This window comes from Limosilactobacillus gastricus PS3, from assembly GCF_000247775.1.
GTDB classification, from domain to species: domain Bacteria; phylum Bacillota; class Bacilli; order Lactobacillales; family Lactobacillaceae; genus Limosilactobacillus; species Limosilactobacillus gastricus_A.
Genome location: NZ_AICN01000062.1, coordinates 1 through 57,671, shown reverse-complemented (window position 1 = coordinate 57,671; position 57,671 = coordinate 1). Strand labels below are relative to the sequence as shown.

The following is a 57,671-nucleotide window of genomic DNA, read 5'->3' as shown; positions in this document are numbered from 1 at the left end:
ATGTAGTGGATTTAAAGGTAGATGCCCCATATGATCCTGCCAATCAGCAGGGACAATTAGGACTAGCCTTGCAATTGACTAATGATGCTGATCAGGTTCAAGTTACTTTAGCCGATCCTGATGGCGAGCCGATTTTGGAAACGAGTTTAACGGCTAATGACCAATGGCAATTACCATTACATGACTTAGGCACGGTTCAAGCCTGGGATAATCAGCAACCAGTTTTGTATCAATTGACCTTAACGGTGATCAAAGATGGGGAAGTACAAGAAGTCATCCCACAAGTGGTGGGCTTCCGCCAAGTCATGATTAATGAACAAGCGGTCTTAATGCTGAATGGTCACCGGTTAGTCATCAACGGGGTTAACCGTCATGAATGGAATTGTCATCGCGGGCGCGCCATCATGTATGAAGACATGTTGGCTGACTTACAGACCTTCCATGAAAATAACATTAATGCGGTTCGAACTTGTCACTATCCCGATCAATTAGCTTGGTATGATTTATGTGACCGCCATGGAATCTACATGATGGCCGAAAATAATTTAGAATCGCATGGCACTTGGCAAAAAATGGGCGCCATCGAACCATCAGACAACGTGCCGGGCTCACTGCCACAATGGCATGACGTAGTGATTGATCGGGCTCGCTCTAATTATGAGCTTTTGAAAAATCACCCAGCGATCCTCTTCTGGTCATTAGGAAATGAATCATATGCGGGTGACAACATTGCGGACATGAATGCCTTCTACAAGGAACATGATCCAAGTCGACTCGTCCATTATGAAGGGGTATGTCACACCCCTGAATATCGTGACCGGATTTCAGATTTTGAATCATGGATGTACTTACCACCGACAAAAGTGGCCGAATACCTGGCTAATAACCCAGACAAACCCTTTATCGAATGTGAATATATGCATTCGATGGGGAATTCCGTTGGTGGTCTAGGATCTTACAATGATTTAATTGATCAATATCCGCAATATTGCGGTGGCTTTATTTGGGACTTTATTGATCAAGCAATTGAAGTAACGGACCCCGTTACCGGCCAAAAGTCGATGCGTTATGGTGGGGACTTTGATGATCGTCATGCCGATTATGAATTTGCGGGCGATGGGATTATGTTTGCTAATCGGCAACCAAAGCCAGCAATTCAGGAGGTTAAATACTACTATGGACTACACTAATCAAATGCAAATTATTTATGATGATGGAATGCTTGGTTTAGCAGGTCCACGCTTTCATTATATTTTCGGTTATGAGCGGGCTGGTTTGGAATCATTAGTCGTTGACGGGAAGGAATGGCTTTATCGGGTTCCCCAACCGACCTTTTGGCGGGCGACTACCGATAATGACCGGGGAAATCAATTTAATATTAAATCAGCCCAGTGGTTAGCGGCTGACTATGTTGTACCTTGTGTCGACATTGATTTAACGGTCGATGACCATCATTATGACCAATTACCAATTGCGCTGGTGACGAATCAATTTAGTAATCAAACCTTGGCGGAACAAGTGGAAATTAAGTACACTTATCAAACCGTAACCGTTCCACAAACTACTGTGACCGTTACGTATCTAGTTGTGGCAGATGGAACGATTACAGTGCGGGCTCACTATCAAGGAAAAGCTAATTTACCGGAATTACCAGTTTTTGGCTTACGGCTGATTATGCCAACTCCGACCACTGGTTATACTTATCAAGGACTTTCTGGTGAAACCTATCCTGATCGAATGGCTGGTGCTACCAAGGGGCAATTTGAAGTTGCGGGCATGCCAGTAACTCCATACTTAGTGCCGCAAGAATGTGGTATGCATATGGCAACTGATTGGGTAACGGTTACGCGGGCAACGACCCTGAATAATGCTGATCCTGACTTATCACCGTTTTCACTAAAATTTTCAGCTTTGGATAAGCCGTTTGCATTCTCTTGTTTGCCCTATACCAGCAGTGAATTAGAAAATGCGACGCATCAAGAGGAACTACCACCAATTCATCGAACCGTAATGACGATTGCTGGAGCGGTTCGAGGAGTCGGAGGAATTGACTCTTGGGGGGCGGATGTTGAACCCCAATATCACTTGGATGCTAGTCAAGATCATGAAGTGAGTTTTCAAATCACTTTATAAAATTAAAAAAAGATTAGAAAAAACGTCAGATTATCTATTGATCTGGCGTTTTTAGTTGTAAAATAAAACTTGTTGAAAATTTATTTGGAATCCGGAGAGGAAAAAGTATGGTTACCGTTTTCTTATCGGCCCTATCAGGGGTTAGCGTCATTATTATAATGGTTGTGGCAGGTTTCGTCATGAATGAACGAGGTTGGTTTAGTCCGACTTCATCCAAAACGATCTCGCGAATCGTGACGCAAATTTCGTTACCTGCTTACATGATATCCACGATTACCAAAGATTTTACGGCCGGTAAATTATCAATTTTACTACCGGATTTACGGTATCCGGTGATTTCAATGTTGATTATGTTTGCCTTATCCTTTGCGGTGGCTCGCGCACTCGCCATTAAACGTTCGCATATCGGGCTGTTTTCGTCGATGTTTTTTAACTCCAATACCGTCTTTATTGGTTTACCTATTAATCTAGCGCTATTCGGGGATGCATCGATTCCATATGTACTGGTTTATTACATGGCCAATACGACCTTCTTTTGGACTTTGGGGGTTTGGCTGATTCAACGAGATGGGATGAAAGACGTCAAAATAGATGTTAAACAAGCCCTAAAGAAGGTTTTTTCAGCCCCACTTTTAGGTTTTATTATCGGGGTTGCTTTAGTTCTTTTAAAAATTCACTTACCAAAATTTATCCTGCAAACTTGTGGGTATTTAGGGAATTTAACCATCCCGATGTCGATGATTTTTATTGGAATTGCTATTTCTAATGCGGGCTTGAAGCGGGTTCGCTTTAACCGGGATGCCTGGGGGATTTTATTTGGGCGGTTCTTATTTGCCCCCATCATCATGACCCTCTTGGTCTTGCCTAGTTCCATGCCGGTTTTAATGAAGCAAGTCTTTATCTTACAATCGGCCATGCCAGTAATGACAAATGCTCCGGTAGTTTCAAAAATGTATAACGCTGATGATACCTATGCATCCATCATGGTTGCAGAAACAACAGTCATTTCAGTTATCGTTATTCCCGTCTTGATGGTGATCATCAAATCGATTGTTTAAGCCACTTTTTTAGGGTACCATTAGAAAATAAAGGATGTGGGAGGGGTAAGTATGGTTCGATTGGTACTAGTTCGCCATGGGCAAAGCCAAGCGAATTTGGATAATATCTTTACCGGCTGGACGGATGTTCCTTTAACCCCCTTAGGTTATCAGCAGGGGATTCAAGTTGGGCAAAAATTTGCACAACGTCAGTTTAGTTTTACAGATGTCCATACTTCATATATGCAACGGGCGATCATTACCGCTAATCTAATTCTGGAACAATTGGATCTGTTGGATCTACCAATTCATAAGACCTGGCGATTGAACGAACGGCATTATGGGGCCTTGAGTGGTCAAAATAAATTAGCGGTTAAAGCGAAAGTTGGTACAGCTCAATTTAAGGCTTGGCGCCGGGGCTATCGGGCTTTGCCACCCCGACTTGATCAGCCACACCATGATCGGCGCTACGATCGGCTAGGTGTTCAGGAACCCCTTAGTGAAAGTCTGCAAATGACTTTGGAGCGGTTACTTCCCTATTGGGAGGATCAGATTGCGCCACGTTTGTTAGATCAACGAGATCAATTAATCGTGGCCCATGGTAGTTCCTTGCGAGCCTTAATTAAATACTTAGAGGGCATCCCAGATGATCAGATTGATCAGGTTGAAGTACCTAATGGGCGACCCATTATATATGAACTCAACGATCACTTGGTTATCCAAGCAAAAGAAATTATGGACGGTGAAGAGTATGCCAATTAAAGAATTGACTAATAATCCAACCTGGGCAGGACAGTTGCGCTTAATTGAGCGGGTTGCTTATGCCTGCGCGGATGGCGAGCCCCAATATTTATCAATATTAGCCCCCTGGGTGCAACGTTACCCAACGACTAGAACGACGCCACGCCCCTTAATCGTTTTTGTTCAAGGGAGTTCGTGGCGCCTGCCAACCTTAGGAGAGCAAATCCCTCAATTGGTTGATTTTGCCAAGCAAGGCTATATTGTAGCGACAGTTCAACATCGTAACTCCTTAGATGGGCATCCTTTTCCGGCCTTTTTAGAAGATGTTAAAACGGCGATTCGGTATTTACGCGCCCATGCTGATGAATACATGATTGATCCTAACCGAGTCGCCATTTGGGGAACCTCATCCGGCGCTAATACTGCTCTGCTAGTGGGCTTAACTGGGAATGATCAACGCTATCAAACTCAAGATTATCCAGATCAATCTGATGCCGTATCAGCGGTGGTATCTTGTTTTGCGCCTACTGATGTCCAAGATACCTTCCAATATACTGCCATGGTACCAGGAAACGATGTCTTACAGTATGCCTTGTTTGGCCCCGATCAATCGAAATGGGATGAATTAAAGATCGCGATGAGTCCGGTTCATCAAATTAAGGCTGGCGTCATTTATCCACCGTTTTTGCTCTTCCACGGCGATCAAGACAAGACGGTCCCATATAAAGAGATGGAAACCATGTATCAAGCTCTGGTTGATCAGGGAGCGTTGGTTGAAGCTTATCGAGTCAAAGGGGCTGATCATGAGCGCGATTTTTGGAGCGCGGCGGTCTACGAAACAGTTTTAGAATTTTTAAATCGATACGAACAAGAAGGGAAGCATTAATATGACTTTGGTAATTTCAAAAGAAGATTTAGCATCATTTCATCATGCTTATCAAGCCCGGCCAGAAAGTAAGGTATTAGAACGGACGGTTACTAAAAATGGGGTCCAAGCAGCTAGTTTTGATTGGCATTCCATTGCTGATAATGACCAACATTTTTCCATTGATCTATCGACTGGGGAAGTGGCCGACCAAAAACAATCTGGACGGTGTTGGATGTTTGCGGCTCTTAATACGATGCGCCATGACATGCAAGCAAAATTTAACTTGCCAGATGACTTTGAATTATCCCAGTCGTACCAATTTTTCTGGGACAAATTTGAAAAAGCAAATTACTTTTATGAAAATGTTTTAAAAACGGCGGACCTGCCAACGGATGATCGGCGCGTTGCTTGGTTGATGACCACGCCTCAACAAGATGGCGGACAATGGGATATGTTGGTAGCCCTGATTGAAAAGTATGGGGTCGTGCCACAATCAGCGATGCCCGAATCCTATAATTCGAGTCGTTCAAACGAAATTAACGGAGTTTTAAACCAAAAGTTACGTCACGATGCGGTGATCTTACGTGATTTGGTCGCTCAAGGGGCAAGTGAGGCAGATTTAACGGCTACCCGGAAAACAATGATGCAAGATGTCTACCGGATGTTAGCCTATGCCTTTGGCGAACCAGTAGCCAACTTTGATTTTGAATATCGCGATAAAGATAAGCAATATCACCGGGAAGCTAACTTGAGCCCCCAAAGTTTCTTTAGTAAGTATGTTGGCTGGAACCTGGATGACTACATTTCTGTTATCCATGCCCCAACTAAAGATAAGGAATATTACCGAACATACACGATTGAAATGTTAGGAAATGTCGTTGGTAGTCGACCAGTTAAACATTTAAATTTACCAATGAATGAATTTAAGCAATTAGCCGTTGACCAGTTGAAGGCGGGAGAGAGTGTTTGGTTTGGGTCCGATGTCTCTAAGGAATCCGAACGGAAACTCGGGATTATGGCCTTGGGCACCTATGGTTACGAAGACCTCTTTGATACTCAATTAACGATGTCAAAGGAAGATGCCTTAGATTATGGTCAAAGTATGATGAACCATGCGATGGTCCTAACGGGAGTCGATCTCGTTGATGACCAACCAACGAAATGGAAGGTTGAAAATTCATGGGGGACTAAAGTGGGGGAAAAGGGCTACTTTGTCATGAGTGACGCCTGGATGGATAAGTATTGTTACCAAGTCGTGGTTAACAAGCGGTTCTTATCTGACCAACAGGCTGCGGCCCAAGCCCAAGCTCCAGAAGTCTTAAAGCCATGGGATCCAATGGGAACATTAGCTTAAATGATAGTATTATATTTAGTTGGCTTTTTAATTGTTTTACGGTTCGCGCGCAAGTCGAATGAATACGAAAAAGTCACACGTTTTGAATATTTTACCTTGCCGGTGCTCTCCCTAGTGATGATTGCCTTTGCTTGGCATGAAATTAGCCAACACTGGTTAGCTTTTATTGTCGTGCTGATTGTGAGTGCTTTAATTGGTAGCTACCAAACTACTAGTGCTCAAATTAAATATAGTGGGCAATTAAATCGACGTGGTCTACCCGAGATCTCCTTAAAGAAAGGTCGTAACTATCTGATTGGGTGGTGTCTAATTGTCATCATTGGTTTTATCGGTGATTCCATTTTGAATGCGGAACTCAGCTGGTCGAACTTTATGCAGGCTTTTTTTGTTGAAGCCTTGCGAGAATTAGTAATGGTATTTCGCTTTACCCATCCGACCGAATGGTTTATCTGGACCCTTTCAGCGGGATCCAGTATTACTTATACGATTACTCTATTGTATAAAGGGATTAATCGCCGACGGCAGTTACTAGCTCGAATTCATAATGAATAAAATGAATCCAGAATCGCGTACTTGAGTGATTCTGGATTTATTTGTAAGAAATACATAGCGTGCTATTGACTTTTGAATAATACATAGCATGCTATGTATTATGGGAGGCGATGAAATGAACAGTATCGGATCTAATATTAAATACATTAACGACCAGATGATTCAACGAATGAATTACAATTTAAAGCATGATAATTTAACGGCAACACAATTAAATTGTTTAATTCAGTTAGACCAGAATCAGCGTTCCAGTTTGGAATCGAAGGAATTAGAAAAATTATTACGGGTTTCCCAACCAACCGTGGCCGGAATAGTTCAACGTTTAGGCGCCAAAGGATTAATTTCAACCCTTAATTCTCCGGAGGATCGACGAGTAAAATTGATCCAATTAACGACCGCAGGGATGGAATTAATTGATAAAGCTAAAGAAGATATGCAACGAGCGGATCGGGAATTAGTTGTGGCTTTAACGGATGAAGAACAAGCTATTTTTGCTACTTTGTTAGAAAAGATAGCCCAATCGCTAGCTGATCATCATGAAGTATAAAGGATAAAGAGGGTGAGAGTATGATTAGAATTTTAAAATACCTGTCGAAGCGAGAATGGGGATATGTAGGGATTTCCATTGTCTTTATCGTTTTACAAGTTTGGCTAGATTTGAAATTGCCAAGTTATATGTCGGCCATCACGACTTTGGTCGAAACGTCTGGTAGTAAAATGAGTGATATTTTACTACAGGGGGGATATATGTTACTTTGTGCCCTTGGTAGTATGGCCGCGGCCACGATCACGGGATACTTTGTTGCTAAAGTAGCGGCGGGGTTATCGAGAACTTTACGATCATTAACCTATAATCAGATTTTAGATTTTTCCAATGCTGAAATTGGTCATTTTTCCACCGCTAGTTTAATTAATCGGTCTACCAACGATATTGTCCAAATTCAAAACCTAGTAGCGATGGGCTTACAAGCAATTGTTAAAGCACCCATCATGGCTATTTGGGCCTTAACCTTGATTATTGATAAAAGTTGGCAATGGACGGCATCAACTGGGATTGCGGTATTGGTATTAGTGGTAATGCTAGCCCTGGTCTTACTTGTGGCGGTTCCGCGGTATCGGCGGGTTCAATCGTTGACCGATAATTTAAATCGGGTAACGCGGGAACAACTTACGGGGATCCGGGTAGTACGGGCATATAATGCCGAACGATATGAAGAAGAGAAGTTTGATCAAGCTAATGACGAACTGACAAATAATAATTTAGTAGCTAACCGAGTGATGGCGCTGATGTCGCCAACGATGACCCTGATTAACTCGGGATTAACTTTGGCGATCTATTGGATTGGCGCTTATCTTATCGAAGCGGCGAGTTTATCAAGTAAGCTACCCCTCTTTTCGGATATGGTGGTCTTCTCCAATTATGCTATGCAGGTAATCATGGCCTTTATGTTATTGAACATGATCTTTATTCTGCTTCCTCGGGCTCAAGTATCAGCTAAGCGGATCATTCAGGTCTTGACGACGCCGATTTCCATTCAAGATGGTCAAGGAGGTACGCCAAAACGGCAGGGACAAGTAGAGTTCAAACATGTTTCCTTTACTTATCCCGGAGCCCAAGAAAGTTCCTTATCCGATGTTAGCTTCTCCGTAAAACCAGGATCAACCTTGGCAATTATTGGGGCCACTGGATCTGGGAAAACGACCTTGGTGAATTTAATTAATCGTTTATATGATGTTACGGACGGGCAGGTGTTAGTGGACGGGCAAGATGTTCGCGACTATCAATTAGCTGAATTACGGCAACGGGTGTCCTTGGCTCCGCAAAAAGCGACCCTCTTCAAGGGGACAATTGCTTCCAATGTTAGCTATGGTGATCGCGGTACCGGTGAAATTTCGTCGACTCAAATTGATATGTCGCTTGCGGCGGCCCAAGCGACAGAGTTTGTGCAACAAAAAGCAGAAGGTATTAATGAACCAATTTCGCAAGGCGGGACAAATGTTTCTGGTGGGCAGCGGCAACGGCTGTCGATTGCGCGCTCTTTGGCAGGTAATGCCGAAATTATGATTTTTGATGATACCTTCTCGGCCCTTGATTATCGGACGGATGCTCAATTACGTCACGACCTAAACCAAGAATTTACTCAAGAAACCAAGATTATCGTGGCTCAACGGATCGGGACTATCCGGGACGCCGACCAAATTTTGGTCCTTGACCATGGTCAAATCGTTGGCCAAGGGACGCATGAGGAATTATTAGCCAATAGTCCTGAGTATCTTGAAATTGCTGAGTCGCAATTATCACCAGATGAGTTAAAGAAATAGGGGGGTGGGAGCATGAATAATATGTCTGTTAGGGAAAAGTCTACTGAAAAATTTTCATTAGCGGGAATTGCGCGGTATTTTAAGCCTTATACGGTGATGTTGATTGTTGCCGCTCTCTTGTCAATTGTCGGCTCTATTCTCAATCTGATTGGGCCACGCTTAATTAGCCAAATTACGAATTATATTTCAGCCGGTCTTCATGGCACCATTAAGCTAAGCACCATTGGCCACTTGGGCATGATTTTAGCCATTATGTATGCCTTAGGCTTCGTTTTTAATTACGTGCAAGGTTACATGATGGCGACAATTGCCCAACGGGTCTCGCAGGATATGCGGATTGATATTTCGCGGAAGATTAATCGGCTCCCCTTAAGATATTTTGATCAGAATTCAACTGGTGATATTTTAAGTCGGGTGACTAATGATGTGGACACCGTTGGCCAATCGATGAACCAAAGTTTATCAACGGTGATTTCGTCCTTAACCATGTTTTTTGGTTCGGCCATCATGATGTTTGCGACGAATTGGCTTATGGCGATTGCTGGAATTGTGACAGCTTTACTAGGCTTTACGATTATGATGTTTGTGATCGCACGTTCGCAAAAGTATTTTAAGCAACAACAAGATCTACTAGGTGAAGTTAACGATCAAGTGGACGAGACTTTTTCAGGTCACCTTGTGGTTAAAGCTTATAATGGCGAGCAGTACGAAAAAGGACGCTTTGCCAATAAAAATCAGCGTTTATACCAGGCTGCCTGGAAGAGTCAGTTCTTGTCCGGGATGATGATGCCGATGATGATTTTTGTTGGTAACCTGGCTTATGTGGTTGTTTGTATCGTGGGGGCGGTTTTAGCCGTTCAAGGCAGCATTTCCTTTGGGACAATTGTGGCCTTCATGTTGTATATTCGCTTGTTTACTCAACCGCTACAGAACCTTTCGCAGGCCGTAAGCAGTGTGCAATCCATGGCAGCTGCTAGTCAACGGGTACTTGAGTTCATGCAACAACCAGAATTAGCTGATGAAAGTGGTAAGGTGGCATCGATTGAGCCAGTCGAGGGCCAAGTTGACTTTGATCACGTTAGCTTTGGTTATGATCCTGATCAGGTCATTATCAAGGACTTTAATGAAGCTGTTCAACCTGGGCAAAAAGTGGCGATTGTTGGTCCGACGGGGGCTGGAAAAACCACGATTGTGAATTTGTTGATGCGGTTTTACGAAACCAATCAGGGGCAAATTCGAATTGATGGTCACAATACGGCAGACTTGAAACGCGCCTTGGTCCATGATCAATTCGCGATGGTTCTGCAAGATACTTGGCTCTTTGAAGGGACTTTGCGCGATAACCTGGTTTATAATCGGGAACACATTAGTGATCAGCAACTTGATACGGTTATGGAAGCAGTGGGCTTAACGGATCTAGTTGAACAATTGCCACAAGGCTACGACACGGTCTTGCTGGATGATGAAATGTTATCAGCTGGACAAAAGCAATTAATTACCATTGCGCGGGCGATGCTTAAAGATGCGCCATTATTGATTTTAGATGAGGCCACCAGTAGTGTTGATACCCGAACGGAATTAAAAGTCCAAAAGGCGATGGATAAGTTGATGACTGATAAAACAAGTTTTGTAATCGCCCATCGTTTATCAACGATTCGCGATGCTGACTTGATTCTGGTAATGAATCATGGGAACGTGATTGAAAGTGGGACGCATGAAGAATTATTAGCTCAAGAGGGCTTCTATGCTGATCTTTATAATAGTCAATTCGAAGCCGGATAAGATTACAAAAACTGGGAAGAAATTTATGGCATTGTAGCCTAAATTTCTTCCCAGTTTTGTGTTTAGTCTTTAACGTGAATGGTCTCAGGACCTTGCTCACGTCCGATAATAATATCATTAATCCGGTGGATGAATAAGCCATGTTCAACGACGCCGACCATGTTAATCAATTCTTGATCCAGGGCGTTAACGTCATCAATTGGTCCGGGATGGACATCGATGATTACATTATTTTCATCCGTCCGGTAAAGCTGGTCACTATCCTTTGCTAGACGCCAGGTTGGCTTTAAGCCTTTTTGTTCTAAGCGCCGGAAAACATGGCTAGCACCATAGGGCACGATTTCAACTGGTACCCCGAAACTGCCAATCCGTTCGGTTAGTTTTGATTCATCCACAATCCAAATATTTTGATCGGAAGCGGTGTTAACGATCTTTTCCCAAAGCATGGAGCCTCCGCCACCTTTAATGCCGTTGAAATTTTCGTCAACTTGATCAGCCCCATCAATGGTGAGATCTAAGTGATCAACATCGTCAAGCCCAACCAAAGGGATACCGAGTTCATTGGCTTGCCTCGTTGTGATGCTGGAGGTGGTGACGCAAGTGACTTGCAAGCCTTCCTCACGCATCCGTTTGCCAAGGCCATCAACTAAGTGCTTGACCGTCGAGCCTGTTCCTAAACCGATCTTCATGCCGGGCTTAATGAATGGTAAGGCGGCTAAACCAACCATCTTTTTTAATTCATCTTGTGTCATTTTAACTCCCATTTGGTTAATTAGTAGGTGAAACTAGTAAATGTTGATATTCAGGGTGCCGGTCAAACTGGTCTTGAGCATAGGGACACATTAATTTAACTTGATAATGATGCTGATCCGCGTATGCTACAAAGCGCTCGACTAGTTGAGCCGCAATCCCTTGTCCGCGATAAGCGGGGTTGACAAAAGTACGTTCCACAACAACGCGGTGTTGACTTTCGTTAACAGTGGGAAAGGTGATTTCACCGATCAAGGTGCCATCCTCATCGCGTAAGGTGATTTGGTTAGCTGCTTCTTGCCATTGCATTTCAATTTACCTACTTTAATTTGAGATTTGTCTTCATCCATTGTGACTGATTGACAGGGGAAAAGTCAATCCTTGAATCCGTTAAAATTACTGAGTTCATGTTACAATAGTAAGCGACTATTTTAATTATCGGAGGAGTAAGATGAAGCGTGGATTTCAAGTGGTTAGCTTTAAGGCTGATCAAAAAATTAATCTTCCCCAACGCCAGACTCAACAAGCGGCTGGTTATGATCTCGAAGCAGCAGAAGATTTTGTACTACCATCAATTTGGAAGGGGAATTTCTTAAAGACTTTATGGAAGATCCATCAACAAAAGGAGCTAACAAATGACGACATCACCCAGGCGGATCAGTCTTTAAAACCATATTTAGTGCCAACGGGGATCAAGGCTTACATGCAGGCCGATGAAGTCTTGATGTTGTTTAACCGTTCCAGTGGCCCCCTGAAGCGGCGACTAGTTTTACCAAATAGTGTGGGCATTATTGATGCCGATTATTACAATAACCCTCAAAATGAAGGGGAAATCTTTGTGCAACTCTTAAATTATGGTTTAACTGATTATCATATTAAAAAGGGTGAACGGATTGCGCAAGGAATTTTCATGCCATACTTAACAGCTGATGAAGAGCTACAACCATCCCAAAAACGGCAAGGTGGATTTGGATCAACAAAAAAATAAGAGGAGGGGTCAAGTATGGCGAAAGCAAAAGTGCATTATGTTTGCCAGAACTGTGGTTATAACTCGCCCCGCTTTTTAGGGCGTTGTCCAAATTGTGGTGAGTGGAACACCCTAGTTGAAGAGGTGGAACAAACCAGTGTGGCTGCAGCGACTAAGGCTACAACTACATTGACGGGGATTGTGGCTCGTCCCCAAAAAATTAATGAAATTGACACGAAAAAGACGCCACGGGTTAAAACTAAATTACGCGAATTAAATCGGGTCCTAGGGGGCGGGATTGTACCAGGTTCGTTAGTTTTGATTGGGGGAGATCCCGGGATTGGGAAATCGACCCTGTTGCTACAAGTTTCTGGACAGCTCAGCCTGGAAAATCACCCCGTTTTATATATTTCGGGGGAAGAAAGCGCGAATCAAATTAAGATGCGGGCTCAACGAATCGCAGTTTCGGGGGACAATTTTTATATTTATCCAGAAACTAATATGGATAGCATTCGCGCTACGATTGATAATTTGAAACCCGAATATGTGGTCATTGATTCGGTCCAAACCATGCAAGCATCAGGGGTTGAATCTGCCATTGGGAGTGTCGCGCAAATTCGAGCCGTTACCGCTCAATTAATGCAGATTGCTAAGGGTGAAAACATTACCGTGTTCGTGGTTGGCCATGTGACCAAGGGTGGGACGATTGCGGGTCCTAAAATTTTGGAACACATGGTTGATACAGTCCTTTATTTTGAGGGGGACTCTCATCATACTTACCGGATTTTACGGTCGGTTAAAAATCGGTTCGGGTCCACTAATGAATTAGGTATCTTTGAAATGCATGATACGGGATTAACCGAGGTGGCCAATCCCTCGGAGATGTTTTTGGAAGAACGCTTAAAAGATGCTACCGGATCGGCAGTAGTTGTTTCCTTGGAAGGGACGCGGCCGATTCTAGTAGAGGTGCAGGCCTTGATTACGCCCACCGTATTTGGGAATGCCCAGCGAACCGCATCAGGTTTAGATCGAAATCGGGTTTCGTTAATCATGGCCGTCTTGGAAAAGCGGGCTAATTTACTCTTACAAAATCAGGATGCCTATTTACAAGCGGCTGGGGGCGTGAAGTTAAACGAACCGGCGATTGATCTAGCTCTAGCCATCAGTATTGCTTCGAGTTATCGTGACAAAGGGACCCGACCAACGGATGCTTTTATTGGTGAATTAGGTTTGACGGGGGAAGTTCGGCGAGTAAGTCGGATTGAACAACGAGTGGCCGAAGCCGCTAAATTGGGTTTTAAACGGGTCTTTATCCCGAAAAATAATTTGCAACATTGGACACCACCGACCAATATTGAAGTGGTTGGGGTTGCCACCATTAATGAAGCTTTAAAATTAGCTTTATCTTAAGGAGCCCCTTTTCTTTTCAATGGTGGGGCGCTAAACTATTACATGATATAAATTGATAGAAAGAGGCATGCGTTTTGGCTAAAAATAAAGTACGGGTGCGGTATGCACCTAGTCCAACCGGACATTTACATATTGGAAATGCACGGACAGCATTATTTAACTATTTGTTTGCTCGGCATTACAAGGGACAATTCATTATTCGAATTGAAGATACTGATACTAAGCGGAATATCGAAGATGGTGAACGGAGTCAATTAGATAATCTGAAGTGGATGGGGCTAGATTGGGATGAAGGCCCGGATAAGGGGGGCGACTTTGGCCCTTATCGTCAATCGGAACGGCGTGACTTATATGACCAATACATCCAACAACTATTAGATCAAGATTTGGCCTACAAATCTTACATGACGGAAGATGAATTAGAGGCGGTTCGGGAACGGCAAAAGGCTAATCATGAAATGCCCCATTATGAGTATGAATACGCTGGGATGTCGGCGGATGAAATTGCAAGTGCCCAAGCTGCAGCGGAAGCCAAGGGTCTCAAACCGGTTATTCGTTTCCGCGTTCCTAATGACGCTGTCTATGAATGGGACGACCTAGTGAAGGGCCATTTATCCTTTGAATCATCCTCGGTTGGTGGAGATTTCGTTATTCAAAAGCGGGATGGGATGCCAACTTACAACTTTGCCGTTGTGGTTGATGATCATTTGATGCAGATTACACACGTCTTTCGTGGTGATGATCATGTGTCCAATACCCCCAAGCAAATGATGATTTATGAAGCATTGGGTTGGGATGTACCTAAGTTTGGTCATATGTCATTGATCATCAATACGGAAACGGGGAAGAAATTATCTAAGCGGGATGAATCAATTCTGCAATTTATCGAACAATACCGTGATTTAGGTTACTTACCGGAAGCGCTGGTTAACTTTATCGTTCTCTTGGGTTGGTCCCCAGAAGGTGAAGATGAAATCTTTAGCTTAAAAGAATTCGTTAAGATGTATGATGAAAAGCGGTTAAGCAAGTCTCCGGCGGCCTTTGATCGGAAGAAGTTACGGTGGATTAACAATCAATACATGAAGTTATCTTCGGCGGATGAAGTCTTTAATGCGGCCATGCCACAATTGATTGAAGCCGGCTTGATGGAAAAGCATGCTGATCCATACCAAATGGAATGGATGCGCCGGCTGGTTGAACTGTTTAAGCGTGAAATTTCTTATGCGCATGAAATTATTGATTATGTGAAGCCGTTTGTACATGGCCCAGCGGATATTGATGATGACGCCAAAGAAGAGATGAAGGCGGAAACAGCAGTGGTGGTCTTAAAGGCCTTCCGCGATAAGATTGCGGCCATGGACTTTATGGATGCTACGTCGGTATTAGCGGCCATTAAAGCGGTTCAAAAAGAAACGAAGATCAAGGGACGGCAACTTTGGATGCCAATTCGGATTGCCGTGACGCATGAATCACACGGCCCCGAACTACCAGAAAGTATTGAATTGTTTGGTCAAAAGACGACCTTAGAACATCTGGATACAATGATTGACCGCATTGAAAATAATCAACTTTAAGAGGTTGAAGCTGTGAAATAGGCTATGAGAGTGGAAAGGAATGTTAATTAGCATTTCTTTCCACTCTCTTTTTATACTCCGGCAAGGGGGTCATGATTTTAATTTGAAAATGCCATTCGGCTTGAATCATTTTTAAGAGCTTTTGGAAGTCTTTAGGTCGCGCATGTTGGAGTTGGATCACGATGATGGTGCTAATCGCCGGTTTTTTTAAATTGTTAGTGGTAAAAGCAATGTTGTAACAATCAAAAAGAGGATAGTAGCTAACTTCAATTTGATAGACGGTGTTTGACACTGGCTTAAAGAGTTGAGTAACCCGTTGATTAAATAGTTGCTGATAGTAATTTAATTGGTGTCCCATTACACTTTCCACCTTTCGGGTTGGTCTTGGCTATATTATAGCGAGAAATAGGATTTTGCACAAACGTATGTTCGATTAAACTACAAAAAAAGACAGTGACCAAAAGTCACTGCCGAGGAGTATTACGATATCTTGGGGGAGATTTCGTAAAATTTATTTTTCGGTTACTATTGGGAGGAGTAATTGAAAAATAATAGGTTTCGGTTATTGTAGTATATTTATACTACACGTATATATTATCAATCATTTATGAAGATTTCATGATTAAAAGGTAAAAATAATCAAATTTTCAATTTGAAGGGAAATAAAGCCGTCATCTTGGGAATGTGGTAAGATAATAACTATCAAAATTAACGATTTTTGGAGGTCGACAGATGTTAAAAATTTATAATACCCTTTCACGTCAAAAAGAAGTCTTTCAACCAATGACCCCGGGAGTAATTAAGATGTACGTCTGTGGACCAACCGTCTACAACTATATCCATATTGGCAATGCCAGGAGCATTGTAGCTTTTGATACCGTTCGCCGTTATTTTGAATTTCGCGGGTATGAAGTTCAATATGTGTCTAACTTTACGGACGTTGACGATAAGATGATTAAGGCCGCTAAAGAAGAAGGGATTACGGTCCCCCAATTAGCTGATCGATATATTCAAGCCTTTAATGAAGATACGACAGCGCTTAATGTAGAACCGGCCACGGACCATCCGCGGGCCACGGAGTATATTCCGCAAATCATCACTTTTGTGCAAAAATTAATTGATAACGGTTATGCCTATGTCGTGGATGGTGACGTATACTACCGTGCTCGTCACTTTAAAAATTATGGAGCGCTGTCTGGTCAGTCCATTGATGACTTGGAAACCGGTGCCAGTGAACATGTTGATCCGGAAGAAGTTGCGAAAAAAGAAGACCCACTTGATTTTGCCCTCTGGAAAGCCGCTAAACCAGGAGAAATTAATTGGGAATCACCGTGGGGTAAAGGCCGTCCGGGATGGCATATCGAATGTTCAGTTATGTCGACCGATCATTTTGGGCCGACCTTTGATATTCATGCTGGGGGGCAAGATTTGCAATTCCCGCATCATGAAAATGAAATTGCCCAAAGTGAAGCAGCGACGGGTGAAAAATTTGTTAATTATTGGATGCATAATGGCTTTGTGACCATCGGTCAGGATAATGAAAAGATGAGTAAGTCTTTGGGCAACTTTGTGACCGTCCATGATCTCTTGAAGGCAGAAGATCCTCAGGTAATTCGCTTCTTTATGGCCACCACTCACTATCGACGTCCTATTCAGTATAGTCAAGCCAATCTCGATGAGGCGCGCGCCAATCTGGAACACTTACGGAACACCTTTCACAATTTGCAATATCGACTCAAAGACGCCACTTCGGGGACGGATGGCGATGTCCAACGTCAGTTAGCCCAATTTAGGGATCGGTTTACTGAAGTTATGGATGATGATATTAATGTCGCTAATGGAATTGCTGTCGTGTATGAATTGATGAAGTTTGCCAATCAGTATGTTGAACAAGCCGCGGTTCAACGGGAACCTTTAGTGGCAATTCAAGTAATGTTGAAAAAGCTTTTGCAGGTTTTTGGGATTGAAATTAGTTTAGAAGCCCAATCGCAAGATCAAGAGATTGAAGCGCTTATCAAGCAACGGGACGCCGCGCGGGCTGCTAAAGATTTTGCGCTGAGTGATCAAATTCGGGATACCTTAAAAGCGCGGGGAGTTATTATTGAAGATACGCCACAAGGGACTCGGTATAGAAAGGAATAAGTGATGGCAACAGTTGATCAACGGCAATTAAATGGGATTGCATTAGCTTATCTCGGTGATGCTGTGTATGAAGTGTTTATTCGACAACGACTGTTAGATTTGGGAATGAGTAAACCGGATCGGCTTCAAAAAAAAGCCACCCATTACGTTTCAGCCAAGGCTCAAGCGGCTTTAGTCGATTTAATGGCGGATGAAGATATCTTAACGGAAGTTGAGTGGGCCTACTATAAACGCGGTCGGAATGCGAAAAGTTATACCCATGCGAAAAATACTTCGATTTTAACTTACCGTCAATCAACGGGGTTTGAGGCCTTGTTTGGTTATTTAAAAGTGACGGAACAAACGGAGCGAATTGAAGAATTAGCTTCTTGGTGTATTCATCAAGTGGAAAGAGGACGGACAGAACAAAATGACAAGTGAACAAACGGGAGAATTTATTATTGGTCGTCATCCAGCAGTCGCGGCCTTAAAATCCGATCAAGCCGTTAATAAGGTTTTCATCCAAAAGGGCCTGAAATCCGATGCCTTAGGTCAAATCATTCAGTTAGCCAAAGAACGTCAATTGATTATTTCTAACGTACCTAAGGCGAAGCTTGATCAAATGACGGATCATCAAAATCATCAAGGAGTGGTTTTGGCGGTGGCGGCTTATCAATATGCGCAAATCGATGATCTCTTTGCAAATGCTGAAGCACATCAAGAAGCACCTTTCTTTTTGATTTTGGATGAATTGGCGGATCCCCATAATTTAGGGTCAATTTTACGAACGGCGGATGCTGCCGGGGTTCACGGGATTATTATTCCGAAACGGCGGTCGGTTGGTTTGACGGCAGTGGTAGCCAAGACTTCCACTGGGGCAATCGAACACGTCCCGGTGGCCCGAGTCACGAATCTGGTACAAACAGCCAAGGAACTCCAACAACGGGGAGTCTGGTTGTTTGGGACTGATATGCAGGGGACGGATTACCGGCAGTGGCAAGCCAACGGACCAGTTGCTTTAGTTATTGGAAATGAAGGCAAAGGAATCTCACCGTTATTAAAGAAAACCTGTGATGAAATGCTAACCATCCCGATGATTGGGCACGTCCAAAGTTTAAATGCTAGTGTGGCTGCTAGTTTACTGATTTATCAGGGATTTAATAGTCGGCACCCCTCAGCAAAATGATAATCAAAAAGGCCCCGATACGGAGCCTTTTCTTAATACGGTTAGTGATTGAGTTCATAGGCGACCCGGCGAGGTTCGATCAGGTCAGTTGGTACTTTAACGTAGCCACGTTGTTGAAAGCCTAATTTAGTGATTAGGTGCTGCATGACGACATTATTAAGGCCAGTATCAATCCGATAATCTAAAATACCTTCATTCAGTGATTCTCGGATGAGGAGTTGCATAAATGGCGTCACCAGGTGTTTTCCTTGATGGGATTTTGCCACTGCAATCCGGTGAATCGCTACATAAGGTTGATCATTGATTTTCCAGGACCCATCAATTTTTTCATACGAAGGGTCGGGTCCGCTAACCATAGCAGCATAACCAACTACTTGTTCTTGATGAACTAAGACCCAAGCGTGGTGCGCTGCTAAATCGTCGTTGATGGTGGATTGATTAGGATATTCACCCTGCCACTGGGTACTACCCGCCGCCTTTAAAGTTTGGCGGGCATCCTCGATGATGCCCATGATGGTAGCTAAATCAGCTGGTTGAGCTAATCTAATATATGTTTCCGTCATTCGACGACCTCCTTGAATTTTTTAGCTTTTCTATTATAAGAGATTCATTGCAGAAGGTCATTAGTTATGGCTTAAAATTTGATAAAATGTTGATAATATTTTAAGGGACAACCAATATGAAGTATGATAATTTAATTTTTGATTTGGATAATACCTTATTTGATTTCGATGCTGGGGAACACCAAGCACTTACGGAATTATTCCGGCGTCATCAGTGGTCGTTACCCGATGATCGGCGGCAACGATATTTGCAATATAATAAGGGACTATGGCGGATGACCGAACGTGGCGAAATCACTAAAGATCAGCTCTTTCAAAACCGCTTTAAGGATTTTATTTGGGCGGAATTTGCGATCAAAATCGGCCCCGAAGTTGACCAAGAATACCTAAACTTATTAGCTCATCAGGCCCAATTACTTCCAGGAGCGATGGAAACGCTACGGCTCGCTAAGGAATTAGGCTTTGAAATGAATGTGATTACTAATGGTGCTAAGTTAACCCAAGCCCAACGGTTAGAATTATCAGGGATTAAACCCTATTTCAATACGATTATCATTTCGAGTGAGGTCGGAATTGAAAAGCCAGACCCGCAGATTTTTGCGACCCTGTTTGAACAACAACACCTGCAAAAACAGGGATCCTTAATGATTGGTGATGGAGTGGCTTCGGATTTGACCGGGGCCCAACAGTTTGGGATTGACAGTCTTTGGTATAACATTTATCAAGAAACATTGCCAAAGGAGCTGTCGGTGAAGTATCAGGTCATGAATCATGATCAGCTGCAAGCGACCCTGCGGAAAATTGCGAAAAGCGATGCTTAAATGCGGTATAATGAAACATGAATTGAAATTAGAAAGGATCATGCATTATGGCAAAAATTGAAACCGAAGTTGAAAGTTTTGAATTAGATCATACGAAAGTAAAAGCTCCTTATGTGCGATTAATTACTGTGGAAGAAGGACCAAAGGGCGATAAGATTTCTAACTTTGATCTACGGCTGACCCAACCAAACGAAACAGCCATTCCAACGGGTGGTTTGCACACGATTGAACACCTCCTGGCCGGCTTATTACGTGACCGGATGGATGGGGTGATTGATTGTTCACCATTTGGTTGCCGGACTGGTTTCCACTTAATTATGTGGGGTGAACACTCGACAACTGAAGTGGCTAAAGCCTTGAAATCATCATTAGCAGCGATTGCTAATGATATTGAATGGTCAGATGTACCGGGAACGACCATTGAAAGTTGTGGGAACTATCGGGACCACTCTTTGTTCTCCGCCAAGGAATGGAGTAAAGCGATCTTAGCTCAAGGTATCAGTGATGATCCATTCACGCGGCACGTGGTCGACTAAGCTGAGTTATGAATGATGAACCTCGAAGGATCATGATAGCCTCCGAGGTTCTATTATTAAATGAGGAATGCAGATGATAACATGGGTTGTGATCGTCGTTTTATTGGTTGGCTTTTTTACCATGATGATCGGGATTAATCGAGGATGGTGGCGAGGGCTTGACCAATGGGCTTTTTTGCACGTTACTAATCAACAAGATCACCGGTTCTGGCATCAAGTGGCTTTTTTGGGCCAACCTTGGTTGACGGTAGGATGGATCATTGCCATTAGTCTGTGGTGGTTATTACAGGGTCAGTGGCTGCTGACTATCTGGACTTTAGGTGTCCTGGGAATTGCCAATGTAATTGGGATCATTACTAAAAAAGTAGTTAGTCGCACCCGACCGGTGGGTCATTTGCCACATGATGATGATTTTAGCTTTCCCAGTGGACATGTCCTAGGACTAACGCTTTTAGTGAACCTGTTAATTTTTTATTGGCCATCTTGGGGGGTCGTTTTACTAGCTGTCTTGTGGTGGCTGTTGGTGGCCAGCTCACGGTTAGTGTTGCGAGCACATCATTTATCAGATTTAATCGGAACCCTTTGTTTTGCCCAAGCATGGTTCTTAATCTGTGATAAATTATTAACATTAGTATGGTTAAAGTTTTAAGAGGTACAAGATGGAAGCACAATTAGTCCAATTTCATATCGAACTAAATTATGGGAATATTCAAATGCCCCATGGCCCCCAAGGGATTAATCTAGAATTTTTGGCAGTTGATAAGTATGTTGCCATTAATCAGCAGGGCATTCCGCAATTTAAGGAGGCCTATGGTGAAAAATTAACTGCCATTATCAAAAAGTTTGAAGAATTCTGTGGCTTTCAACTTAAACAAGCCCCAGATGTTCATCCAACACCATCCTTTCACCGCTTGGAGATTTATAATGATTTGTTAAAGTACATCGTGAACTTGATTCAGGATCAATTTAACGTGGCGAACGAAATGGAATTGATCGACGTTCACTTAATTGGAGATTTTTCCGTCTACCAGGGAGGCCAAGCAACATCATTGCAAAAAGAGGCTAACCGTCTCCGGGTTGCTTCGATTCAGGCAACTCAACAACGTTTAATGGCTCTAAAAGGCCAAGCTAATCAAGCGAAGACCAACTAAAAGGAGTTGCCGATCGGCAACTCCTTTTTTAAATGAATTTCGCAATATTGACGCCCAAAATGTGGGAGTTTAAAATAGCAATGGTATATATCTTTGTATATTAATTAGGGCTTAATCATCAATAAAAAAGGGAAATTGGGGATAAGAAGATTATGAAATATTGTCGGAAATGTGGAACGAAACTGGCGGAGGGCGATGCTTTTTGTACCCATTGTGGTGCAGCAGTGAATCCAAGTAAATTCCAATCGACTGGTAAAATAAATGTCGGTCGACAATCAGTAAAAAGGTTCTGGTGGATTACTGGACTGCTTGTCATTGTAGTAATACTAGCATTAATCCTTTTTGTTCGTGGAAATAAAGGATCCAGTAAGGTTAGCCAAAATACCAGCTCCGCTGAGATAAGTTCAAGTATTACCAGTAAAACATCAACTAGTTCCGATAAAACTAGTCAAACATCTAGTTCAAGTACAAGTACAACAACGGCCGTTGATGACAAGACGGTTGGTGTTTTAGTGGCTTTGCTATATAGCCCAGATTGGTTTAAGGAATGGGTGAACCAAGGAGAGATGACGTATGGTGTAGCGAGTTCAGATTCTGGTGACCTCGAAGGTTATAGCTATATTACCGCAGGGGGGACGGCATCTAGCTATCTGTACTACAAATTAGATGGCGATACGGTTACTTATAAATATTATCCGAGTGCTGTTGAAAGTATTACTAAAATTGTTTCCCTAGCTCAACTGGAAAAAGATTATTATGTAACGCAGTCGCAAAAGGATGAGGTTAACGGTTACGTTAATAAGTTGAAGACCGAGTAAAAAGTGCTAAATTAGGGTTAACTAGATAATAGTAAAAAAGAGTTGCCGATCGGCAACTCTTTTAGTTAAGTTTCTTCATCACATCCGCCGTAGCTTGGGCGTAATCTTCAACCAGGTTTTCACCATTTTCTTGCGTGGCATTGTTATCAGTGTAGATAGCAATGACGTAGTTTTGCCCATTTGAAAGGGTGACCTGACCAATACTATTAATGATCCATTTAGTTTTGGCATTGTAGTATAGCCAGCCGTTTTTATTGTAATAGGATTTACTACCAGCAGAGATTCCCCAACGCTGGTCGGCTTCCACATTGTACATCAGGTCCTTAATGTAATCTTGGGAATCATCATTTAAATAAGATGATGAGTAAAAGATTTGGCGAAGGACTCGTAATTGATCGGCCTCTGTAGTAGTGGTAACTCCAAATGTTTTTCCTAGCTTTCGAATTGGTCATTCCTAATTCGGTAAACATTTCTTGGAGCCCAGTGCGATTGAGATAATTTTTACCATAAAACATTGAGGCCGCATCATTATTGGAATTAACGATCATGGCCTCAGCACTACTTTTCTCACTATCAGTTAATTTACCATTTTGATTGTGAAGTACGGCGGCTAAGATATCAACTTTCACCGAACTATCGGTATAAAATTTATGGTTTTTACTATTGGTGTAACTATAGGTATTTTTAGTGGTAGGTGAATAGATGGCGATCGAAACATGTTGATTCGGATTGGCTTTGGCTACTGATCGCCAAGCACGATGTAATTGAACTGATAATGTTAGATTGGTAATCGGTGAAGTGGTCTTTTGACTAGACTGCGATTTAGCACTAGAACTAGTACTCGATGCTGTTTGGCTAGTCGAAGAGATGCGTGGTAAGGATGGATTAGTTAATACAAATGCGAGGATTGCTGCGATGACAATAAAAAGACCGCTGATAATATAGGGGAGTCGATGTGGAGTTGCACTCCCCTGAGCGGAATTCCGAGATCGTTCAAAGGGGCTTTTTGGCAAGATTTTTTCTTCCTTCATTTTAGACTATTAAAATAGTTTATCACGAATATCTTTGGACAATGGTAAAATAAGTTTGAAACTTAAATGAATTCCGGTGAGAGGATTGGGCATGAAAAAGAACTGGACACATTTTAAAGGAGTCCTCTGGGATAATTTTATGGCGCTCATGCAGCTGTTTGCTGGTGAGGATGATTTTATTCGCCATGGTAGTAAAAAATGGCAACAACGCCAGCAAAAAAAGTGAAGAGCATGCGCTCTTCACTTTTTACATATCTGATAAGGGCCACCAAGTTCCAGTCGCTTGAACAGGATGGTCAAAAGCGAGCATCTGATTAGCTTGGTTGTTAAAGTAACGTAAGGTCATCACTTTGGCCCCGTCATTAATAAAAACTTCTAGGAGAGAATGATCAACGAAAATATCAAGGCTTAAGGTTTGATGGGCTGGTAAATCAACCGTCCGACTAGTTCCGTAGTCGAGGTTCGTTGGTAGATCGGTATGACCTCGATCAATAGTTAATTTCCCAGCTTGCGTATCAAAGTTAATGGCGACGCTCTTAGACAAATCATCCTTAGCAGCTACATGTAGGGTACCGGTTTGATCGGCTGGTAAGGTAAGGTTTAATTCAAATTGTTGACCAGCTTCAGGATTGATGGTTTCGACTTGTCCGTCAATATTTATGGCTTGGTCAGTCTGCCGTAGATCACGGATAGCTGGGACCGGACTTTGATAGAGTTGACCATCATGATAGTGGAGTTCCTTTACTTGGCTCATACAATTAGCCCAGTTTTGATTATCCGTGGGATATTCTAAATCGGGTAAACCAACCCATGAGATCGCATAAGCTTTCCCATCTGCCGTATTCATGGCCTGCGTAGCGTAAACATCAAAACCATCGTCCAGGTTTTGCATGTGCGCATCTGGGTTAATCATAGCTGGGTGATCGTAATCAAAGCTTTCGGCCGTTAAGTACATATCAGGGTAGATATTGTTGTACGGTGCCACTTGGTGATCTAATCCTTGCGGACAAAAGATCATCACTTGGCGACCATCCACGGTGATCAGGTTTGGACATTCAACCATATAACCTAGATCATCTTGTCCCAGGTCAACGTGACCAAGTTCATGCCAGCCGTATTCGAGCTGATCACTGGTCCAAAGGTCGATGTGTCCACGCTTTTTTTCAGCATCTTGAGAACCGATAATGGCATAGAATCGGTCATCGTGTTCTAGTAATTGGGGATCTCGAAAATGTTCGGTGATGGTCGATGGATTGACGAATAATGGTTGGTCGAATTTCGTGACTTGATAATTATGGTCCATCCAAGCGCCTAGTTGGTAGGGGGTCCGAATCCAATCGTCATCGCGGTGATTACCGGTGTACATAAGACAGAGCCGTCCATTCACCACCCGAGCAGATCCCGAATAAGCCCCATGACTGTCATATTCAGTATCAGGAGCCAAAGCAAGTCCATGGCTGCGCCAATGAACTAGATCGGGTGATGTCATGTGCATCCAAGATTTCAAACCATGGGCGGCTCCAAAAGGAAATGACTGGTAAAAAACATGCCATTCCTTGTTAAAGTAGGAGAAACCGTTGGGGTCATTTAATAATCCGGATGTCGGACGAATGTGATATTTCAATTGTTCAGGCGAATTGTCAGCTTGGCGCTGTAATTTTAGAAGTTCTAGAGCGCTATGTTGGTCATAAGGTCGATAGCGCTGTTCACGAGTCCATTCCATGAAAATCCTCCAGTAAATTAAACATTAAATATGATTTAATTTTACTTTTTAACGAATGGATGTGCAAATGGTCTGTTGGTAAATAGTGATACAATAAAACATATATAATTTATTTTTTAGGGGACAATAATGCAAACTGTGATTAAAAATGCCCACATATACACGGGAGCAGAGGAATATCCGAATGGCTATCTACGCTTTAACCAACGAGTAATTGATGTAGGGTCGATGACCGATTTTATACCATCAGAGTATGACCAGACAGTTTTGGATGCCTCTGGACAGGTCATGGTCCCAGGATTTATTGACATTCATTGTCATGGCGGGTACGGGATTGATACTATGGATGCTGATCCCGATCAAATTGATCGGATGGTGCATCAGATGACAGTGAATGAGGGCGTAACCACGGTATTTCCAACGACCGTCACTCAATCGGTGGATCATTTTGATCGGGCCGTGAAGGCCGTGACCCAAGCCGCCTTGAAAAATCCGGTCATTCAAGGGATCCACCTGGAAGGACCGTTCATCAACGAGAAATACAAGGGTGCGCAACCGGCTCTCTTTATTAAAAATCCTGATCCAACCTTGTTAAGACAGTGGCAAAGACTGGCGAATGGGATGGTTAAAATTATTACTTACGCCCCGGAAATGCCGCAGGCGCGTAAACTAGAAAAGGCGTGTCTTGAAGATGGAGTCATTGCATCGGCTGGGCATACGGACGCAACTTACGAGCAGATGCAAAATTCTCAAGCTAGTCATGTTACCCATTTATATAATGCCCAACGGGGGCTACATCATCGTCAACCTGGCGTAACCGGATATGCCTTTTTAAATAATCAGATTACGGGAGAAATCATTGCTGATGGTTTTCACGTTGTGCCTGAGATGGTTAAATTAGCCTACTTAGTGATGGGAGCTAAACGACTGGAGTTGGTGACGGATGCCATGCGAGCCAAAGGATTGCCTGATGGTGAATCTGAATTAGGGGGCCAAAAGGTAATTGTTAAAGAGGGTCAGGCCCGCTTAGAAAGTGGTAATTTGGCCGGATCAGTTCTACTTTTTAAGCAAGCCTTCAAAAATATCATTACTTTCACGGGTTGTTCGATTAACGAGGCGGTTCAGATGGCCTCAGTAAATCAAGCACGAGAATTCAATCTACCCCAAAAGGGTATTTTAGAATCTGGTCGTGACGCTGACTTTAATTTGTTAAGTGCGGAATTAGAATTAGCAGCTACCTATAGCTATGGTCAACTTGTTTAACATAAAATATGTTATCCGGTTGACTTTTTTTCGTTTATCGGCAATAATAGTACACAGATAAAACGCTTACATGCGTAAAATAGTAAGGAGAATGTATTATGGACCATAAGCAAGTTGCTGCTGATGTGGTAAAAGCGGTCGGTAAAGATAATATGGTTGCCGCTGCTCACTGTGCTACACGGTTGCGGTTAGTATTAAAAGATGAGTCCAAGGTGGATCAAAAAGCCTTGGATGCCAATGATGGAGTTAAAGGGACTTTCAGTACCAACGGTCAGTTCCAAATCATCATCGGACCTGGTGATGTTAACAACGTCTACGATTATTTAATTAAGGAAACTGGATTAAAAGAAGTTTCAACCGATGATTTAAAGCAAATCGCAGCTAAGAACCAAAAGTTTAACCCAGTGATGGCCTTTATCAAACTCTTATCGGACATTTTCGTCCCGATTATTCCAGCCTTGGTTGCCGGTGGTTTGTTAATGGCTTTAAACAACGTCTTTACTTCGAAGTTTGGTTCTGAATCGATCATTCAGATGTACCCAGCTTTGAAGGGGATTTCCTCCATGATTTCGGTCATGTCGGCGGCGCCATATACCTTCCTGCCAATTTTGGTTGGGGTATCGGCGGCTAAGCGGTTTGGGGCTAACCAGTACTTAGGGGCCTTTGTCGGAATGATGATGACCATCACCGCTACCAATCCAGATGCCATTAAGGGAATTGCTTACTGGAATTTATTTGGTTTGCACGTTTCATATGCGGCATACACCAGCCAAGTTATTCCAGCATTAGCCGCAGTTTGGCTATTGTCAGTCTTTGAAAAGTGGTTCCACAAGCACTTACCATCGGCCGTGGACTTTACCTTTACGCCACTGCTATCAGTGCTGTTAACTGGTTTCTTGACCTTTATCATTGTCGGACCAGTCATGCGGGAACTTTCTAACTGGCTGACGGATGGGATTGTCTGGGTATACAACACCTTAGGATTTGTCGGAACTGGTATCTTTGGGGCGGTATACTCGCCAATTGTTTTGACCGGGTTACACCAAAGTTTCCCAGCTATTGAAACACAATTGGTATCAGCCTTTGCTAACGGTAAAGGTTCGGGTGACTTTATCTTCGTGGTGGCTTCCATGGCTAACGTTGCGCAAGGGGCTGCTACCACAGCGGTTTACTTCTTAACCAAAGATTCCAAGATGAAGGGACTTTCGAGTTCTTCAGCGGTTTCCGCTTTACTTGGGATTACTGAACCAGCTATCTTCGGGGTTAACTTGAAGTTGCGGTTCCCATTCTTCTGTGCCTTAGTTGGATCATGTGTAGCTTCAACTTTAGCTGGATTATTCCACGTTATTGCGGCTTCCATGGGTTCAGCCGGTTTCATTGGTTTCATTTCGATCTATCCAAAGTCCATTCCATTCTACTTAATCTGTGAATTAATTAGTTTTGCGATTGCCTTTATCATTACTTACCTTTACGGAAAATCACATATGCAATTAGTTGATGGTGATGTGGTTGCCGGTGCGGATGATAATGCCGCTACGGTAGCTGCAGCTGAAGAAACCACGACAACAGCTCCAAGTGCTGGAGCCGATGTTGTGACAATTGCCAGCCCAGTTTCTGGACAAGTGGAAGATCTTTCTCAAGTTAACGACGAAGTCTTCTCCCAAAAGATGATGGGGGATGGGGCTGCCGTAGTACCAAGTGATGGGACGATTTATGCTCCAGCTGATGGGACTTTATCAGTCGCATATGCTACCAAGCATGCTTATGGAATTACCGCTGACAACGGGGCCGAAATTTTAATCCATGCTGGGATTGACACGGTTAACTTAGAAGGTCAACACATGGAAAGTTTCGTCGAGCAAGGTCAAACCGTTAAGAAGGGTGATAAGCTCGGGACGATTGATCTTGAGGCTGTGAAGGCGGCTGGTTATGACACTACGGTGATGGTTATTTTAACCAACACCGCTAACTACCAAACGGTTTCACGGGATGCGGATGGCGAAGTTACGCATGGCGATGACTTATTTACCGCAGCAAAATAGTTAATAATTGAAGCATTTGATTGACTTTTAAAGAAAGTTGAGCAAATGCTTTTTAATTTATTTTTAATTTTTCTCTTGATTTTATAATTTAATTCTGTATATAATACTCACCAATCAAAGAAAGGAGTTCGACTCATGACGAAAGTTACCAAATTAGCTCAAACATCTGCGACTGTTGTCGTCGTCTTATTATTATCATGAGTGGACTCTACATTTTATGTCGAGTCCTGTTTGTGTTGATAACGAACAAGACGACGACGAATAAATTCTCAAGCGTCTTGTTCAATTGAACGAGGCGTTTTTATTTTGCAAAAAGAAAGTGAGTAGTGACGATGACAAAAATTATCAAAAAATTTCATGCTGCTAAAGATGTGGAGCCACATGCTGAAATTTACTATGTCGACCCAACGGATTTTACGCAACAATTTTTAGGGTCACCAAATGAAGGTTTAATTTCGGGATCAGAATATATTAAGTTTTTTGGCTATCTGCGCCAACAGACTAACCAGCCGATGATCGCTGATGGACAATCAGGATTTGGAAATCCCCTGAATACTTACTTTACCGTCAAGGAATTTGAGTATTATGGGGCGGACATTATTACCATCAATGATCAAATTTTTCCTTCATCTACTAACCAGCCCAAGGCTGCTGATAAATATGATTTTGCTGGTCGGATTAAGGCGGCAATCGATGCCCACCAGGCCGCCAGTAGTGAAATTTGGGCGAAGTTCGACTGCTTTGAAGAATATGGTGAGGCAGGATTGATGGAACGTTTTCAAATGGCGGAGCAATTAGGGATTGCTGGAGCAATATTTAACCGGATACCGACGGATGCTATCAATAAAATTACGAGCTCCATTAAGATTGCCACAATGAATGGTGACCAGGCCGGTCAATATCACTTTGAATAGCGAGGTAAGATCATGCGAACATTCGAAAAAGAACGACAAACTTTCAAGCAATTAATTGATGATCCCAAAATTTTAAATATGGTGGTCGTCCCGGATGTCTTAGCGGCCAAGGTCGCCGTGTCGGTTGGGTTTGATGCCATCTTTATGGCTGGTTATGCGGCCAGCGCTGATTTATTAGGGCAACCAGATCGCGGCATCTTGGATTATGGTCAGGTCTTAGATCAATTGCGCCGCATTATTGCCGCAGTTGATGTGCCCGTTTTCGCTGATGCTGATACTGGCTATGGTGACATTGAAAATGTAAAACGGACCGTGCGGGAATTTGAACAGGCTGGCGCTGCCGGTTTATTCATCGAAGATCAGGTTTGGCCCAAGCGCTGTGGTCACATGGCTGGTAAGAGCGTCGTTCCAACCGAAGAATTAGTTGCTAAAATCAAGGCCGCGGTTGAGGCACGCCAAAATGATGACTTTTTAATCATGTCCCGGACCGATGCCCGCCAGGTCTATGGACTTGAAGAAGCAATTGCGCGGAGCAAAGCTTACCATGAAGCTGGAGCGGACATGGTCTTTGTGGAAGCACCGCAAAGTAAAGATGAGTTACGTCAAGTTGTTGATGCCTTTCCGGACGTACCGCTGATGGCGAACATGATTGAAGATGGTGATACCCCCCTTTGTACCATTCAAGAACTGGAAGCGATGGGCTACGCCTTAGTAGTTCACCCGAATGCCTTAACTTATGCTGATACTTATGCGGATCGGGAATTGATGACTGAACTATATCAAACTGGTAAGACGGAGCATGCCCGGGAGCACATGGTGCAATTTAATGACTTCAATAATTTCGTGAACTTACCAGGCTTAAATCAATTGGAACAAAATTATTCAAAAGAAAGCATGGCCAAGATATTTGAGAAATGAGGTAGAGAACGATGGATCTAAGTGCTGAACAAATAACCATAACTCGCTTGAATAATGCTAAAGAAAGTCCCACTTTTTATAAGGTATTTACCTTGGTGGGTTTAGGATTAATGATTGATGCGGCCGATGTCTATATGGCTAGTTCGACTAATACAGCCATGATTACCTCCAAATTTGCGACCGAAGCCCAAGGTTCAACCTTTTTGTCGGCAGGTTTTCTGGGCCTCTTTATTGGCTCAATTATTGCTGGTTACTTTGGGGACTATTTTGGTCGCCGCAAAGCCTACCAGGCAAATCTCTTTATTTTTGGAGCTGCTACATTATTAGGCGGCTTTGCTCCCAATATTGCGATTCTGTCGATTTTACGATTTATTGCGACGATCGGTTTGGGGGCGGAAATTGTGACCGCCTTTGCGACCATTAATGAATTTGCACCCACTAAACACCGGGGACGGTGGAGTGGTGCGATCTCCGTGATTGGTAATATTGGTTCCCCCCTTGGCTTTCTCCTTTGTATGTTGATCATTCCTGATTTTGGCTGGCGACCACTCTTCTTCATTATTGGAATTGCTGCTCTGATTCTTTGGGCTGTTCGGCGTCATAATTTTCCGGAATCACCACGGTGGTTGATTTCCAAAGGTCGAACCGAAGAGGCGGAAAAGATTATTCAAGCAATGTCGATTAATGGTTACTACGACCCCATCGAAGAGCATGAGAACAAAGGTCAACAGTCTACGACGATTAAAGTTGGTTTAAAGCGGGCTTTTATTGTTGGGATTATTGTGGCCATGGCGACAACCGTTTGCCAATACACCTTTACCAGTTGGGTGCCAACAATCCTGGTTAAAGAAGGGGTTGATATCTTCCATTCCTTGATGTACTCCACAGTTATGATGATCGGGGCCCCATTAGGAGCATTGGTCGGAGCGAGTGTCGTTGATCGGGCTGGTCGGAAATGGACGATCGGCATTGGTTTCTTGGTCATTGCCATTCTCGGAATTATTTATACCTACCAAAAATCGGATGTAGCCGTAATGATGATTGGCTTTTGCTTGACGATGGCGATGTACGCGATGAATGCAAGTATCCTGTCAGTTTACGTTCCAGAACTCTTCCCGACTAAATATCGGTTCCGCGGTGAAGGGTATGCAGCTGGGGCTGGGAAATTGATGAATGTTTTGATGCCCTACTTTATTGTTTGGTTGATGACGAATTTTGCAACTTCTTACATTTTTTATAGTATTGCCATCTTAGCGATTATCGCTTCAATCGTTACCTTTGCCTTTGGACCAGAGACTAAACAGCGCTACATTCGTTAGATTTAATCGAATAACTGGAATTAAGGCCCGCTCCTTTGATATGATTAAATCATCATAAATAAAGAGGTAAGATTAATGAGTGAATTTCCACAGTTATCATTAGAAGCGGCCAATGGTCCAAAAGCAACCATCAAGACTAATCAAGGGGACATCACAGTTCAATTATTCCCTGATCAAGCACCCAAGACGGTGAAGAATTTTGTCGAACTAGCCCAACAAGGCTACTATGATGGTGTAATTTTCCATCGGGTGATTCCAGAATTTATGATTCAAGGTGGTGACCCAACCGGGACTGGTACAGGGGGCGAAAGCATTTATGGAGCAGCTTTTGAAGATGAATTTTCCAATGAATTATTCAACTTTAATGGGGCACTTTCGATGGCTAATGCCGGGCCGAATACCAATGGTAGTCAATTTTTTATCGTTACGAGTACTGAGATGCCTGCATCGATGATCGATCAAATGCGCAATGCTGGCTACCCAGAAGAAGTAGTTATCCAATACCAACAAGGGGGGACCCCTTGGCTTGATCATCGGCACACGGTGTTTGGACAGGTAATTGATGGGATGGATGTGGCCGTAAAGATTAGCCAAGTTCAACGTGATTATGCTGATAAACCCGTTGAAGATGTCGTAATGGAAACGATTGAGATCAACTAAATAAAATTAACGGATGGTGAATCATTTTGATTAATCATCCGTTTTTTATATCAGCAAGAAAAAATATTTTAACTTATCAGAATAAGATTGTGAAAAGATGAATTAACTATTCGTTAAAGTCACTAGTGACAGTTAAGTCTAGCTTCACTATAAGTGAATCAATAACTTTTGTTAGCTTTTGACAATATTATTTAATACAAGCTATTATAAGCACATAGATGTGTAATGTTTCACAAAGTAAAAACCATTGGAGGTTTATCATGGTTGAATATCGTACTGAAGAAGATACTTTAGGTCCAGTTAAGATCCCAGCAGATGCACTATGGGGGCCCCAAACGGAACGGAGTCGGCATAATTTCCCAACCGGCCAATACATGCCTCTGCCAGTAATTCGCGCCTTGCTTAACATTAAGAAGGCAGCGGCTCAGGCTAATTTGGAACTAGCTCAAATTGACGAAGTACGGGGTAACTTAATCATTGAAGCAATCGATAGTTTATTGGCTTTAGATGATGAAGAATTACGTAAGGACTTCCCGTTAAAGGTTTATCAAACGGGTTCGGGGACGCAAACCAATATGAACACGAATGAAGTCGTTGCTCATAAGGCCCATGAATTAAATCCGGATGTTGAAATCTTACCGAATGACCACGTTAACATGGGACAAAGCTCGAATGATACCTTCCCAACTGCTATGAATATGGCAGCGGTGGATGCAGTCGCAAAGCTTGAAAAAGCTACCCAACATTTAATTGATGAGTTGAAGGTAAAGCAAGATCAATACTGGCGGACAGTTAAGGTAGGGCGGACGCACTTACAAGATGCCACGCCATTAACCTTTGGTCAAGAAGTTTCAGGCTACGTCTCAGCTTTAGAACATGACTTAACTTATTTAGAGAATTTACGTCCAACTTTATTAGAATTAGCAATTGGGGGAACGGCCGTGGGGACCGGCTTAAACGCTGCTCCTGGCATGCCCGAAAAGATTGCCGAGAAGGTTTCAGCAGTTTATGGTCACGAATTCACTGCTAAATCCAATAAATTCTATGGCTTGGCTCATCATTCTGGCTTGAACGTGGTGCATGGGGCTATTAAGACCTTAGCAGCTGATGTTTTCAAGATTGCTCAAGACATTCGCTTCTTAGCTTCTGGTCCACGGGCCGGTTATGGCGAATTAAATATTCCGGCCAATGAACCAGGTTCATCAATTATGCCGGGGAAGGTGAATCCAACCCAAGCCGAAGCCGTTACCATGGCTGCTATGCGGGTTTTTGGTAATGATGTCGTGGTTTCGATGTCGTCATCGCAAGGTAATTTTGAAATGAATGTCTACAAGCCGGTATTAATTGATGCTTTCTTAGAATCAGCTGATCTATTGGCCGGGACAATGACTGGCTTTGCTGACAAGATGATTCATGGCTTAACAGTTAATGAAGAACGGATGGCTGAACTGTTGGATAACTCCTTAATGACGGTTACCGCTCTTTCACCACATATTGGTTATCACGATAGTGCTGTGATTGCACAAACAGCTGACCGAGAAGGTACCACCTTACGAGAGGCAGCTCTAAAATCAGGAAAGGTAACCGAAGCACAATATGATGAATGGATGGACTACACGAAAATGACCAACATTGATCGGGAAAACTAAGAGGTAAAAGACATGGCAAGTGAATTTCAAACAACTCCCCATGACCAAATTAAAGCGACCTATGATGCCGTGATTGTCGGTTCAGGAGGAACTGGGTTGACTGCTGCCATCCAGGCGCATGAATTAGGCTTAGACGTTGCCGTTTTTGAAAAAAATGTCGAATTAGGTGGTAACACTAATCGGGCTTCATCAGGGATGAACGCGGCGGAAACCAACGTTCAATTACATCATGGGGTGATTGATAATGTGGCGGACTTCTATCGCGAAACTTATAAAGACGGCGGAAAGCTCAATGATAAGGATATGCTAGGCTACTTTGTCTATCATTCAGCTCCGGCAATCAGTTGGTTGGCCGATCATGGGATTAAACTGGATGATATTACGGTAACTGGTGGAATGTCTAAAAAGCGGACGCACCGGCCAGCTAGCATGGCGCCAATTGGTGGCTTCTTAGTGAAGAGCTTATTAAACGTTGCGGCGCAACAAAATATTCCAGTATTTAATGAGACCAAAGTGGATCAATTATTGCAAGATGCAACGGGGCGCGTTAATGGAATTAAGCTTTCCTTAGATGGTCATAGTCAAGAGGTTAAGGCCAAAGCCGTTATTCTTGCCACAGGTGGGTTTGGGGCCTCAAAAGCCTATATGAAACGTTACCGGCCGGATTTGATTGATTACAAGACGACTAACCAACCCGGTGCCACTGGTGATGGCCTTGAATTAGCCGAAGAGGTTGGGGCGGAATTAATGCAAATGGATCTAATTCAAGTGCATCCAACTGTCCAACAAGATCATCCACACGTATATTTAATTGGTGAAGCGGTGCGGGGTGAAGGAGCGATTCTAGTAAATGCGCAAGGACAACGTTTTGTTAATGAGTTAAATACACGCAAGATCGTTTCAAATGCGATCACGGCCTTGCCAGAACATAGTGCCTATTTAATCTTTGATCAAGGAATTCGTGATCGGGTTAAAGCCATTGAGTTTTATGATAAAACTGGTCTGGTAGAGCACGGTGACACGATCGAAGACTTAGCACAGACCTTAAAGATGGACCCAACAGTCTTAAAGCAAACCGTTCGTGATTGGAATCAAGCTGTTCAGGATCAAAATGATGAGCAATTTGGTCGGACTACGGGGATGGAACGAGACATTTCTCAACCAGGCTTCTTTGCCATTCATATTGCGCCAGCCATTCATTACACCATGGGGGGCCTTCACATTGACTCCAAAACCCATGTGTTGGATGGAAACGGGGACGTAATTGAAGGATTATATGCTGCTGGTGAAGTTGCTGGAGGCTTGCATGGGAATAATCGGGTTGGTGGTAATTCTATCGCCGAAACGATTATCTTTGGGCGTCAAGCTGGACAGCAAGTAGCCCTATGGAACAGTCAACAATAATTTAAAAATATTAAAAATACAGTTAGAATTTTTAAATAATTAAAACAAAATAGAGATTTGTGGTATGATCTTTGTGAATAAAGTTTCAAATGTTGAAACAAATTTACAGAATGAAGGTAGCAAAAATTGAAGAATCGGAAGGTAGTTTTAGTCGGTGATGGTGCAGTAGGTTCAACCTTTGCCTATTCCTTAATCCAAAGCGTTAAAACGGTAGAAGAATTAGTGATCGTTGATTTGAATAAGGAACGTTCGCAAGGCGATGCAATGGATCTGCAGGATGTAACCCCTTTGACCGCAGATATTGATATTCACACTGGTGATTATCAAGATGCGGCGGATGCGGCAATTGTAGTCATTACCGCTGGAGTTCCGCGCCGCCCTGGAGAAACCCGGATTGATCTCGTTAATAAGAATGTCAAGATCTTACGCTCGATCGTGGAACCAATTGTGGAAAGTGGCTTTAAAGGAATTTTCGTCGTTTCCGCTAATCCGGTTGATATTTTGACGACATTAACGCAAAAGATCTCTGGCTTCCCACGCGAACGGGTCATTGGAACGGGGACTTTCTTAGATAAAGCCCGCTTAAACGTCATTCTCGGTGATCATTTTGGCTTTAAGCCGAGTGAAATTGATGCCCTAGTCTTAGGTGAACATGGCGATACTTCGTTCGTGAATTTTGATGAGGCCAAGGTCAACGGACGGCCATTAAAAGACCAGGTTGATTTGACTCCGGAAGTGAAAAATCAAATTGAAACTGAAGTTCGTCAACGCGGTGGTAAGATTATTGGCACTAAAGGTGCAACTTTCTATGGCGTGGCTTATGGGCTATCCACTATCTGTCGTGCCATTCTCGAAAACAATTACAAGATGATGGTGATTTCAGCGCCTTTGAATGGCCAATATGGGATTAAGGATCTCTATCTGGGGACTCCAGCAGTAATTAATTCCAGCGGCATTGCGCAAGTCATTCAAACCCACTTATCGCCTGAAGAACACGAAAAAATGAAGCGTTCAGCAGAACAAATGCAAGCAGTCATTGATGGGGTTTCATCAATGGATGAATAGCAAGAGATGAATAACCAAATTCATCAAGGAGGAAATAATGAAAACCTTAGAGAAGGTTAATTATAAAGGCTTTATTTGGCCTTTAGTGGTTGGGGTGATCATGTGGTGCATGACGCCAATTCGCCCCGATGGTTTATCAGCAATCGCATGGCAAATGTTTACGGTCTTTGTGGCAACGATCATTGGTTGTATTACCAAGCCCTTACCAATTTCCGGGACCACCTTGTTAGGGTTGGTGGTAACTGTTTTGCTTGGTTTAGCACCGGTTGAATCGATTAAATCAGCGAGCGGAGTCGTTACAAATAGCGGAATCTTATCGGCCTTTAGTAACTCGGCTTCCTGGTTGATTGCGATGGCCTTTATCATGGCAGCGGGGATCACCAAGACGGGATTAGGTAATCGGATTGCTTACAATATGATTAAGTTATTCGGGAAACGTTCCATTGGGATCGCTTATGCCATTACCGGCCTAGAACTAATTATGGGGGGCTTAATTCCTTCCAATAGTGCTCGGTCAGGTGGGGTGGTTTGGCCGATTGTGGAATCCATTTCGGAAACCTATGATTCCAAACCAGATGAAAAGTTACGGAAGAAAATCGGGGCCTTTCTAGATTTTATGGCTTTCCACGCCAACATTATCTCCACGGCTTTATTTGTTACGGGGGCTGCGCCTAATATTGTGGCACAAGCGATGGCCGCAAAAGCTCATTACCAAATGACTTGGATTGGCTGGTTTACGACCGCTATTGTCCCAGTTGTAATTTGTGCGATTATCATTCCATGGCTGATCTATAAGATGTTCCCACCGGAAATTAAAGAAACGCCAAATGCCAAAGCATGGTCAGAAGGTAAATTAGCCGAAATGGGGAAGATGTCCGTGCCCGAAAAGATTATGACGGCCGTCTTTGTAATGGCAATCTTAATGTGGGTCTTAGCAGGATTCTTTGATATTCAACAATTTGAAGCGGCCTATGTTGCCTTCCTAGCTGTGGTGATTTTACTCATCACTGGAGTGCTGAAAGTAGATGACCTCTTAAAAGAAAAGGGTGCCTGGAATATCTTAATCTGGCTTTCCATCCTGGTCTTCATGGCAAGCAAGTTAACGGACTATGGTTTCATTGGCTGGTTTGCGAAGACGGTTCAAAGTGGTTTACACGGCATTAGCTGGGGCGTAGTCTTGGCGGTACTAGTGCTGGTAATGTTCTACAGTCATTACTTCTTTGCTAGTGGGACCGCCCATGTGACGGCTCTTTACTTACCATTCTTGACGGTTTCTGTTGCAGCGGGAGCACCATTAGCACTTTCAGCAATGATGCTTGCTTTGACGACAACGATTATGGCCTCTACCACGCACTATGCAAACGGGCCTGCGTCAATTTTGGCTTCGACGGGCTACGTAAGCCAGAGTGAATGGTGGAAATACAACTTTGTTTTAGGACTGGTTTACTTAGTAATCTTTGGAGTAACCGTTCCACTATGGGGTAAAGTAATTGGCCTCTGGTAACATGTTGGAATAACAATGAGGGTAGTAAGGAACCATAAATGAGTTTCTTACTACCCTCTATTTTTAATCACTTGTTTCTAATTCGTGACAGATTAACAAGGCAATTGATTCAGTGATTACCAAATCGGTGAATAGCTTGCCACGTAAAGCACCAAGGGCGGCTTGGTATTTTGATTTGCGTTTGATAATGCCAAACCGTCGCGGTACCTGCCGGATCGTTTCTAGTGGAATGGAAAAAGTCGTGTCATGTCCTAAGTTTAAAAAATTACCATTTAGGTCAAAGGGGCGTCCATAGGCCATACCGGCAATTTGATCAAGGTCGACTTGAGGAAAAATTTGGGCTTTGTGATCACGCCAGGGTTGAATCGAATCAATGGAAGCAAGAGTTCCCAAGCCACAGACTACGAGATCCATTTGGTTAGCTACATTGAAAACCCGTTCCATCGCTGGTTCATGCACTAGTTGGCGACGAACCTGATCGCTCACAATATATAAAGGAGCCGGGATAATATAGTAGGGCGCATTATACTTAGCCGCCGCATTTTGCACCATCCGCATTGAGCCAGCTTGGGAGCGATATTTCATGTTCTCTCCGGTAAATTGGGTAAAGGTAATTTCAGGTTGGACGGATTGTTTAAACTCCGTAATAACATCCGCCACCGTTTCTCCCCAGGCGATCCCGACGGTCGTGCCGGGTTTAATGGCGGCCTGGACCTGAGTGGCGGCAAAAGAGGAAATAATCTTTTCTTGCGTGATGGTATTATCGGTTTCCTTAATTACATATAGATTCTTAATTGCGAACTCTTGGTGCAACCGGCGCTCCAATTCTGGATTTCGATCTAAGCCGGAATGAATATTGATGGTAACAATCTGTTTATTAATGGCCTCATCCAGGTATTTCATGATGAGGTAACGACTGAGATTATATTTTTTCGAAATGTCGTTAATTGACATCTTGCTAAGGTAGTAATCTTCAGCTAATTTTCCGAGTAATAGGTTGTGATCAATATCCATCGTCAAGCCCCCCCTGATTGCATTTATATTATTATATCATGATTAAAATATGGAGATTCTTTTTAAATTTTTAAAAATATCAATCGTAATTTGAAAAAGTTAAAATAAGTGGTATGATGATCAATGAAAAAGGGGGCAGTAAAATGACTGATGAAGAAATTCTTTCGCTCCATGCTCGACATCATGGGGTCTTAAATATGGCTCCGCAGATGGCCGTGCATAATCGAGAAGAACTTGGCAAAGCCTATACACCAGGTGTGGCGGTGATTTCGAAACTAATTGAACGGTATCCCGAATTAAAGGATAAATATACCTTAAGTGGGAAATTAGTAGCGATGGTTACTGATGGTTCAGCGGTCTTAGGGTTAGGGAACATCGGTCCGGCCGGTGGCTTGCCGATTGTCGAAGGAAAAGCACTTCTATATAAGTATTTAGCGGGTGTTGATGCGATTCCTCTCACCTTAGATCAGGTGCCGGTAGCAGACTTTGTCCAAACTTTAAAAAACATTTCCAAATCCTTTGCCGGTTTTCATTTAGAAGATATTGAAGCCCCCCGCTGTTTTGAAATTGAAGAACAATTAAGGCAAGCGGTTGATATTCCGGTTTATCATGATGATCAAGAAGGAACGGCGATTGTGGTTTTAGCCGGCCTAATTAATGCGGCAAAAGTCGTGCAAAAGCCCTTAACTGATTTAAAGGTGGTCTTGAATGGTCTTGGGGCTTCGGGGGTTGCAACGGCCCGGTTATTAATTAAAATGGGAATCAAGCAGCTTACCCTCTTTGATATTGATGGGCAAGTCCATCCAGATAGTCCCGAATATAATCAGTATCAACGTGAAGTAGCGCAAGAAAGCTTGGTACAAGAGCATTTTGATAATTTATCAAGCGCCATGGTAGGTCAAGATGTTTTTATTGGGTTATCTACCGCGGATGTTTTGACGGCTACGGACGTTCGGACGATGGCGAAAGATCCGATCATTTTTGCTTTAGCCAATCCAAAACCAGAAATTGATCCAGCAGTGGCCAAAGATGGTGGGGCGACGATTATTGCGACGGGATCAAGTCAGTACCCCAATCAAGTTAATAATATCTTGGCCTTCCCGGGCTTATATAAGGGCTTGTTACAAACCGACTTGAAACAAGTAACATGGGAATTGGAAGCCCAAATTGCCCAAGCCTTAGCACAAATGATTTCACAACCTGAGCCCACTAAGATTATTCCAGGGGTGTTTGATGATGGGGTGGTGGCAACGGTGGCCCAATCCGTCATTGATTTTGCCAAGGACCAACATAGAAAGGGTGATTGATTGGAAATCCAGACGCTAAATCTAAAGATAAAACGTCATTATCAGAAATGGCGTCATTTTCTGGAAGTAAATGGGATTCAACATTTCGAACCCAGTGAAGTTGATCAAATTGAGCAGACCTTTGTTTGGATCGAAGGTCAAGAGATTGCGGCAACTGGGTCACTAGCCGGTAAGGTGTTGAAGTATATAGCAGTTGACCGGCGATATGCTGCGGAGGGCGCGCTTTTTAACCAAGTCATTAGTCAGTTGATGCAAGCGGCTGCTACGAATGGTCAGTATCATTTATTTGTCTTTACTAAGCCCCAGTATCAAGCAAGCTTTGAATATGTTGGCTTTCATACGCTAGCAGCGACTAATGATGGCGTGATTCTTGAAACAGGGACTCCCGATATTAACAGCTTTATCCAGGCAATTCCCAAGCCCAAAGCGCATCAGCAAGTAGCCGCGATCGTCATGAATGCTAACCCCTTCACCTTAGGTCATCGTGCTTTAGTTGAGGCGGCGAGTCGCGAAAATGATTTGGTATATCTTTTTATTGTCCAGGCGGAGCGCTCTCTGTTTACCTTTCAGGAACGGTGGCAGTTGGTTAAAGAAGGGGTAGCCGATTTAACTAATGTTAAACCGGTGGCAAGCGGTGATTATCTGATTAGTGCAGCGACTTTTCCTGCATACTTCTTGAAGGACGATCAGGATTTAGGTACTTATCAAGCGGCTTTAGATATTACTTTATTTAAAAATCAATTTGTCCCTGCCTTGCAGATTAAGCGCAGGTATGTGGGTACGGAACCATTATCAAAAACCACGAATAGCTATAATAAAGTCATGAAGCAGTTGTTACCACCAGAGGTTGAAGTCGTCGAAATGGCACGAAAGCTTGACCAAACTGGTCAGCCGATTTCGGCCACACGAGTCCGACAAGCCATTGCAACTGGTGATCAACAAAGCTTACAGGCATTATTGCCGACCAGTAGTTATAACTATATCAAGGAACACTTAGCGACATTACAAGAACGGATGTTGAAGATAGGAAGGAAGTAAAAGATGGAGATTAAACAAACTGCTCTAGCAGGGACATTAGAATCATCAGATGTCCAGATTACTTTAAGTCAAGGTCAAGGAATTACGATTGATCTGGATTCTTCTGTGGCAGATCTATACGGTGATCAAATCAAGCAAGTGGTGAAAGATACCTTAGCCACATACGATATCACCGATGCGCAAGTTAAGGTTGTTGATAAAGGGGCACTAGATTGTGTCATTAAGGCGCGGATGATGGCTGTTATCCAACGTTCTTTGGATACTGTTGATCAACCAAACTGGGAGGTGCTTTAAAAGATGGAAGAACGATTACGACGGACAATGATGTTCGTGCCTGGTAATAACGCCGGGATGGTAAAAGATGCCGGGATTTACGGCGCTGATTCGATCATGTTTGACTTGGAAGATTCGGTTTCCATGGCCGAAAAGGATGCCGCACGGATGTTGGTTTATGAAGCTTTGCAAACCCAAGATTACGGGGATGCTGAATTAGTGGTCCGGGTCAATGGCATTGATACTCCATACTTTCGCAACGATGTCTTTGCGATGGTAAAAGCAGGGATTGAGGTAGTTCGTTTACCAAAGGTTGAATCTGCTCAAATGATGTTAGACCTGGTCAAGGTAGTTGAAGAAGCGGAAGCCAAATTCGGTCGTGAACCAGGTAGTACCCATGTTATGGCTGCGATCGAAAGCGCCCGGGGAGTTTTAAAGTCCTTAGAAATTGCTGAAAGTACGGACCGGATGATTGGGTTAGCACTCTCGGCTGAAGATTACACGACCGATATGAAGACCCACCGTTATCCGGATGGCGCGGAATTGGAGTTTGCCCGGAATATGATTTTGCATGCGGCGCGGGCAGCTGGAATTGCCGCCTTTGATACGGTCTTTACTAACATGAATGATGTCGAAGGCTTCCAACGCGAAACAGAACATATTCATCAACTTGGTTTCGATGGGAAGTCACTGGTTAATCCACGTCAAATTGACTGGGTCAACAAAATTTATGAACCAACCCGTAAGGAAATTGAAAATGCGCTGGATGTGGAAGCGGCTATTGAAGAGGCAAACCAAAAGGGTTCAGGAGTAATCTCAATGAATGGTCAGATGGTCGATCGTCCGGTTGTCTTACGGGCACAACGGGTTATTCGATTGGCTAAAGCATCACATTTGATTAATGAGGAAGGTGAATACATTGAAGAATAAGGTCGGACGCGAAATTTCGGATGAAGTTTTAGCACAAACTGATTACCAACCATTTGAAACGACTGAAATCGGTCACCCAGTGGTTACCTACACTGATCACCAAGTTCGGGTCACTAAAGGTGATGACAAGCTAGTTGATTCATTAACGCAAGTGATTAAAGATACGCTCAAAGATGGCATGACGATTTCCTTCCACCACCATTTCCGGAATGGAGATTATGTCTTTAACATGGTTATGGATCAAATTATCAAATTAGGCTATCAAAACTTGACGCTAGCTCCGTCCTCATTAACAGGAGTGATGAATGATAAGGTGATCGAAGCAATTAAGGCCGGAACAGTCACTAATATTACTAGTTCGGGAATGCGGGGAAGCCTTGGCGAAGCGATCTCCCATGGCTTAATGAAGAATCCTGTGATCTTCCGTTCCCATGGTAATCGGGCCCGGTCAATTGAAAATGGTAACATTAAGATTGATGTGGCTTTCTTAGGGGTACCGAACGCTGACCGGATGGGGAATGCCAATGGGATGGAAGGTGAATCCACCCTTGGTTCATTAGGTTATGCCTTAGTTGATGCGAAGTACGCTGATAAAGTTGTCCTTTTAACTGACACCATTGCCGATTACCCGAACACCCCGGCTTCGATTCAACAAACCCAAGTTGATTACGTCGTGAAGGTCGACAAAGTTGGGGATCCCGACCGAATTGGGAGTGGGGCAACTCGCTTTACTAAGAACCCGAAAGAATTGAAAATTGCTAAGATGGTCAATGATGTCATTGTTAATTCACCATACTTTAAGCAAGACTTTTCTTTCCAAACGGGGACTGGTGGCGCATCCTTAGCGGTTGCCCGTTTCTTACGGCAATCAATGTTAGACCATCACATTACCGCTTCCTTTACTTGTGGGGGGACGACCTCGCCAATCGTGGAATTACTGGAAGAAGGTCTTGTCAAGAAAGTCATGGACGTTCAAGACTTTGATAAAGGGGCCGCTGCAAGTATGAAGAAGAATCCTGGTCAAACCGAAATTGACGGTTCCTGGTATGCTGATCCAGATAATAAAGGCGCAATGGTTGATCAATTAGATATTGCGATCTTATCGGCCTTAGAAATTGATACCGACTTTAATGTCAACGTGTTAACTGGATCGAATGGCGAAATCCGAGGTGCTGTTGGTGGTCACCAAGATGCGGGGACGGCCAAGATGACCATTATTTCGGCCCCGTTAACCCGGGGGCGGATCGCTACGATTGTTCCAGCGGTTAATTCCGTGACGACGCCAGGATCGTCAATTGATGTAGTGGTGACTGAAGTTGGGGTTGCTGTTAACCCTGCTCGTCAAGATCTGATTGAAGCTTTCAAGGCTCATCCATCAATTCCATTGGTATCCATTGAAGAATTACAGGCGCGGGCCGCTAAAATTGTTGGTCAACCCAAACCAGTTGAATATACTGATCGGACAGTAGCATTAGTTGAATACCGTGATGGTACTTTAATTGATGAAATCAAGCAGATTAAGGATTAACTATTAAGTCCCTAAACATTCCAGGTGAATGCTTAGGGGCTTTTTGTTGTATGATATAGGCATTATTTAAAAAGAGGAATTGTCATGGAAATTTTTAACCAATCACCAGCGGTCACCATTGAGCAGGTTTTGGCTAATCGAGACCGACGAGTTAAATTGCAAGCCAGCCTTTTAACGGACGAATATCCTACTGTCATTGCAATTAAATTAAATATTCCGGGCCCTGTCAAAAACGGGCCAACTATTCGTCAATATTTTGAAGAAGTTAATCGTCAATTTGAGACGGGTTTAAAAGCGCAAGGTTGGCCTTATAAATTATCCTTAATGGATTTGGAATCCGTGACGGGTCCCGAAAGTTTTTATCAATTACAAGCGGACCCTAGGTCTGTCAAAAAATTAACAAGGCAGTTTGAAGAGAGTTCAGCGGACCACCGGCTCTTAGATATGGACGTTATATATCAAGACGGGGCACAGCCGCGGTCAATCTCACGAGCAGATTTAAATTTACCAGCGCGAACCTGTTTGATTTGTGGTCGCTTAGCTAAAGATTGTGGCCGGTCACGTCGTCATACGGTAGCTGAACTTCAACAGAAAGTGGCTGAATTAATTGAAGGAGCCCTCCAGTGACAATTAAATTACGTGATGGTAAGCAGTTGAATGTTCGCCGATCAGGGAATGGCATCCCACTAGTCATGATTCATGGGTTTGGGGGTTATCAACAGATCTGGACGGATCAATGGCCATTGATTGACCGATTATCCTTAATGGGGATTAGCTATGATCTTCGGGACCATGGGGCTTCCAGTCGGGATCCGCACTTAACCAAGATTAGAACGCTCATTGATGATTTAGCAGAACTTTTACAAGCTTACCAGTTAGATCGGCCAATTTTGATGGGGCATTCAATGGGGGCTAGTATCATTTACGGTCTAATGCAGCTTTATCCCGAGATTGATCTACGCGGGGTGATTGCGATTGATCAATCACCGAAGATGATTAGTAGTCCGACTTGGTCATATGGATATTGTGGCGCCACCCGAGCCAATTACCGTCTGTTACTGCAAACAAGGGGAAACATTTCCGAAACCTATCAGGGACTGGACTCAAAGGTCTTAAATCAATTAGCAATCGCCAAGGATCAATTTCCCTTTGATCGGCGTGAGCATCTGTCTTTACTCTATGATCATGCTCGCCAGGATTGGCGAGTCGGATTGGTGACGACCACCACCCCAACCCTTTTAGTTACTGGTCAATACAGTCCTTATTTTAACGGGGATTTTGCGGAAACATTAAAAACGAAAAATGCAAGCTTGCAACATGTGATAGTTAGACAAAGTGGTCATTGTCCGATGGCTGAGCAGCCAGCAATCTTTAATGAAGTTATTTCGAATTTCCTGCAAAGCTTAGATTGAAATGGAGGCTTGATTAGCTTTATAATAACGAAGATATTAAGCCCTAAGTAAGGAGGGATGGCAGATGAATAGTCGGGATTTAAAATATTTCATTGAATTAGTTGAATTAAGAAATTATACCCAAGTTGCAAAGGCTTTTAAGGTCTCCCAACCAACGATTACCCAAGCCGTCCAACGCCTGGAAAAAGAATTCCAAACCAAATTAGTTAATTCTGAACGGAATCATCGTGATGATATGATCACTCGGAGTGGGATTTTGTTGTACGAAAATGCGAAGGTGATGCTGGGCCAATTATCGACGACCCATCAAGAAATTGAACGGTCTAAGCACCGGCAAATTCAAATTGGGGTTCCACCGATTATTGGAAAAATGGTAATTTCGCAAGTGGTTGAGAAATTACAGCCGCAATTACTAAAGCGGTTAAAAATTATCTCAATGGGATCGCACGAATTATTAACTGAAGTCACCAAAGGTCATTTAGATTTAGCCTTGATTGCTTCTACGGAGCCCTTACACGTTTCACAAATTACAGCTAATCCTTTAGCCGCCTTACCCTTTAAATTAATTGTTAGTGAACATCATCCCCTAGCCCAATACGACCAGCTTTCCTTTGCCCAGTTAGGTCAGGAACGGTTTATTAATTTTGATCAACAATATATTCATCAGCTGGCTTTTCAGACTTATTGTGACTATACGGGGGTAAAGCCATCGATTGCGGTCTATCGCATTCCTGATATTTCCTGGGTCAAAGAACTGGTGCGGCAAAATTACGGAATCAGTTTAATGGTTGAACAAGCGGTCCGAAATGAACCAGGGATTAAGGTGATTGAACTGACAGATGAAGTCCCAATCAAATTTTATATTTCGTTAGTGATTCGCCAAAGTTATGTGATGAGTCCGGAAGAACAGGGAATTGTTGAAGATTTTAAATCCATTGATTTTAGTTAAGGGGGAAACGACGGGCATGACTGCAACAGAAAATCAAACCGAAGAATATCGCCAACATATGGAGATGCCATGGGAACAGTTCGTACAAAGTAATGATGATGTTCCGGCCAAAAAGGCCGCATTAATTGAGCGGACCGTGACGGTAGGCCGCATTGGGTTAATGATCTTAGCCTGTGGGACCGGATCATGGCGGGTCCGGGACGCCATGAATATTGTCGCGCGTTCCTTAGGCTTAACCTGTACGGCCGATATTGGTTTAATGACGATTGAATACACTTGTGTGGAAGGGGCTCACAGTTATACACAAGTTTTATCCTTACCATCGTCAGGCGTGAATATGACGAGGTTAAATCGGTTAGAAGGTTTAGTAAAAGAAATTGAATTATCTAATCGCCAATGGACTGTGCCCGAGATTCATGATCGTCTCTCACAAATTGAAAAGGAAAAAAGCTCTTATACCGCCATTCATCAGGGATTGGCGGCTGGTTTGGCCTGTGCCGCCTTCGTATTTTTGTTAGGCGGGGGACCGATTGAAATGTTGTGCTCTTTTATTGGGGCCGGCATTGGTAATTTTGTCCGACGACAATTGATTGCACGGAAGATGATGCTCTTAGTTTGCGTTTCAATTGCAGTGGCGGTGGCTTGTCTGTGTTATGCCGGAGCCTTTTATTTGATACACGCTCTCTTTCAAGTTAGTGGCCGCCATGAGGCTGGCTATATTGGGGCCATGCTATTCATTATTCCAGGATTTCCATTTATTACTAGTGGCTTGGATATGTCGAAATTAGATATGCGCTCTGGATTGGAGCGCTTATCCTATGCCATTTTGATTATCTTGGTGGGGACCTTAGTAGGGTGGCTAATGGCTGTTATCGTTGGCTTAAAACCCGAAAATTTTATCGCCATCACGATGTCACCAGCTCTCTTAATGATCTTGCGGTTGATTTGTAGTTTCTTTGGGGTGTTTGGCTTTTCTATTATGTTCAATAGTTCGGTGCGGATGGCCAGTGTAGCAGGCTTGATCGGGGCCATTGCGAATACTTTGCGCTTAACCCTTGTTGACCATCAAATTCTGGCGGGAGCAGCGGCCTTTTTAGGCGCGTTAATGGCGGGGTTACTTGCATCAATTATTCGGCGGCGGGTCGGTTATCCCCGGATTTCAATTACAATCCCGTCAATTGTTATTATGGTACCGGGATTATATCTATACCGAGCGGTTTATAATTTTGGCATGATGAATGTCGGCACCAGTGCGGAATGGATGATGAAGGCAATTCAAGTGATGGTCTTTTTACCGCTGGGCTTAACGGCGGCGCGGGTACTGACGGATCCCAAATGGCGCCACACTAATTAAGGAAAGCTTAAATTTTATGCAAGCAAGATTGTGTTAGGATTAAATAAGAATAAATACTTGCATGAAAGAAGGATGTTGGTCGATGAAACTAAAAAAACAAGTGTTAACCAAGCCACGACACCGTTCACCCAAGGCCAACATGGTAGAATTAGGAATTCAATTGTCGGGAATTAAGCGTCAGTTCGAAGATCCCTCAAAATTCGCCGTGTATCTTAACCAACAAGCCACTAAGGTCAAGAAACCATTTGCCTTTCCGAAGGGAACCCATTTTCATGTTAATTATGAAATTAAGGCTTTTGAGGGCCTTTCCTATATTGTTCTAAATCAACAATTACGACCCGCAAAACGGCTAGTTTACTTTTGCGGTGGTGAGTATGCGGAACGACCGACTAAGGATCATTGGAACTTTTTAGATCAACTTGCCCAGGTGACCAAGGCCCAAATCTATGCGCCAATTGTCCCCACCATTGCTCAAGGTGGGGCGCCAGTAGCCTATCCTTGGGTCAGAAAATTTTATGAGCATTTATTAGATCTTGATCGGCATGTCCCTACCATGATGCTGGGCGATTCAGCTGGTGGTGGTCTTGCAGCTGGGTTCGTGAGTACCTTAATTGATCAAAATTTATTGTTACCGGATCAATTGGTCTTGATCTCACCTTGGCTAGATTTGAGTTTAGCCAACTCAGCAATTTCTGATTATGAAAAATCGGATGTTTACTTATCGGTTGCCGGTCTACAACGCATCGGTCAACGCTGGCAAGGCGAGTGGGAGCAAAATGATCCCCGCTTAAGTCCAGTCGAAGCTGATTGGACGCCGGAGGTTCCAGTTCAAATTTTTGTTGGTAATAAGGAGATTATGTATCCAGATTGCTTGCGATTTGCAGAAAAATTACGTCAACAACATGTTTCAGTAGATTTGCAGATTGGGCAACAGATGTTTCATGATTACCCGATTTACCCGACCCCAGAAGGTCAACATGTGATTAAAGAAATTGCAGACTTTATCGGATAGGAGGATCTGATGGCAAAAGAAGTAGCCGTAATTTTTGCGGATGGTTGTGAAGAAGTCGAAGGTTTAACGGTCGTAGATGTTCTACGGCGATTAGAAATTCCGACAAAGATGGTCGGTTTAACTGATCGTCAGGTCATGGGGGCGCACCAAATTGCCTTAACTTGTGATGCGGTAGTTTCTGATGACTTGTTGACAGCGGATGTAGTCGCCTTTCCTGGTGGTCGCGGAGGTGCAGAAAGACTCCGTGATCATGAAGCGTTAAAATCTATCATGGTGCAACGGCAAAATGATGGAAAATGGAATGCAGCTATGTGTGCGGCGCCAATTGCCTTTGCACGCTATGGATTATTTAAAGATGCTGATTTCACTTGTTTTCCTGGTTTTGATCAAGTGATCTTGTCAGAGGAACCGAGTGCTCGTTTCCACGAAGATATAACGGTCGTCGACGATCAACGGCATTTAATCACTAGTCGGGGACCAGCTACGGCAATGGCCTTTGCCTATGAAATAGCAGAACAACTTGGGGTTGATACTCAAGAGTTGCAACATGCGATGCTGTATGATTATTTACAAGCTGAATTTCAGCAAAAGTAATGGTTGTCTTTAAGTTAGATTTTAGATAACCTTAAATTAGCCAAAGAGGCTGGTGAAGAGTTTTCACCAGCCTCTTGTTAGTAAGGAGTCGAACATAATGGAAAATACCTGGGTTTATCGGGGCACGGAACCAATTAAAATCAAGCAGTATTTGCATTCCTTGGGAATGGGCCATCGCTTATTTAATGATATTAAGAATGGTCAAGGGGAATTTTTAGTTGATCATCGATCAGTGCGCCCAACAACCAAAATTTTACCTAATCAACCCCTAACCATTAAAGTTCAACCAGAACCGATTGATCCGACGGTGCAAGTTAGCGCAGCTGACTTATCAGTAGTGTATGAGGACGATAACTGGTTAGTTGTTAATAAACCGGCGGGTGTCTCATCAGTGCCTGGACCGACACAACCAACTGACACCATCTTAAATCGAGTAACTGGTTATTTAAGGCAGGGGCAGTCGCCTGATCAACGCCCCCATCTAGTGACCCGCCTGGATCGATATACGAGTGGGTTAATGTTGATCGCCAAACATAATGTAGCCACTAGTATGATCTCACCGCAAGTCCAGACTCATCAAATGTTAAAAGAGTATTTGGCGGTGGTGCAGGGGAGATTACCGGAGCCCCATCAATTGATCACCAGTCCGATCGCGCGGGTTGCTGGACAAGCCCAACGAGTGGTTGACCCCGATGGGCAAAAGGCTGAAACGGAATATTGGGTTGAAGAGACTAAAGGTGACTATTCATTAGTTAGATTGCAACTACATAGTGGTCGGACCCACCAGATCCGGGTTCATTTGAATTCGATTGGGTATCCGATTGTTGGGGATGCTTTATATGGTGGTGATTGTTCAATCGTCGATCATCAATTACTACAGGCCTTTCGTTTGGCCTTTGTCGATCCCTTTAGCGAAGAGCAACGGTCGTTCGAATTGCCAATGGACGAGCGCTTTAATCAGATCTGGTCGGATTAAACAAGAAGCTGGGAAAAAAGCAATCAGGCGTCCCATAGGGCTAACCTAGAACGAATGTTGGTATGAAACGGACCGACGTGAGTTCGTAGTTAGACTCGTGGGGCGCGCTTTTTGAACGTAATTATTAGTGTGATCAAAAGCAATAAGGGTGAGAAGAAATGTTAATTAGCATTTCTTCTCACCCTCTTTTTAATCTAAGTTAATTTATTAAGCATCCATGGGTTGACCGTTAACGTCTTGATGATCACCCTTCAAAATGAATAAAGCGAAGATTAAGGCTAAAAAGACAATTACGGAAATCACTAGGAAAGTCGACCGGTAGCCTATTTCATCGTGGAGTGAACCCAAGGGGGTTGAAAAAATGATTTGCCCCACCTGACCAGCGATTTGGCTGACAACCATATACATGGTGGCCGAAAGACGTGTGTCAAAGTGCAAGGTAATGTAACGAAAGATAGCTAAGGCAAAAATCGCGGTTTCCGGCGCGTGCAGGAGCTTGATGCAGGAGATGCCCAGCGGATTCGTGACTAGTCCACACGCACCAATTCGGATAAACATGACGGTGATACCGATTAAAACGGTGCGCCGGACACCGATCTTTTTCATCAACCAAGGTACCCAAGCCATCATAATGGCCTCTAAGAAAACTTCAATGGAATTTAAAATTCCATAAGCAGTGTCGCCAACAGCTTGGGTCTTGAAGAATTGGGTGAAAAATTCGGGAAACATTTGTTGATCAAAAACAGTATAAAAGGATCCACTTAAGATAATCAGAATTACCAATTTCCAAAGATCAGCCAATTTAAAGACGTGAAGAATTTCTTTAAAAGTTGGTTTGTCTGCTTCTTTAACTTCTTCGGCTTTATCTTCATATTGATTAATGATAGTTGGATTTTTCGTTCGTCCTAAGGTTAACAAGAGCAAAGTTAAGCAACTCACGACGCTAGACAACCAGAAAACAATATAGGGACTAATGGTGAACAGGTAACCCGCGCATAAAGCAGCGACGGCGTAACCAAAGGATCCCCATGATCGAGCCTGACCATATTCGAATCCATAGCGCCGACTCATCCGTTCGGCTAATGCTTCAAAAGTTGGTGAGGCGGCTAGAAAGGCTAAAGATAAATAAAAGGATCCTGCGATTGCCCCTAATATGAAGTTGCTTTTCAGCATGGGGGCATAGATCCAGGTGAAGAAAGGTCCTAACAGCATTTCTAAAATAGTGATAACAATTAATAATTTGCGCTTCAGGCCTAATTTATCTTGGATGGAGCCATAGATAAACATTAAAACCAGAGTAATGGCTGAATCAAAAGTATAAATTGTCCCCACTTGAGCCCCAGAGAAACCCAATCTAGTCGTCAACCAAATTTGGAAGAACGACCACCAGATTCCCCAAGCGGTGAAGAAGAAAAGTAGGCTAAGCGATGCTTGAATATAAAAAGGATTCTTAAAGACACTTTGTGAATGTTTCATAATCGGATACCTCTAGTCGGGAATGCCGAGTTGATAAGCAGCCAGTTGAGCCTTGGTTGGCTCTCGGGCGGATAAAATAACACTAGGCGCTTCGTCGATATAATAGCGTTCAGTAAAACAAGCTTCGCCATCATTAATAAAGATTTCTACGGAACTAGTATCAATGATGATCTGAAGATGATGAGTTGGTTGTGGAGTGATGGTGACATAACGTTTTCCACCGTGATGAGGTCGATCTAAATTGAATTCATTTTGCTCAGGATCAAAAGTTAAAGACATGATGACCTGATCTTGATTCCGAAAGCGCCATTGGTAATTTTGAGGATGCTCTAAAGTTAGGTCTAATTCAGCATGTTGGGCATCGTTATAAGCAATGGTTACCGGATGATTTAGTTGGATTGTTTCAGAGACGATGGTCTGTTGACGCAATTGCGCTAGTTCGGCTACGGGGATCATTCCTAAGTGATGGTTTTTAATCACGTATTCACGGGGAACGGTCAGACAGCCACACCAACCATCGGCTTGTTCTGGATATGGATCGTCAAAAGAACTCATCCATCCATACATCATTTGGCGACCATCGGGAGCTAAAAAGGATTGGGGCGCATAAAAATTATGACCATGATCAATTTCATAAAGCGAACCGCGATTAAGCGCATGATGGGAATAATCTAAGTTACCCATTACAGAAGCAACCTGATTGAGATTTAAGAAATCATGACCCTGAGCAGCAATCCCCATCGGTGAAAAGACTAGGGTATCTTGGCCATTCAGGTGGAATAGATCAGGGCATTCCCACATAAAGCCTTCTGAATCGATCGACTGAGCGATGGTAATTGGTCCTAGTAATTGCCAGTTAAATAGGTCTGCGGATTGATATAAAAGCACGCGGCCAGTTCGACTTGGTTGAGCTTGACTACCAACAATTAAATAATATTGGCCATCATGAGCCCAAACCTTAGGATCGCGAAAATCTTGACCATTATCATCAGGGGCCTCAATGACCGGATTTCCCGCATATTTAGTAAAGTGAATCCCATCATCGCTATAAGCGACATTTTGGTTTTCCCAGAAGTGATCTTGATCGCCATCATCGTAATAATGGTGACCAGTGTAAATTAGATAGAGGCGATTATCTTTAACGATGGCCGAACCGGAAAAGCAACCGCCGGTGTCTTCAGGATCACCGGGGGTCAGGGCCATTGGTAAATCTTCCCAATGCAGTAAATCTTGACTCCGGGCATGTCCCCAATGCATCGGTCCCCATTCGGCGGAATAGGGATGATATTGATAGAAGACATGATAATAACCTTGGAAGTAACAGAGTCCATTAGGGTCGTTAAGCCAGCCACCAGGAGTTTGCAAATGGTAGTGTTGACGATAACGAGCATTGGTGACAGTGATCGGTTCTTTAGCTTTTACAAGTGACATAAGATGCCTCCTTTCGTTTTGTAAACGTTTACAATTTGGATTATAGAAAGCAATTTAAACTTGTCAATGTATATTAGCCGTAAAAAAAGTCCCAGCTCTTTCGAACTAGGACCTAAGATGATGACTTATTGTTGTGTCATTTGTTGTAATTGATCGGTGCTAAGCACTAACCAGTCAGTGTTGACATAGAAGTGATAGTTAATGGATTTGGTCTCGTTATCAGTACCCAGAATGCCAAACATCCATTGACTAAGTTTGTTTGCATAACGATACTTGATCGTCGTGACTTTGACTTGCGGCTTGGTCGAAGTGATCGAAACCTTTGTGGTGACGTTAGTATCAGCCTTAGTGTGTTGAATTTTAGTTTTGGTCGTCGTCTTATAAACGTAGATTTTTTCCCTCCCATTCCCTAAAGAACGGTAGGCGAGTAACTTGGCACGCGGACTTAGGGAGGATAACTGTTGGGTGCTGACACTGGACTGAGTGGTCATGCCCAAATGATAGTTATCATGTAATACGAAGGCGGTCACATTGGCGATCAAAAAGATTAAACAAATCATTCCATAAGCGATATGGTGGCGCATGGTTTGCTTAACTGCGGTGAACCAATAAAAGCCCAGCGCCCAAATAATGGTAAAAATAATAATCATTAATCGTGCACCTCCGGTTTAATTTGATCAAGGTTGAGATCGCGAGTCCGGTTACCTGATTTCAAGAAACAGGCCATGACGGCAGCGACCAGGGCAAATAGGGTCGCAGTGGCAAAAGCAGCATGGAACCCATTAATGGTTGCGTTAATATACTGGTGCCGATAAAGTAATGGCGTATTCACTAAAACACTATGGGCCGGCTTGGTGAGGTTGGTAATGTTCGTTAAAACTGTCGTCATGATCGCGGTCCCAATCGAACTCAGGGCCTGCCGGAAGGTGTTATTGACCGCGGTCCCATGCGACATGTCGGTTAGTGGCAAGACGTTCATCCCCGAGGTCGTGACGGGCATAAAGACCATCGTGACTCCGAACATCCGAATGGCATAAAAAATAATAATGGAGATAACCGGCGTCTTATTGGTTAAGGTCAGGAAAGGAATTGTTCCTACTAACAAAAGGGTTAAGCCGGTTAGAGCCAAATACCGTGCCCCAAAACGATCAAATAACCGTCCCGTTACTGGGGACATGATTCCCATCATTAGGGCTCCCGGTAACAGCATTAAACCAGAATGAAAGGCGGTTTCCCCGCGAACATTTTGGATATATAAAGGTAATAACATTTCTACCCCGATCATGGCGAGGTTAGCGACACTAGAGATGACAGAAGCTAACGCAAATTCGGGGTATTTAAAAACTGAGATCTTCAGGAAAGGATCCTCAAGCTTGAACTGTCTTCTGACAAAGAGGACAATAAAAATCAGCCCGACGATAATAAAACTAAGCACTAAAGAATCAGTCCAACCCCGGCTTGAGGCATCCGAAACCCCGTAAAGGAGAGCACCAAAGCCGACCGTTGAGGTGATTACTGACCAAACATCCAATGGTTGTTGGTGAGTTTTAAGGACTGGCCGCATTAAAAAGAAGGCGAGGGCGATGACGATAATGACGGGAATAATCATAAAACCAAACAAATCCCGCCAACTTAAGTTATCAACCACCAGCCCTGATAAGGTTGGCCCGATAGCTGGTGCTAGTCCCGTTGCCATCCCGACGATTCCCATGGCAGCTCCCCGTTTGTTAGGCGGGAAAATCGAAAGCATGATGGTTTGTTGCAAGGGCATAGAAACCCCGACCCCAATTGATTGAATGATCCGACCTAATAATAGGGTTTGGAAATTAGGTGATACAAATGCGGTGATGGTTCCCAAGAGGAAACATGATTCCGCCACAATGTACATCACGCGAGAATTTAACTTGTTGATTAACCAAGCCGAAACGGGGATCATAATCCCGTTGACCAGCATGAAACTGGTGGTTAACCATTGTACTGTTGAAGTCGAAATATCAAAAGTACGCATGATCGCAGGGTAAGCAGTTGCTAAAAAGGTCCCCGTAAGAAAATTACAAAAGGTCCCAATCGTCAAAACGATGACGAGAAGGGTCCGATTGTAGGAATGACCGTTAATATCTGTCTGCATTTAAACGCCTTCTTTCTAAAAAGTTGATTGAAATTTAACCTTTCTATTCTAGTCCTTTTGTTCATTGATAGTAAAGCATTTGGATCGAATTAAATCAGAAAATTGTGTTCATAAAACTACTCATTCCAGAGCCTTTATGATAAGATTAAACATAGTTTAGTCTGTACGAATAAATAATGATTACATTCCACTTTGCGATCATGTAATTGATGAAAACTGAATACTTAAAGGAAAGAAAGGTTATTATGCGTAAACTAAAAATTAATAATAATGAAGTTGCCTTCTTTGCAGTTGGTGGATTAGGCGAAATTGGGAAGAACATGTATGCGGTTCAGTTCCAAGATGAGATCGTCATCATTGACTGTGGGGTTTTGTTCCCTGAAGATGATTTACTAGGGGTCGACTATGTTATTCAAAACTATGACTACCTAGTTGAAAATAAGGACAAGATTAAAGGGATTTTTATTACTCACGGTCATGAAGATCATATTGGGGGCTTGCCCTTCTTCTTGCAAAAGGTGAAGGCACCGATATACTCAGGTCCTTTTGCCATTTCGTTAATTAAAGGGAAGCTGGAAGAAAAGCATTTACTCCGTGAAACAGAATTTCATGAAGTTGATGAATTTTCCGAAGTTCACTTTAAAAAACTTTGGGTTAGTTTCTTTCGGACCACCCACTCAATTCCTGATACCTTGGGGATTGCTGTTCATACTCCTCAAGGGACGATTGTTCAAACGGGGGACTTCAAGTTTGACTTAACACCGGTCGGAAATTTGCCGGCTCCGAATATGCAACAAATGGCTAAGTTAGGTGAAGAAGGGGTGCTGCTGCTGACTTCTGATAGTACCAACGCCGAACGACCAGAATTTACCAAGTCCGAACGGTGGGTTGACATTCACGTGCGGAAAGTCTTTCAACGGATTAAGGGGCGGATCATTTTTGCTTCCTTTGCTTCTAACGTTTATCGACTTCGGGAAGCTAGTGATGAAGCCATTCGACAAGGACGGAAGATCGCTGTCGTTGGTCGTAGTATGGAAAATGCCATCGTGGCCGGTCGGGAATTAGGATATCTAAAGATTCCTGATGATGCCTTAATCGATCCCTCAGAGCTAAATTCATATCCACCGGAACAGGTGATGATAATGTGTACGGGATCGCAAGGGGAACCAATGGCGGCCTTAAGTCGGATTGCCAATGGCACGCATCGACAAATTGCGATTCAACCAGGTGATACCGTAGTCTTCTCCAGTAGCCCAATTCCAGGGAATACCACGAGTGTGAACAATTTAATTAACCGTTTGGAAGAAGCCGGCGCCAATGTTGTTCACGGCTATGTGAACAACATCCATACGTCAGGACATGGTGGTCAAGTGGACGAAGAGATTATGTTACGCTTGATGAAACCGAAATACTTCGCTCCTGTCCACGGTGAATACCGAATGCAAAAGATTCATACTGAGTTAGCCCAATTAACGGGGGTACCAAAGCAAAATACCTTTATTTTAGAAAATGGGGATGTTTTAGCTTTAACAAATGACTCGGCGCGGATTGCTGATCATATTGAATCGATGGGCAATGTCTATATTGATGGTCGTGACGTTAACGATTCCGTTGGGGATCCAGAAATTCGGGAACGACGGATGCTATCGGAAGAAGGGGTTGTGACCGCTATTGCGGTAGTTGATCTCAAAGACTTCCAAATTGTGGCAGGCCCCGATATTGTATCGCGTGGCTTTGTTTACATGCATGAGTCACAAGACTTGATTCGAGCAGCTAATCATGAAGTCTTCTGGGCAATTCTAAACACCTTTAAGAATCATAAAAATATTGATCGGCGGATCTTAAACCGGACAATCGTCAGTCGGCTACAAAAACTTTTGTATGACCGGACGGGACGGCATCCTGTTATTATTCCAATGGTCACAATCATTAATGGTGATAGTGGGAAGAGTAAACACCACAAAAAAGGCCATTCGAAAAAACAGGAAGATAAATCAAAAGCTGAAACTTCGGTGACAGCTGAATAATATAAAAGAGCGTTATCTAGCAAAGTTCTGGTTCTACACTTTTT

Annotated in this window: 57 protein-coding genes (1 of these 57 running past the window's edge); 45 read left to right on the top strand and 12 right to left on the bottom strand. The window is 43.2% G+C overall.

Going from position 1 to position 57,671, the window contains the following annotated elements; all coding sequences use genetic code 11:
• The 10 genes from PS3_RS07055 to PS3_RS07010 form a co-directional block, all read left to right on the top strand.
• Positions 1–1,190, top strand: partial view of a glycoside hydrolase family 2 TIM barrel-domain containing protein gene (locus PS3_RS07055; protein ID WP_007122503.1) — the 3' portion only. Its footprint begins 688 nt before the window's first position; the window shows 1,190 of its 1,878 coding nt (coding positions 689–1,878); the start codon falls outside the window, past its left edge; the stop codon is at positions 1,188–1,190.
• Positions 1,177–2,133, top strand: coding sequence for a beta-galactosidase small subunit (locus PS3_RS07050; RefSeq protein WP_007122502.1), 957 nt, complete (start codon positions 1,177–1,179; stop codon positions 2,131–2,133). The genes PS3_RS07055 and PS3_RS07050 overlap by 14 nt, the downstream gene beginning before the upstream one ends.
• A gap of 107 nt (positions 2,134–2,240) precedes the next feature.
• A complete protein-coding gene (locus PS3_RS07045; protein WP_007122501.1) occupies positions 2,241–3,191 on the top strand; it encodes an AEC family transporter in 951 nt (316 codons plus the stop codon).
• A gap of 51 nt (positions 3,192–3,242) precedes the next feature.
• Entirely contained in the window at positions 3,243–3,932 is a 690-nt protein-coding gene (locus PS3_RS07040) for a 2,3-bisphosphoglycerate-dependent phosphoglycerate mutase (protein ID WP_007122500.1), read from the top strand.
• On the top strand, positions 3,922–4,797 hold the full coding sequence (locus PS3_RS07035) for an alpha/beta hydrolase (RefSeq protein ID WP_007122499.1): 876 nt from the start codon (positions 3,922–3,924) through the stop codon (positions 4,795–4,797). The genes PS3_RS07040 and PS3_RS07035 overlap by 11 nt, the downstream gene beginning before the upstream one ends.
• A gap of 1 nt (position 4,798) precedes the next feature.
• Positions 4,799–6,133: a C1 family peptidase gene (locus PS3_RS07030; RefSeq protein ID WP_007122498.1), complete on the top strand. Its 1,335-nt coding sequence runs from the start codon at positions 4,799–4,801 to the stop codon at positions 6,131–6,133.
• Positions 6,134–6,685, top strand: a complete 552-nt coding sequence (locus tag PS3_RS07025) for a hypothetical protein (protein WP_040468535.1) — start codon at positions 6,134–6,136, stop codon at positions 6,683–6,685.
• A 115-nt stretch (positions 6,686–6,800) separates the two neighbouring features.
• The gene (locus PS3_RS07020; protein ID WP_040468533.1) at positions 6,801–7,232 is read left to right on the top strand and encodes a MarR family winged helix-turn-helix transcriptional regulator; all 432 of its coding nucleotides are present in this window, start codon (positions 6,801–6,803) and stop codon (positions 7,230–7,232) included.
• A 20-nt stretch (positions 7,233–7,252) separates the two neighbouring features.
• Positions 7,253–9,007 (top strand): ABC transporter ATP-binding protein, encoded by a 1,755-nt coding sequence (locus PS3_RS07015; RefSeq protein WP_040468532.1) that lies wholly within the window; start codon positions 7,253–7,255, stop codon positions 9,005–9,007.
• Between the two features lie 21 nt (positions 9,008–9,028).
• Positions 9,029–10,789, top strand: coding sequence for an ABC transporter ATP-binding protein (locus PS3_RS07010; RefSeq protein WP_007122496.1), 1,761 nt, complete (start codon positions 9,029–9,031; stop codon positions 10,787–10,789).
• 62 nt (positions 10,790–10,851) lie between these two features.
• On the opposite strand, the gene rpiA is transcribed toward PS3_RS07010, so the two are convergent.
• A complete protein-coding gene (gene rpiA / locus PS3_RS07005; RefSeq protein WP_007122495.1) occupies positions 10,852–11,541 on the bottom strand; it encodes a ribose-5-phosphate isomerase RpiA in 690 nt (229 codons plus the stop codon).
• A gap of 16 nt (positions 11,542–11,557) precedes the next feature.
• Positions 11,558–11,848 carry a GNAT family N-acetyltransferase gene (locus PS3_RS07000; protein ID WP_040468530.1) on the bottom strand — a complete coding sequence of 97 codons (291 nt, stop codon included), beginning with the start codon at positions 11,846–11,848 and terminating at the stop codon, positions 11,558–11,560.
• 142 nt (positions 11,849–11,990) lie between these two features.
• On the opposite strand from PS3_RS07000, the gene PS3_RS06995 reads away from it, so the two are divergent.
• The 3 genes from PS3_RS06995 to gltX all read left to right on the top strand — a co-directional run bounded on the left by PS3_RS06995 (position 11,991) and on the right by gltX (position 15,490).
• Positions 11,991–12,527, top strand: a complete 537-nt coding sequence (locus PS3_RS06995; RefSeq protein ID WP_007122494.1) for a dCTP deaminase/dUTPase family protein — start codon at positions 11,991–11,993, stop codon at positions 12,525–12,527.
• A 15-nt stretch (positions 12,528–12,542) separates the two neighbouring features.
• Positions 12,543–13,916, top strand: a complete 1,374-nt coding sequence (radA, locus tag PS3_RS06990; protein ID WP_007122493.1) for a DNA repair protein RadA — start codon at positions 12,543–12,545, stop codon at positions 13,914–13,916.
• A gap of 74 nt (positions 13,917–13,990) precedes the next feature.
• Complete coding sequence (gltX, locus tag PS3_RS06985) at positions 13,991–15,490, top strand: glutamate--tRNA ligase (protein ID WP_007122492.1); 1,500 nt, start codon at positions 13,991–13,993, stop codon at positions 15,488–15,490.
• A 43-nt stretch (positions 15,491–15,533) separates the two neighbouring features.
• Here the strand turns inward: gltX and PS3_RS06980 are convergent, their stop codons facing one another.
• On the bottom strand, positions 15,534–15,848 hold the full coding sequence (locus PS3_RS06980; protein ID WP_040468528.1) for a hypothetical protein: 315 nt from the start codon (positions 15,846–15,848) through the stop codon (positions 15,534–15,536).
• A 374-nt stretch (positions 15,849–16,222) separates the two neighbouring features.
• Here PS3_RS06980 and cysS point away from each other — a divergent pair, with 374 nt between their 5' ends.
• The 3 genes from cysS to rlmB are packed head-to-tail and all read left to right on the top strand — an operon-like array spanning position 16,223 to position 18,797.
• Entirely contained in the window at positions 16,223–17,632 is a 1,410-nt protein-coding gene (gene cysS, locus PS3_RS06975; protein ID WP_007122491.1) for a cysteine--tRNA ligase, read from the top strand.
• 3 nt (positions 17,633–17,635) lie between these two features.
• Positions 17,636–18,052, top strand: coding sequence for a Mini-ribonuclease 3 (locus tag PS3_RS06970; protein ID WP_007122490.1), 417 nt, complete (start codon positions 17,636–17,638; stop codon positions 18,050–18,052).
• On the top strand, positions 18,042–18,797 hold the full coding sequence (gene rlmB, locus PS3_RS06965; protein WP_007122489.1) for a 23S rRNA (guanosine(2251)-2'-O)-methyltransferase RlmB: 756 nt from the start codon (positions 18,042–18,044) through the stop codon (positions 18,795–18,797). The genes PS3_RS06970 and rlmB overlap by 11 nt, the downstream gene beginning before the upstream one ends.
• A gap of 41 nt (positions 18,798–18,838) precedes the next feature.
• On the opposite strand, the gene PS3_RS06960 is transcribed toward rlmB, so the two are convergent.
• Positions 18,839–19,360, bottom strand: coding sequence for a GNAT family N-acetyltransferase (locus PS3_RS06960; protein ID WP_007122488.1), 522 nt, complete (start codon positions 19,358–19,360; stop codon positions 18,839–18,841).
• A gap of 116 nt (positions 19,361–19,476) precedes the next feature.
• Between PS3_RS06960 and PS3_RS06955 the strand changes: the two genes are divergently transcribed.
• The 5 genes from PS3_RS06955 (at position 19,477) to PS3_RS06935 (ending at position 22,686) form a co-directional block, all read left to right on the top strand.
• Positions 19,477–20,181 carry a YjjG family noncanonical pyrimidine nucleotidase gene (locus PS3_RS06955; protein ID WP_050950885.1) on the top strand — a complete coding sequence of 235 codons (705 nt, stop codon included), beginning with the start codon at positions 19,477–19,479 and terminating at the stop codon, positions 20,179–20,181.
• A 47-nt stretch (positions 20,182–20,228) separates the two neighbouring features.
• Complete coding sequence (locus PS3_RS06950) at positions 20,229–20,717, top strand: S-ribosylhomocysteine lyase (RefSeq protein WP_007122486.1); 489 nt, start codon at positions 20,229–20,231, stop codon at positions 20,715–20,717.
• Between the two features lie 73 nt (positions 20,718–20,790).
• Complete coding sequence (locus PS3_RS06945; protein WP_007122485.1) at positions 20,791–21,366, top strand: phosphatase PAP2 family protein; 576 nt, start codon at positions 20,791–20,793, stop codon at positions 21,364–21,366.
• 10 nt (positions 21,367–21,376) lie between these two features.
• Positions 21,377–21,868, top strand: a complete 492-nt coding sequence (locus PS3_RS06940) for a hypothetical protein (protein ID WP_040468525.1) — start codon at positions 21,377–21,379, stop codon at positions 21,866–21,868.
• A 152-nt stretch (positions 21,869–22,020) separates the two neighbouring features.
• A complete protein-coding gene (locus PS3_RS06935) occupies positions 22,021–22,686 on the top strand; it encodes an Lreu_0056 family protein (RefSeq protein ID WP_081478417.1) in 666 nt (221 codons plus the stop codon).
• A 61-nt stretch (positions 22,687–22,747) separates the two neighbouring features.
• Here PS3_RS06935 and PS3_RS09940 read toward each other — a convergent pair whose 3' ends face one another.
• Positions 22,748–23,002 carry a hypothetical protein gene (locus PS3_RS09940; RefSeq protein WP_050950884.1) on the bottom strand — a complete coding sequence of 85 codons (255 nt, stop codon included), beginning with the start codon at positions 23,000–23,002 and terminating at the stop codon, positions 22,748–22,750.
• A 28-nt stretch (positions 23,003–23,030) separates the two neighbouring features.
• Positions 23,031–23,699: a serine hydrolase gene (locus tag PS3_RS09935; RefSeq protein ID WP_050950883.1), complete on the bottom strand. Its 669-nt coding sequence runs from the start codon at positions 23,697–23,699 to the stop codon at positions 23,031–23,033.
• A gap of 109 nt (positions 23,700–23,808) precedes the next feature.
• Between PS3_RS09935 and PS3_RS10810 the strand changes: the two genes are divergently transcribed.
• The gene (locus PS3_RS10810) at positions 23,809–23,943 is read left to right on the top strand and encodes a hypothetical protein (RefSeq protein WP_268869370.1); all 135 of its coding nucleotides are present in this window, start codon (positions 23,809–23,811) and stop codon (positions 23,941–23,943) included.
• A 21-nt stretch (positions 23,944–23,964) separates the two neighbouring features.
• Here PS3_RS10810 and PS3_RS06925 read toward each other — a convergent pair whose 3' ends face one another.
• Positions 23,965–25,440: a sucrose-6-phosphate hydrolase gene (locus tag PS3_RS06925; RefSeq protein ID WP_007122484.1), complete on the bottom strand. Its 1,476-nt coding sequence runs from the start codon at positions 25,438–25,440 to the stop codon at positions 23,965–23,967.
• A gap of 129 nt (positions 25,441–25,569) precedes the next feature.
• Here PS3_RS06925 and nagA point away from each other — a divergent pair, with 129 nt between their 5' ends.
• From nagA to PS3_RS06875, 10 genes are all read left to right on the top strand, one after another.
• Positions 25,570–26,703: an N-acetylglucosamine-6-phosphate deacetylase gene (nagA, locus tag PS3_RS06920; protein ID WP_007122483.1), complete on the top strand. Its 1,134-nt coding sequence runs from the start codon at positions 25,570–25,572 to the stop codon at positions 26,701–26,703.
• Positions 26,704–26,801: 98 nt separating this feature from the next.
• Complete coding sequence (locus PS3_RS06915) at positions 26,802–28,745, top strand: sucrose-specific PTS transporter subunit IIBC (protein WP_007122482.1); 1,944 nt, start codon at positions 26,802–26,804, stop codon at positions 28,743–28,745.
• A 332-nt stretch (positions 28,746–29,077) separates the two neighbouring features.
• Complete coding sequence (locus PS3_RS09930; RefSeq protein ID WP_050950882.1) at positions 29,078–29,659, top strand: isocitrate lyase/phosphoenolpyruvate mutase family protein; 582 nt, start codon at positions 29,078–29,080, stop codon at positions 29,657–29,659.
• A 12-nt stretch (positions 29,660–29,671) separates the two neighbouring features.
• Positions 29,672–30,577 carry an isocitrate lyase/PEP mutase family protein gene (locus PS3_RS06905; RefSeq protein ID WP_040468523.1) on the top strand — a complete coding sequence of 302 codons (906 nt, stop codon included), beginning with the start codon at positions 29,672–29,674 and terminating at the stop codon, positions 30,575–30,577.
• 11 nt (positions 30,578–30,588) lie between these two features.
• Positions 30,589–31,896, top strand: coding sequence for an MFS transporter (locus PS3_RS06900; protein ID WP_007122481.1), 1,308 nt, complete (start codon positions 30,589–30,591; stop codon positions 31,894–31,896).
• A 75-nt stretch (positions 31,897–31,971) separates the two neighbouring features.
• Positions 31,972–32,556 (top strand): peptidylprolyl isomerase, encoded by a 585-nt coding sequence (locus PS3_RS06895; RefSeq protein ID WP_007122480.1) that lies wholly within the window; start codon positions 31,972–31,974, stop codon positions 32,554–32,556.
• Between the two features lie 260 nt (positions 32,557–32,816).
• A complete protein-coding gene (locus PS3_RS06890) occupies positions 32,817–34,205 on the top strand; it encodes a class II fumarate hydratase (protein ID WP_007122479.1) in 1,389 nt (462 codons plus the stop codon).
• 12 nt (positions 34,206–34,217) lie between these two features.
• Complete coding sequence (locus tag PS3_RS06885; RefSeq protein WP_007122478.1) at positions 34,218–35,609, top strand: flavocytochrome c; 1,392 nt, start codon at positions 34,218–34,220, stop codon at positions 35,607–35,609.
• A 126-nt stretch (positions 35,610–35,735) separates the two neighbouring features.
• Positions 35,736–36,674 carry an L-lactate dehydrogenase gene (locus PS3_RS06880; protein WP_007122477.1) on the top strand — a complete coding sequence of 313 codons (939 nt, stop codon included), beginning with the start codon at positions 35,736–35,738 and terminating at the stop codon, positions 36,672–36,674.
• 37 nt (positions 36,675–36,711) lie between these two features.
• Positions 36,712–38,178 carry a DASS family sodium-coupled anion symporter gene (locus tag PS3_RS06875; RefSeq protein ID WP_007122476.1) on the top strand — a complete coding sequence of 489 codons (1,467 nt, stop codon included), beginning with the start codon at positions 36,712–36,714 and terminating at the stop codon, positions 38,176–38,178.
• Positions 38,179–38,241: 63 nt separating this feature from the next.
• Here PS3_RS06875 and PS3_RS06870 read toward each other — a convergent pair whose 3' ends face one another.
• A complete protein-coding gene (locus PS3_RS06870; protein WP_040468521.1) occupies positions 38,242–39,192 on the bottom strand; it encodes a sugar-binding transcriptional regulator in 951 nt (316 codons plus the stop codon).
• Positions 39,193–39,335: 143 nt separating this feature from the next.
• On the opposite strand from PS3_RS06870, the gene PS3_RS06865 reads away from it, so the two are divergent.
• The 12 genes from PS3_RS06865 (at position 39,336) to PS3_RS06810 (ending at position 50,565) form a co-directional block, all read left to right on the top strand.
• Positions 39,336–40,499, top strand: a complete 1,164-nt coding sequence (locus PS3_RS06865; RefSeq protein ID WP_007122474.1) for an NAD(P)-dependent malic enzyme — start codon at positions 39,336–39,338, stop codon at positions 40,497–40,499.
• Positions 40,500–41,537, top strand: a complete 1,038-nt coding sequence (gene citC / locus PS3_RS06860) for a [citrate (pro-3S)-lyase] ligase (protein ID WP_040468517.1) — start codon at positions 40,500–40,502, stop codon at positions 41,535–41,537.
• 3 nt (positions 41,538–41,540) lie between these two features.
• Positions 41,541–41,831, top strand: a complete 291-nt coding sequence (gene citD, locus PS3_RS06855) for a citrate lyase acyl carrier protein (RefSeq protein ID WP_040468515.1) — start codon at positions 41,541–41,543, stop codon at positions 41,829–41,831.
• A 3-nt stretch (positions 41,832–41,834) separates the two neighbouring features.
• Positions 41,835–42,740, top strand: a complete 906-nt coding sequence (citE, locus tag PS3_RS06850) for a citrate (pro-3S)-lyase subunit beta (protein WP_007122472.1) — start codon at positions 41,835–41,837, stop codon at positions 42,738–42,740.
• The gene (gene citF / locus PS3_RS06845; protein WP_007122471.1) at positions 42,730–44,268 is read left to right on the top strand and encodes a citrate lyase subunit alpha; all 1,539 of its coding nucleotides are present in this window, start codon (positions 42,730–42,732) and stop codon (positions 44,266–44,268) included. Before citE ends, citF begins: the two co-directional genes overlap by 11 nt.
• Before the next feature lie 84 nt (positions 44,269–44,352).
• Positions 44,353–44,895, top strand: a complete 543-nt coding sequence (gene citX / locus PS3_RS06840; protein WP_007122470.1) for a citrate lyase holo-[acyl-carrier protein] synthase — start codon at positions 44,353–44,355, stop codon at positions 44,893–44,895.
• Positions 44,892–45,680 (top strand): alpha/beta fold hydrolase, encoded by a 789-nt coding sequence (locus PS3_RS06835; RefSeq protein ID WP_007122469.1) that lies wholly within the window; start codon positions 44,892–44,894, stop codon positions 45,678–45,680. Before citX ends, PS3_RS06835 begins: the two co-directional genes overlap by 4 nt.
• Positions 45,681–45,744: 64 nt before the next feature.
• Positions 45,745–46,629 carry a LysR family transcriptional regulator gene (locus PS3_RS06830; protein WP_007122468.1) on the top strand — a complete coding sequence of 295 codons (885 nt, stop codon included), beginning with the start codon at positions 45,745–45,747 and terminating at the stop codon, positions 46,627–46,629.
• A gap of 16 nt (positions 46,630–46,645) precedes the next feature.
• On the top strand, positions 46,646–47,983 hold the full coding sequence (locus tag PS3_RS06825) for a threonine/serine exporter family protein (protein ID WP_007122467.1): 1,338 nt from the start codon (positions 46,646–46,648) through the stop codon (positions 47,981–47,983).
• A gap of 82 nt (positions 47,984–48,065) precedes the next feature.
• Entirely contained in the window at positions 48,066–48,995 is a 930-nt protein-coding gene (locus tag PS3_RS06820) for an alpha/beta hydrolase (RefSeq protein ID WP_007122466.1), read from the top strand.
• A gap of 9 nt (positions 48,996–49,004) precedes the next feature.
• The gene (locus PS3_RS06815; RefSeq protein ID WP_007122465.1) at positions 49,005–49,589 is read left to right on the top strand and encodes a DJ-1 family glyoxalase III; all 585 of its coding nucleotides are present in this window, start codon (positions 49,005–49,007) and stop codon (positions 49,587–49,589) included.
• A 97-nt stretch (positions 49,590–49,686) separates the two neighbouring features.
• Complete coding sequence (locus PS3_RS06810; protein WP_007122464.1) at positions 49,687–50,565, top strand: RluA family pseudouridine synthase; 879 nt, start codon at positions 49,687–49,689, stop codon at positions 50,563–50,565.
• Between the two features lie 207 nt (positions 50,566–50,772).
• Here PS3_RS06810 and PS3_RS06805 read toward each other — a convergent pair whose 3' ends face one another.
• From PS3_RS06805 to PS3_RS06790, 4 genes are all read right to left on the bottom strand, one after another.
• Positions 50,773–52,041, bottom strand: coding sequence for an oligosaccharide MFS transporter (locus PS3_RS06805; protein ID WP_040468512.1), 1,269 nt, complete (start codon positions 52,039–52,041; stop codon positions 50,773–50,775).
• Positions 52,042–52,053: 12 nt separating this feature from the next.
• Entirely contained in the window at positions 52,054–53,472 is a 1,419-nt protein-coding gene (locus PS3_RS06800; protein WP_007122463.1) for a glycoside hydrolase family 32 protein, read from the bottom strand.
• Between the two features lie 125 nt (positions 53,473–53,597).
• Positions 53,598–54,122, bottom strand: coding sequence for a DUF4811 domain-containing protein (locus tag PS3_RS09925; protein ID WP_007122462.1), 525 nt, complete (start codon positions 54,120–54,122; stop codon positions 53,598–53,600).
• Positions 54,122–55,600 (bottom strand): DHA2 family efflux MFS transporter permease subunit, encoded by a 1,479-nt coding sequence (locus PS3_RS06790; protein WP_007122461.1) that lies wholly within the window; start codon positions 55,598–55,600, stop codon positions 54,122–54,124. The genes PS3_RS09925 and PS3_RS06790 overlap by 1 nt, the downstream gene beginning before the upstream one ends.
• 245 nt (positions 55,601–55,845) lie before the next feature.
• Here PS3_RS06790 and rnjA point away from each other — a divergent pair, with 245 nt between their 5' ends.
• Complete coding sequence (gene rnjA / locus PS3_RS06785) at positions 55,846–57,627, top strand: ribonuclease J1 (protein WP_007122460.1); 1,782 nt, start codon at positions 55,846–55,848, stop codon at positions 57,625–57,627.
• The last annotated feature ends 44 nt before the right edge of the window (positions 57,628–57,671 follow it).

Bases quoted from the DNA above. Each gene is read 5' to 3' on its own strand.
- PS3_RS07050 (WP_007122502.1), top strand. From the start codon at position 1,177: ATGGACTACACTAATCAAATGCAAATTATTTATGATGATGGAATGCTT.
- PS3_RS07045 (WP_007122501.1), top strand. From the start codon at position 2,241: ATGGTTACCGTTTTCTTATCGGCCCTATCAGGGGTTAGCGTCATTATT.
- PS3_RS07040 (WP_007122500.1), top strand. From the start codon at position 3,243: ATGGTTCGATTGGTACTAGTTCGCCATGGGCAAAGCCAAGCGAATTTG.
- PS3_RS07035 (WP_007122499.1), top strand. From the start codon at position 3,922: ATGCCAATTAAAGAATTGACTAATAATCCAACCTGGGCAGGACAGTTG.
- PS3_RS07030 (WP_007122498.1), top strand. From the start codon at position 4,799: ATGACTTTGGTAATTTCAAAAGAAGATTTAGCATCATTTCATCATGCT.
- PS3_RS07025 (WP_040468535.1), top strand. From the start codon at position 6,134: ATGATAGTATTATATTTAGTTGGCTTTTTAATTGTTTTACGGTTCGCG.
- PS3_RS07020 (WP_040468533.1), top strand. From the start codon at position 6,801: ATGAACAGTATCGGATCTAATATTAAATACATTAACGACCAGATGATT.
- PS3_RS07015 (WP_040468532.1), top strand. From the start codon at position 7,253: ATGATTAGAATTTTAAAATACCTGTCGAAGCGAGAATGGGGATATGTA.
- PS3_RS07010 (WP_007122496.1), top strand. From the start codon at position 9,029: ATGTCTGTTAGGGAAAAGTCTACTGAAAAATTTTCATTAGCGGGAATT.
- rpiA (WP_007122495.1), bottom strand. From the start codon at position 11,541: ATGACACAAGATGAATTAAAAAAGATGGTTGGTTTAGCCGCCTTACCA.
- PS3_RS07000 (WP_040468530.1), bottom strand. From the start codon at position 11,848: ATGCAATGGCAAGAAGCAGCTAACCAAATCACCTTACGCGATGAGGAT.
- PS3_RS06995 (WP_007122494.1), top strand. From the start codon at position 11,991: ATGAAGCGTGGATTTCAAGTGGTTAGCTTTAAGGCTGATCAAAAAATT.
- radA (WP_007122493.1), top strand. From the start codon at position 12,543: ATGGCGAAAGCAAAAGTGCATTATGTTTGCCAGAACTGTGGTTATAAC.
- PS3_RS06980 (WP_040468528.1), bottom strand. From the start codon at position 15,848: ATGGGACACCAATTAAATTACTATCAGCAACTATTTAATCAACGGGTT.
- cysS (WP_007122491.1), top strand. From the start codon at position 16,223: ATGTTAAAAATTTATAATACCCTTTCACGTCAAAAAGAAGTCTTTCAA.
- PS3_RS06970 (WP_007122490.1), top strand. From the start codon at position 17,636: ATGGCAACAGTTGATCAACGGCAATTAAATGGGATTGCATTAGCTTAT.
- rlmB (WP_007122489.1), top strand. From the start codon at position 18,042: ATGACAAGTGAACAAACGGGAGAATTTATTATTGGTCGTCATCCAGCA.
- PS3_RS06960 (WP_007122488.1), bottom strand. From the start codon at position 19,360: ATGACGGAAACATATATTAGATTAGCTCAACCAGCTGATTTAGCTACC.
- PS3_RS06955 (WP_050950885.1), top strand. From the start codon at position 19,477: ATGAAGTATGATAATTTAATTTTTGATTTGGATAATACCTTATTTGAT.
- PS3_RS06950 (WP_007122486.1), top strand. From the start codon at position 20,229: ATGGCAAAAATTGAAACCGAAGTTGAAAGTTTTGAATTAGATCATACG.
- PS3_RS06945 (WP_007122485.1), top strand. From the start codon at position 20,791: ATGATAACATGGGTTGTGATCGTCGTTTTATTGGTTGGCTTTTTTACC.
- PS3_RS06940 (WP_040468525.1), top strand. From the start codon at position 21,377: ATGGAAGCACAATTAGTCCAATTTCATATCGAACTAAATTATGGGAAT.
- PS3_RS06935 (WP_081478417.1), top strand. From the start codon at position 22,021: ATGAAATATTGTCGGAAATGTGGAACGAAACTGGCGGAGGGCGATGCT.
- PS3_RS09940 (WP_050950884.1), bottom strand. From the start codon at position 23,002: ATGTACAATGTGGAAGCCGACCAGCGTTGGGGAATCTCTGCTGGTAGT.
- PS3_RS10810 (WP_268869370.1), top strand. From the start codon at position 23,809: ATGAAAAAGAACTGGACACATTTTAAAGGAGTCCTCTGGGATAATTTT.
- PS3_RS06925 (WP_007122484.1), bottom strand. From the start codon at position 25,440: ATGGAATGGACTCGTGAACAGCGCTATCGACCTTATGACCAACATAGC.
- nagA (WP_007122483.1), top strand. From the start codon at position 25,570: ATGCAAACTGTGATTAAAAATGCCCACATATACACGGGAGCAGAGGAA.
- PS3_RS06915 (WP_007122482.1), top strand. From the start codon at position 26,802: ATGGACCATAAGCAAGTTGCTGCTGATGTGGTAAAAGCGGTCGGTAAA.
- PS3_RS09930 (WP_050950882.1), top strand. From the start codon at position 29,078: ATGACAAAAATTATCAAAAAATTTCATGCTGCTAAAGATGTGGAGCCA.
- PS3_RS06905 (WP_040468523.1), top strand. From the start codon at position 29,672: ATGCGAACATTCGAAAAAGAACGACAAACTTTCAAGCAATTAATTGAT.
- PS3_RS06900 (WP_007122481.1), top strand. From the start codon at position 30,589: ATGGATCTAAGTGCTGAACAAATAACCATAACTCGCTTGAATAATGCT.
- PS3_RS06895 (WP_007122480.1), top strand. From the start codon at position 31,972: ATGAGTGAATTTCCACAGTTATCATTAGAAGCGGCCAATGGTCCAAAA.
- PS3_RS06890 (WP_007122479.1), top strand. From the start codon at position 32,817: ATGGTTGAATATCGTACTGAAGAAGATACTTTAGGTCCAGTTAAGATC.
- PS3_RS06885 (WP_007122478.1), top strand. From the start codon at position 34,218: ATGGCAAGTGAATTTCAAACAACTCCCCATGACCAAATTAAAGCGACC.
- PS3_RS06875 (WP_007122476.1), top strand. From the start codon at position 36,712: ATGAAAACCTTAGAGAAGGTTAATTATAAAGGCTTTATTTGGCCTTTA.
- PS3_RS06870 (WP_040468521.1), bottom strand. From the start codon at position 39,192: ATGGATATTGATCACAACCTATTACTCGGAAAATTAGCTGAAGATTAC.
- PS3_RS06865 (WP_007122474.1), top strand. From the start codon at position 39,336: ATGACTGATGAAGAAATTCTTTCGCTCCATGCTCGACATCATGGGGTC.
- citD (WP_040468515.1), top strand. From the start codon at position 41,541: ATGGAGATTAAACAAACTGCTCTAGCAGGGACATTAGAATCATCAGAT.
- citE (WP_007122472.1), top strand. From the start codon at position 41,835: ATGGAAGAACGATTACGACGGACAATGATGTTCGTGCCTGGTAATAAC.
- citX (WP_007122470.1), top strand. From the start codon at position 44,353: ATGGAAATTTTTAACCAATCACCAGCGGTCACCATTGAGCAGGTTTTG.
- PS3_RS06830 (WP_007122468.1), top strand. From the start codon at position 45,745: ATGAATAGTCGGGATTTAAAATATTTCATTGAATTAGTTGAATTAAGA.
- PS3_RS06825 (WP_007122467.1), top strand. From the start codon at position 46,646: ATGACTGCAACAGAAAATCAAACCGAAGAATATCGCCAACATATGGAG.
- PS3_RS06820 (WP_007122466.1), top strand. From the start codon at position 48,066: ATGAAACTAAAAAAACAAGTGTTAACCAAGCCACGACACCGTTCACCC.
- PS3_RS06815 (WP_007122465.1), top strand. From the start codon at position 49,005: ATGGCAAAAGAAGTAGCCGTAATTTTTGCGGATGGTTGTGAAGAAGTC.
- PS3_RS06810 (WP_007122464.1), top strand. From the start codon at position 49,687: ATGGAAAATACCTGGGTTTATCGGGGCACGGAACCAATTAAAATCAAG.
- PS3_RS06805 (WP_040468512.1), bottom strand. From the start codon at position 52,041: ATGAAACATTCACAAAGTGTCTTTAAGAATCCTTTTTATATTCAAGCA.
- PS3_RS06800 (WP_007122463.1), bottom strand. From the start codon at position 53,472: ATGTCACTTGTAAAAGCTAAAGAACCGATCACTGTCACCAATGCTCGT.
- PS3_RS09925 (WP_007122462.1), bottom strand. From the start codon at position 54,122: ATGATTATTATTTTTACCATTATTTGGGCGCTGGGCTTTTATTGGTTC.
- PS3_RS06790 (WP_007122461.1), bottom strand. From the start codon at position 55,600: ATGCAGACAGATATTAACGGTCATTCCTACAATCGGACCCTTCTCGTC.
- rnjA (WP_007122460.1), top strand. From the start codon at position 55,846: ATGCGTAAACTAAAAATTAATAATAATGAAGTTGCCTTCTTTGCAGTT.